Source organism: Streptomyces gossypii (assembly GCF_025165795.1).
In the GTDB taxonomy this organism is placed as follows: domain Bacteria; phylum Actinomycetota; class Actinomycetes; order Streptomycetales; family Streptomycetaceae; genus Streptomyces; species Streptomyces gossypii.
Map to the genome: position 1 here is coordinate 1 of NZ_JAJAGO010000022.1, position 57,413 is coordinate 57,413.

The window sequence follows — 57,413 nt, forward strand, 5'->3', positions numbered from 1 at the left end:
AATCCGACTGTTCACAGCGTCCTCGCTGTCTTTTGTACTTCAAAGGAACCACCACTCCCGGCCTGGAGGCCGGAAGCAGGGGTATCAACATTTGGCGTTGACTTTTGGCACGCTGTTGAGTTCTCAAAGAACGGACGCTTCCTTTGGCTACCGTCTCCGGCACCCTCCGGGCTTTCCCTTCGGTATTTCGTGTTCCCGACTCTACCAGAAGAATTCTTTCTGCTCGAAACCCTGTGACGCTCAGACATAAAGCGACTGGGGTGATATTGCAGAAGGAAGTTGGTGGATCGGGAGACTGCCAACGCCTGTGGCGCCGAGGCAGGGTCAGGACACTACAGTCCGGGCCAGGGGGAGGCAAATCCGTAGGGCGGCGGGGGGTTGGGCCGGGCCGGCAGAGGGCAAGGAGCAGCGCCGTACGGCAGTGCGGAATCGTCTCTTCCCATGACTTACGCTTCTGAACGGTGCGCCGTCCCGGACAGGTAGTGGCGGCGGCTGACCGAAACCCCGCCCTGGGAGGCTTCCCATGACCACCGTGACGTCCCCGCTGACCGGACGAGCCATCGGGCTTGCGGCTGTGCCCGATCCGGTGTTCTCCGGCGCGATGGTGGGGCCGGGTACCGCCGTCGATCCCATCCGTGAGCCGACCGACGCCGTCGCACCCGTGGACGGCATCGTCGTCTCTCTTCATCCGCACGCCTTCGTCATCGTCGACGCCGAGGGCCATGGCGTGCTCACTCACCTCGGGATCGACACGGTCCAGCTCAACGGCGAAGGCTTCGAACTGCTCGCCGCCAAGGGCGACACCGTGCGGCGGGGTGACCCGGTGGTCCGCTGGAATCCGGCTGCGGTGGAGGAGGCGGGGAAGTCCCCGATCTCGCCCGTCGTCGCGCTCGAGGCCACAGCCGACTCGCTGACGGATCTCGCGGACGAGGGAGACGTCGCTCCCGGCAAGACCCTGTTCAACTGGGTGTGACCCCTTGCTCCGGACAGGAGCACCAAGGGTGGTAAGTACGGCGGACGCGCCGCAGGATCAAACCGGAGACGGGTGAAATGGACACAACGCTTCGAGGCGTGGGTGTGAGCCACGGGGTCGCGATCGGCGAGGCACGGCACATGGGCACCGCGGTGCTGGAGCCGCCGACCCGGCAGATCGAGCCGGACGAGGCCCCGCGCGAGCAGGGGCGTGCCCGCCAGGCCGTGGACGCGGTGGCGGCGGATCTGACCGCCCGCGGGCAGCTGGCGGGCGGCGAGGCCCAGGCGGTGCTGGAGGCCCAGGCCATGATGGCCCAGGACCCGGAGCTGCTCGCCGACGTCGACCGCCGGATCGCCGTGGGCAGTACGGCCGAGCGCGGGGTCTATGACGCCTTCGCGGCCTACCGTGCTTTGCTCGCCGGTGCCGGTGAGTATCTCGCCGGGCGGGTGGCGGATCTCGACGATGTGCGGAACCGCATCGTGGCCCGGCTGCTGGGCGTGCCGATGCCGGGGGTGCCGGACAGCGACGAACCGTATGTGCTCATCGCGCGGGATCTGGCTCCCGCCGACACGGCGCTGCTGGACCCGGCGCTCGTCCTCGGTTTCGTCACCGAGGAGGGCGGGCCGACGAGTCACAGCGCCATCCTGGCGCGCGCTCTGGGTGTTCCCGCCGTTGTCGCGCTGCCCGGTGCGGGTGAGCTCGCCGAGGGCACGGTCGTCGCGGTGGACGGCAGCACGGGTGATGTCGTGGTGAACCCCAGCTCCGAGGAGCGTGCCGAACTGTCGACGGCGGCTGACGAGCGCAAGGCCGCACTCACTGCGGCGAGTGGCCCGGGTGCGACCTCCGACGGGCACAAGGTGCCGCTGCTGGCGAACGTCGGCGGGCCGGCGGACGTACAGGCCGCCCTGGAGGCGGGTGCGGAGGGTGTCGGTCTCTTCCGTACGGAGTTCCTCTTCCTCGACGACAGCTCGAAGGCCCCGTCGGAAGACAAGCAGGTCGCGGCCTATCGGCAGGTCCTGGAGGCGTTCCCCGAGGGCCGGGTCGTGGTCCGGGTGCTGGACGCCGGTGCGGACAAGCCGCTGGACTTCCTGACACCGGGCGACGAGCCCAACCCCGCGCTGGGTGTGCGCGGTCTGCGCTCGCTCCTGGACCACGCCGAGGTGCTGGACACCCAGCTGCGCGCGCTGGCCCGGGCGGCCGAGGGGCTGCCGGTCTATCTCGAGGTGATGGCGCCGATGGTCGCGGACCGCTCGGACGCCAAGGCGTTCGCGGACGCGTGCCGGGCGGCGGGGCTGCGGGCGAAGTTCGGTGCCATGGTCGAGATCCCGTCGGCCGCGCTGCGGGCGCGTTCCGTCCTCCAGGAGGTGGAGTTCCTCTCCCTCGGGACGAACGACCTGGCGCAGTACACCTTCGCCGCCGACCGTCAGGTCGGTGCGCTCTCCCGGCTGCAGGATCCGTGGCAGCCCGCGCTGCTGGATCTGGTGGCGCTGTCCGCGGACGCTGCGAAGGCGGAGGGCAAGAGCTGCGGAGTCTGCGGCGAAGCCGCCGCGGACCCGATGCTCGCGTGTGTGCTGACGGGGCTGGGCGTGACGAGCCTGTCGATGGGCTCCTCGGCTCTCCCCTATGTACGCGCCACGCTGGCCAAGCACACGCTCGCCCAGTGCGAGCGCGCGGCTGCGGCCGCGCGCGCCGCCGACAGTGCGCCCGAGGCGCGGGCCGCCGCGCAGGCGGTGCTGTCCGGGGAGTGATTCCGGCCGTTCGTCGAAGGCCCGTGCGCACCGACCGCCGAATGGCAAAACGGTGCGCACGGGCCTTCTTCCGTGCGGTCAGGCAGAGCCACCGGACGCCGGGGGCAGGGCGATGCCCGGCCGGTAGCGGACGCCCGCTTCCGGCGGGACCGGCTCGCCCGTCTCCGCGTCGGTGCAGTAGGCGGAGAACACCTCGGCCTCGCTCAACGGGCTCAGCCAGCCGCCCCGCAGCCGCCAGCCCCGGACCGTCTCGCTCCCGCCCTCGTGCGGACAGGTGCGCACGACGACACCGCCCGGGCTGTCCGTGGCCATGCCCGCGGCCAGCACTCCGCACAGCAGCAGCGGCTCCGGGTCCCGGAGGCTCAGCCCGCCCTCCGGGAGCCGCTCGGCTCGGAGCGCCGCGCTCAGCGGTGCGTCGGGAGCGCTGACGCTGCACACCAGGTGGTGGACCCCGGGGCCGGCGGCCTCCAGCAGAAAGCCCAGCGCCTCCACCGCCCGGCGGAACACGGCCTCTCCGTACTCCTGCGGATCGGCGGGAGACTCCGGCGTGCCGGCGTCGCCCGGCTCTGCGCAGGCGATCAGGGCGGTGACCTCCTCCCAGGTGAGTGCGGGCTCCCGGGCGCCGAGGAGCAGCGGGACCAGCCGGCCGATGGTCTCGCCCCCGTAGGGGACGGTGAATCCGGCGGCTGCCACCTCCGCGGTGTAGCGCGTGCGGCTGGCAGCGGTGTCGGGATCCAGCTGCTCCTCCTCGCAGTACAGCGCGTAGTCGGCGGCGTCGAAGCAGGCGACACGGGTGTGCACCCCCTGGTCCGTCAGGGAGCGCAGCAGCACTTCGGTCTGCCGCAGGTACGCCTCGTGGTCGTCGAAGGTGAAGGACCGGTACCTGCTGCTCATCGTCGCGAAGTCCCCCGGCTCCGCGAGCACGGCGACGGTGCTCGGCGCCTCGCGGCGGAGCCTGCGGTACGCCCTCCGCTTGCGGTTCCTGGTGTGTGCCATGACTGCTCCCCTCATCCCCTCATGTCCCCTCATGGGTGACTTGCTCACTCACCGTAATCGGGGGGTCTGACAACGGGGTCGGCGCCGGGGATCACGCGGGGTTCAGGAGGGGCGCTCCTCGGCCAGCCGCTGGTAGAAGCCGAGCAGCGCGGCGTCGTCCACCGAGCCGGTGTTGACGGCCTTCTCCAGTGCCGTTCCCTGGAGCAGGCGCTTGACGGGGACCTCCAGGCGCTTTCCGGTGAGGGTGTGCGGCACGCCGGGGACCTCGATGATGTCGTCCGGGACGTGCCGAGGTGACAGCTCCTTGCGGATTGACTGCTTGACCCGGTCACGGAGGGCGTCGTCCAGGGCCGCCCCCGGCGTGAGGTGGAGGAAGAGCGGCATCCAGTAGCCGCCGTCCTCCTGTTCCACCCCGATGACGAGGGACTCGCGGATCTCCGGCAGCCGCTCCACCACCTCGTAGATGTCGGCCGACCCCATCCGGACGCCCTGGCGGTTCAGGGTGGAGTCCGAGCGGCCGTGGATGATCACGGTGTTTCGGCTGGTCAGGGTCGTCCAGTCGCCGTGCCGCCAGACTCCGGGGTAGGTGTCGAAGTAGCTCTCGTGGTACCGGACGCCTCCGGGGTCGTTCCAGAAGCGCAGCGGCATGGAGGGCATCGGGTTGGTGACGACCAGTTCGCCGACCTCGTCGACGAGCGGGTGGCCTGCCGGGTCCCATGCCTGCAGGTCGGTGCCGAGGCCGGGGGCCTGAAGCTCACCGGTGTAGACGGGAAGGGTGGGGACCGCCCCGGCGAAGCAGGAGCAGACGTCCGTACCGCCGCTGACGGAGGCGATCCACAGGTCCTCGGCGACCGCGTCGTGCAGCCAGCGGAAGCCGTCGGGCGGGAGCGGGGAGCCGGTGGTGGCGACGCAGTTGAGGGCCCGGAGATCGAAGTCGCGGCCCGGCCGGACGTCGGCCTTGCGGCAGGCCATCACGTAGGCGGCGGAAGTGCCGTAGAAGGTGGCGCCGGTGCGTTCGGCGATGCGCCACTGTGCGGCCGTGTCGGGGTAGCCGGGGCTGCCGTCGTAGGTGATGACCGTGCAGCCCGTCAGCAGTCCGGAGATGAGGAAGTTCCACATCATCCAGCCGGTGGACGTGTACCAGAAGAAGCGGTCGCCCGGCCCGAGGTCGCAGTGCAGCCCGAGCTGTTTGAGGTGTTCGAGGAGGATGCCGCCCTGTGACTGGACGATGGCCTTGGGCAGGCCGGTGGTACCGGAGGAGTAGAGCACCCACAGGGGGTGGTCGAAGGGGACCTGTTCGAAGACCGGTTCCACGTCGGCGGCGGTGAGCACGTCCCATTCGAGGGCGCCCTCGGGTGCGGGGGTGCCCAGCAGCGGCACATGGACGACGGCGCGCAGGGTGGGGAGCTCGCGGCGCAGTTCGGCCACGGTCGCGGTGCGGTCGTGTTCCTTGCCGCCGTAGCGGTAGCCGTCGACGGTGAAGAGTACAACCGGTTCCACCTGCTGGAAGCGGTCCAGCACGCTGCGGGCGCCGAAGTCGGGTGCGCAGGAGGTCCACACGCCGCCGACGGCTGCGGTGGCCAGCAGCGCGACGGCGGCGTGCGGGATGTTGGGGAGGTAGCCGCTGACGCGGTCGCCGGGGCGTACGCCGAGCCTGCGCAGCTCGGCCGCGAGGGAGCCCACCTGGCGACGCAGTCCGGCCCAGCTGACGGGCACCGGGTCGTGGGTCTCGTCCAGATGCAGCAGGGCCGCCTCCGCCGCGCGGGTGGGATCTTCGGCGGTGCGCAGCGCCGCTTCCGCGTAGTTCAGCGTGGCGCCGGGGAACCACGTGGCCCCGGGCATCGCGGTGTCGCCGAGCACACTCTCGTACGGGCTGGAGAACCGTACGTCGAACCACTCGGCGACGGCCTGCCAGAAGGCGGGCAGATCCTCCGTGGACCAGCGGTGCAGCGCCGCGTAGTCGGCTGCGGGGCCGGCGCCCGGTACGGCGGCGGGAGCGCCGTGGTGTTCGGCGGCCCACCCCTGGAAGCGGGTGATCCGGGCCCTGCCGATCCGGTCGGGGCCGGGCCGCCAGAGTGGCTCCGGGGCGGACGGCTGCGGTGTGCGGTGTGCTGCGGTCATGGCGGCTCCCGGCTGTACGCGTCGTGTGCGTCTTGGTGTGAGTCATCGTGCGCTTCGCCGTCCACGCACGGGCGGGGGTGTGCGCGTGACGCGTCGGCTGGGCAGGACGATGCCATGTGATCGTTGCCGGCACCAGGGCGGACGGCACCGGCGGCGCTCGTCCGGCCTTTCGCCGCATTTGCCGCAGGCAAGCGGAGAACCGCGGCGGTGTGCGGCGAACCGGCGGCGCCCTGGTGAACGACAGTTGAACGCCACCGCCCCCTGCCGGTGTCGGTGGCAGGCTGAGCAGCATGGATGCACGTGGCCTGGTGCGGTCGGTGAGGGCGGTCGGTACGCCTCTGGGGGTGCGCACCATGCGCGAGGCGTGGCGGCGGCACCGTACGGACGCGGCCGGGCTGCCCCGTCCGCGTGCCGAACGGGCCCGGGTGCCCGGCGCGGCGCTGGGTGCGGAGCCATCGCCCGGCGGCGGGGTGATCCGTTTCGCCCGCTCGTCCCTGCGGGTACGGGTGGCGGTCGGCGGCGCGGTCTTCTGCGGCTGGGACGGAGCCGCGCCGGAGCCGTCGTACGCGCTGGCCGGGCCGTGCCCCGAGGCGGATCCGCGGGCCGGGCTGGAGCCGGACAAGAACGGCGGCTGGCGGGTGGTCTCCGAGCGGGTGATGGTGACCGTCTCGCGGCACGGCGGGGTCGAGGTGCGCACGCCCGGCGGGGTGATGCTGCGCCGCGAGCTGCCGCCGCGCTGGTGGGAGCCCGCGGACGGCACGGCGGGGGGCCACTGGGCGCAGCGCTCGCAGGTGACCCCGGACGCGCGGTTCTTCGGGCTCGGCGGCAGGGCGGTGGGGCCGCGGCTCCCGGACGGCGCCTACCGGCTCTGGAACTCCGGCCCGGGCACCTTTGACAAGGGCCCGGACCCGCTCTCCCTCACGATGCCGGTGCAGTTGGTCGTCGCGGACGTGGGCAGCCATCTGGTCTTCCATGACAACACCTGGGACGGGCGGGTGACGCTGCGTCAGGGCAGCGAGGGGGCTGGTTCCGGGCATGACCGGCCGGGCCGCTGCGAGGTGCGGATGAGCGGCGGGCCGCTGCGGTACTGGGTGGTGACCGGTCCGCCGGCCCGTATCCTGCACGGCTGGGTGACGCTCACCGGGGCGCCCGCGCTGCCGCCCGACTGGGCGCTGGGCCATCAGCACGCGCGGTGGGGTTCGGGCGCGGAGGCTCGCCAGGTCGACGAGGTCCGCCGGACAGCCGACGGCTACCGCGAGCACGGGCTGCCGCTGCATGCGATGCACTTGGACATCGACGACCACCACGGCCACCGGCTCTTCGCCGATGGCCGCGACCGCTTTCCCCGGCTGCCCGAGCTCGCCTCGGAACTGCGGGAGCGGGGCGTGCGGCTGGTGCCGGTCGTGGATCCGGCGGTGCGGGTGCAGCCGGGCAGCGCGGTCTACGACAGCGGCGCGGCGGCCGACGTCTTCGTACGGGACTCGCGCGGGCGTCAGGTGCGGGGGGCGGTCTGGCCGGGGCGCAAGGTCTTCCCCGACTTCACCGACCCGGGGGTGCGCAAGTGGTGGGGCGGGCTGTACACGCGGGAGGCCGAGCCCGTCTCGTTCGCCTCGTTCGCCGCGTTGGCTGACCGGACGCTGCCGCTCTCGGCCCGGCACGCCCTGGAGGGGCGGGGCGGCGACCACCGGGAGGCGCACAACGTGTACGGGCTGGCGATGGCACGGGCCGGTCATGACGCGTTGCGGGAACTGCGTCCGGCGGAACGGCCGTTCCTGTTCTCCCGTTCCGGCTGGGCGGGTATGCAGCGGTACGGCGGTGCCTGGTCGGGGGCCGTACGGGCCGACTGGCCGGGGCTGCGCGCCTCGCTGGCGCTGGTGCTGGGGCTCGGCCTGTGCGGCGTGCCGTACTCGGGCCCGGACATCGGCGGGTTCACCGGATCGCCGTCGCCGGAGCTGTATCTGCGGTGGTTCCAGTTGGGGGCCTATCTGCCGCTCTTCCGCACTCATTCGGCGAAGGGTGCGGGGCGGCGCGCGCCGTGGGAGTTCGGGCCCGAGGTGCTGGAGGGTGCGCGCGCGGCGCTGGAGCGGCGGGAGCGGCTGCTGCCCTATCTGGTGACGCTCGCCCATCTCGCGCACCGCACGGGTGCCCCGTACGCACGGCCGCTGTGGTGGCAGCACTCGCGTGACCGGGCGCTGCGGGACTGCGACGACGCCTTTCTGCTGGGGGACGCGCTGCTGGTGGCACCCGTACTGGAGCAGGGCGTGGTGCGGCGTACGGTGCGGCTGCCGCGCGGGCGCTGGTACGACACGGCGACGGGCGAGGCGTACGAGGGACCGGCACGGGTGGAGATCGCGGCGCCGCCGGCGCGGATCCCGGTGCTGGCGCGGGCCGGTGCCGCGATCCCGGTGGCGGGAGCGGAGGGAGGGACGGAGCTGGAGGTGTGGGCACCCGCGCCGGGGCGCACCGGAAGCGGGCTGGTGATCAGCGATGCGGGGGAAGGCTGGCAGCGGCCGTTGGTGGAGCGGCTGACCGTACGGATGCACGGGGCGGAAACGGTGGTGACACGCGAGGACGGGACGCCGGTGGTCTACCCGGTGCGGGTGCGCGGCTGATAGAGCAGTGGCCATGGCTGTCACTGGTTTCAGGGGCGGGCGCGCCGCCGCCGTGCTGGCGCTGGTCTGCGCGCTGGTCATGGCGCCGCCGTCGCCGCAGGGGGCCGCTTCCGCACCGCGGACGCCGGCCGCAGCCCGGCTGCCCGCCGGTTTCGTGTCGCTGCGCGAGGCGGCACCGACGGTCCGGCAGGAGATCCGCTACTTCACCCGGCACAACTTCACGGGCGCGCGCGTCGACGGCTACCGCAGGCCGTTGTGCCTCCTGACGGTCGACGCGGCCCGTGCGCTGCGGGAGGCGCAGCGGCACTTCCTGAAGCGGGGCTACACGCTGAAGGTGTACGACTGCTACCGCCCGCAGCGCGCGGTGGACGAGTTCGTCCGCTGGGCCGGAGACACGGGCGATCGGTCAGGGCTGAAGCGGGAGTTCTACCCCCGGGTCGACAAGTCGCAGCTGCTCGCGGACGGCTACATCGCGGCGAAGTCCGGGCACAGCCGGGGCAGCACGGTCGATCTGACCCTGGTGGAACTTCCTGCACCGCCGACCCGGCCGTATGTGCCGGGCGAGCCTCTGGTCCCGTGTATCGCGCCGCGCGAGGAGCGCTTCCCCGACAACTCGGTCGACATGGGCACCGGGTACGACTGCTTCGACCCGCTCTCCCGCACGCTGGACGAGCGTGTCGCGGGCCGGCAGCGCGCCAACCGGCTTCTGCTGAAGCGTGGGCTGGAGAGGGCGGGTTTCCGGAATTACCCCGCCGAGTGGTGGCACTACACCTACGAGCCGGAGACCTTCCCGGACACGTACTTCGACTTCCCGGTTGAACGATGAACGGTGACGACGGTGGCCGGGACCACCCCCGTCGGTCCCGTGCCACCGTCATGGGTAAGGGACGTCGCTTCCTTGGCCCCGGTTCATTCCCGGTGCCCCTGTGACGGAGATGCAGAAGTGGTGACGTGGCGATGACACTCCATTTCGCATCCCCCGGTCGGCGCAATATCCGCGCCACGATCCGCGTCGTCCATCATCTTGACGGTTCATCGGGTCAGATGAACACTTCCGGCACGCTCGCCACGGAGGGCGGAGTGTGGACGGAAGAGCCAGTAAGGAGCCGTCATGGAGCAATTCTCAAACGGGGACATCTTCGTCGGCGAAATCATCGGCACGGCGATCCTGGTGCTGTTCGGCGTAGGCGTCGTCGCCGCCGTGAACCTGCCGCACTCCAAGGCGAAGGGGGCCGGATGGGTGGCCGTCTCCTTCGGCTGGGGCTTCGGAGTCCTGGCGGGTGCCTACACCGCCGCTCCCCTGTCCGGCGGGCACATCAACCCGGCTGTGACGTTCGGGATCGCCGTCGAGAGCGGCGAGTGGAGCAAGGTGCCGGTCTATCTGTGCGGACAGTTCATCGGCGCCTTCCTCGGCGCCGTGCTGACATGGGCCGCTTACTACTCTCAGTTCGCGGCCAACGCCGACCGGGAGCACGCGCAGCCGACGCTGGTGAACTTCTCCACCATCCCGGCGGTCCGCAACCCGGCTGCCAACCTCATCACCGAAATCATCGCCACCATCGCGCTGGTGCTGCCGCTGCTGGCATTCGGGCTGGACACGGGCCTCGGCGAGTCGGGCACCCAGATCCTGATGGTCGCCCTGCTGGTCACCGGCATCGGCCTCTCCCTGGGCGGTCCGACCGGGTACGCCATCAACCCGGCCCGCGACCTGGGCCCCCGTATCGCCCACGCGATTCTGCCGATCCCCAACAAGGGCACCTCGGACTGGGGCTACTCCTGGATCCCGGTGGCAGGTCCGGTCATCGGCGGCATCATCGGGGCCGGCGTCTACAACGCCGCCTTCTGAGGCACGCGGTACCGAGCACGTGAAGAGCACCGACTCCCACCCCACCCGAATTTCATCCGAGTAGCCGAGCAGCCGAGCAGCTGAGCAGCCGAGTAAGGGGACGTGATCATGACGGACTCGTATGTCGCGGCAATCGACCAGGGCACCACGTCCAGCAGGTGCATCATCTTCGACCAGCACGGCGTCCCGGTCGCCGTCGACCAGCGTGAGCACCGCCAGATCCTTCCCCGTCCGGGCTGGGTGGAGCATGACGCCGCCGAGATCTGGGCGACCGTACGGGCGGTGGTGACCGGCGCGCTCGCCAGAGCGGGACTGCACGCCGGCGAGCTCAGCGCGCTGGGCATCACCAACCAGCGGGAGACCACGGTCCTGTGGGACAGGAGGACCGGAGAACCGGTACACAACGCGATCGTGTGGCAGGACACCCGCACCGTGGGGCTGTGCGAGGAGCTCGGCGGCACCGAAGGCCAGGACCGCTTCCGCGACCGCACCGGGCTGCCGCTGGCCAGCTACTTCTCCGGTCCCAAGGTGGCCTGGCTGCTGGACCAGGTGCCCGGCCTGCGGGCGCGGGCCGTGGCCGGGGAGATCGCCTTCGGCACCATGGACTCCTGGCTGATCTGGAACCTGACGGGTGGCACGGACGGCGGAGTGCACGTCACCGACGTCACCAACGCCGGACGCACCATGCTGATGAACCTGGAGACCCTCCAGTGGGACCCCTCGATCCTGGCCGCGATGGACGTGCCCGAGGCCCTGCTGCCCGAGATCAGGTCCTCTGCCGAGGTGTACGGCAACGCGGTCGGCCCACTCGCCGGGGTACCGGTCGCGTCGGCGCTCGGCGACCAGCACGCGGCGGTCTTCGGCCAGACCTGCTACGGCGTGGGCGAGGCGAAGAACACCTACGGCACGGGCTCCTTCCTGCTCCTGAACACCGGCACCCAGCCGGTCGCCTCCCAGCACGGCCTGCTCACGACGATGGGCTACCAGTTGGGCAGCGAGCCCCCGGTGTACTGCCTGGAGGGCTCGATCGCGATCACCGGCGCCCTGGTGCAGTGGTTCCGCGATCAGCTCGGCATCATCTCCGCCTCCGACGACATCGAGCCGCTGGCGGCGAGCGTCGAGGACAACGGCGGGGCGTACATCGTGCCTGCCTTCTCCGGCCTGTTCGCCCCGTACTGGCGTTCGGACGCGCGGGGCGTCATCACCGGCCTCACCCGCTTCGTCACCAAGGCACATCTGGCGCGGGCGGTCCTGGAGGCGACGAGCTGGCAGACCCGGGAGGTGGTGGACGCGATGTACCAGGACTCCGGCGTCCCGATCACCACGCTCAAGGTCGACGGCGGCATGACGGTGAACAACCTGCTCATGCAGCACCAGGCAGATGTGCTCGGGGTGCCGGTGATCCGTCCCGTGGTGGCGGAGACGACCTGTCTGGGCGCTGCCTACGCCGCTGGGCTGGCGACCGGCGTGTGGTCCGGGCTGGACGAGCTGCGCGCGCAGTGGAAGCGCGACAAGGAGTGGTCCCCGCGCATGGACGCCGGGACGCGGGAGCGTGAGTACGCGAACTGGCACATGGCGGTGGAGCGAAGCTTCGGCTGGCACCGGGAGAACGGCTCCCGGGGCTGAGCCTGACGACGGCGGGGGCGGTGAGCCCGGGTTTCTCAGTCCGCGGGCCCGCCGCCGTTCGCCGCCCCCGTCCGCATCGCGTGCTCGACCACCGAGATCAGCACCTCACGCACGGACTCGCGCTGTCGCGCGTCGCACAGCAGCACCGGCACCGTCTGCCCCAGATCGAGCGCCCTGCGTACGGTCTCGACCGGATAGCGGTCGGCGCCGTCGAAGCAGTTGACGGCGACGGTGAAGGGGATGCCGCGCCGTTCGAAGTAGTCGATCGCCGCGAAGCAGTCCTCCAGACGCCTGGTGTCGGTGAGCACCACGGCGCCCAGGGCACCCTGGGCCAGCTCGTCCCACAGGAACCAGAACCGGTCCTGGCCCGGTGTGCCGAAGACGTAGAGCACCAGGTTCTCGTTGATGGTGATACGGCCGAAGTCCATGGCCACCGTCGTCGTGGTCTTGGTCTCCACGCCTTCGGTGTCGTCGTACGGCCGGCTCGCCTCGGTGAGCGCCTCCTCGGTACGCAGCGGCTTGATCTCGCTGACCGCCCCGACCAGGGTCGTCTTGCCCACGCCGAAACCCCCAGCCACCAGCAGCTTCAACGCCACCGGATCCTGGGCCGCCGCCGCGCCCTCGCGGCGGCCTCGCTCAGAGCGCCCGAAGACCATCGATCACCTCGCGCAGAATGTACTCGTCCGGCAGCTCGGCCGGCGGCACGGGTCGGGTGACGCGGACCAGCTCCGCGTCGATGAGATCGCTGATGAGGACGCGCACGACCCCCACCGGCAGGTCCAGTTCGGTCGCCAGCTCCGCCACGGACCGGGGGGTCCGGCGGCACAGCATGACGATGTCGACGTGTTCCGGCGCCAAACTGTGGTGGTCGTCGGCCCGGTCGGCAAGCGAACCCTCGGCGATCACCAGCGCGATCAGATCGAGCTGCGCCGCGTCGGTAGTGCCACGGGTACGGCCGCGTGTCATCGCGTACGGCCGTACCACCGGGCCTGCCGCGTCGTCGAACCAGCGGTCGGTCATGGCCCGTCCCGTCAGCTTCCGCCGGACAGGCCAGAGCGGGGAGCGGTGCTCAGATGTGCGCCGACCCGCTTGACCAGCAAGGTCATCTCGTAGGCGACCTGGCCGACATCGGAGTCGGCGTCGGCCAGCACGGCCAGACAGCTGCCGTCTCCGGCGGCGGTGACGAAGAGGAACGCCTGGTCCAGCTCCACCACCGTCTGACGGACACCTCCCGCCTCGAAGTGGTGCCCGACGCCCTTGGCCAGGCTGTGGAAGCCGGAAGCCACGGCGGCGAGATGCTCCCCGTCCTCGCGGGTCAGACCACGCGACGTGCCCTTGGGGAGTCCGTCGCCGGAGAGCACCAGGGCCCTGCGGATGCTGCCCACCCGCTGGACCAGTTCGTCCAGCAACCAGTTCAGCTCGCCCGCGCTGTCACCGGCGCCTGCGGCGGCTGGAGCCTCGGCACTCGACGCCGTGGCGTGTGCGGTGGCCTTCGATGCGGTCATCGGCCTTTCCCCTCAGGAGTTGTTCGTGGTGCTGTCTCTTCCGCTCCGTCTCCCGACGGGTCGTCATTCTGCCGCCTCCCGCGCTCCCAGCCGCGCTGCAGCGAGGCCATCCGGCTGCGCACCTCGTCCGCGTCGCGGTCGTCCGGCGCTGCCGGAGCCGGTCCGGAACCGGTGCCGGACGGGATCTCACCGGTGTCCGTCTCGTTCCTCAACTGCGGGGCGAGGCTGGCCTGGCGTACCCGGCGGGGCAGCCCGCCCACCGTGTCCGGGCCGTCGCGGGTGTCCGGACGGGACGTTACGGGGCCGGAGGCCGGAGTGGATACCGGAGAGGCCGGGCTTCGCTGCGGGCCCCGCTGCCGGTTCTCCTCCTCGCCCTGCTCCGAGGGGGCACCGGCGGAGCGCTCCGGCCGCCGCTTGCCCGCTCCGACGGGCCGGCCGTGGTCGGAGACCAGTACCGGCGCGCCGGGCCGGCGGCGCGGCAGCGGTGCCGGACCGCCGTCCGGTGCCTGGGGCGGAGCGGACTGCGCCTGGGGACGTGCCTGCCGTGGGGGGTCGGCGGGCGGTGCGGAGTCGGTGTGCCGGCGGCCGAAGGGGCCCCCGGAGCCGTTCTGGTCAGGGTCCCGGTCGGCCTCTCCCAACGGGGCCTCGAGTTCGACGGGACCATTCAGCATGGCACCGGGTTCGGTGCCGCTCTCCAGCCGCGCCAGCGGCAGCTGGGCGAGCACGGCGCGCCCGGCGTTGCCCGGGCCACCGTCCGCGCCCGTGTCGGCGCGCGACAGGGACCTGCGCTCCTCGTCGTCCCGCCCGGGAGTCTCGGTGAGGATCGATCCCGGGATCAGCACCACGGCGGTGGTGCCACCGTACGGAGAGGGCTGCAGCGAGACCCGTACGCCCTGCCGGAGCGCAAGCCGGGAGACGACGAAGAGGCCGAGCCGGTCAGTGTCGGAGAGTTCGAACTCCGGTGTCTCGGCGAGCCGGAGATTCGCGTCGAGAAGGGCGTCGGCGGCCATGCCGAGCCCACGGTCGTGGATCTCCAGGGTGAAGCCGTTGGAGACCCGCTCGCCCAGCACCTGTACCGCCGTGTGCGGCGGGGAGAAGACGGTGGCGTTCTCCAGGAGTTCGGCGATCAGATGGGTGAGGTCGGCGACGGCGCTGCCGTCCACGGCGAGCCGGGAGAGCCGCCGGACCTCGATCCGCTCGTAGTCCTCGACCTCGGCGACTGCCGCCCGTACGACATCCATCAGCTGCACGGGTTTGCGCCATTGGCGTGAGGGCGCGGCGCCGGAGAGGATCACCAGCCCCTCGGCGTGCCGCCGCATGCGGGTGGTGAGGTGGTCGAGCCGGAAGAGGTCGGCGAGTTCGTCGGTGTCCTCGGTGCGGCGCTCCATGGTGTCCAGCAGGCTGAGCTGGCGGTGCAGCAGCACCTGGTTGCGGCGGGCGAGGTTGACGAAGACCTCGGAGACCCCGCGCCTCATGTCGGCCTGTTTGACGGCCGCTTCGACGGCGGCCCGCTGCAGCGTGTTCAACGCGCGCCCGACCTCTCCCGCCTCGTCCGCCGGATAGTCCAGCCGCGGCGCCTCGGTCTCGATGTCGACCTGCTCGCCCGCCGCGAGCCGCCGCATCACGCTCGGCAGCCGTGAGCCCGCGGAGTCGCTCGCCTCCTTGCGGAGCCTGCTCAGATCCCGGATCAGCCCGCGCCCCACGCGGATGGAGATGACGAGCGAGGCGAGCACGGCGAGGAGTCCCAGGACGCCGAAGACGGAGGCCCGGATCAGCACGCTCATGGCCCGTGGGTCGACGTCGCCCTGATGGTGCTGCCGTGCCTCGCTGCCCATCCGCCGGATGTCGTCGAGGACGGCCGAGGTTGCCTCTTCCCAGCGCTCGCTGTTGACGACGCCCTCGGTGGCCCGGGGGCCCGCGGTGATGATGGCGTCCTCGTAGCTGCTGAGGGTGCGTCCGTCGGTGCCGTCCCAGTAGCTCTGGAAGGTCTCGCGGTGCTCAGGGGGCAGGAGCTGCAGATTGGTGCTCAGCGTGAGCTTGCGTTCGGCTATCCGGTCGGTGAAGGCGCGCTGGTCGCCTCTGGTCATCTCACCCGCGGCGAGTGCGGCGGCCATCAGTGCGTCCTCGCGCGAGAGGTACTCACCCGCCATCATGATCCCGACCAGGGCGCGGCCGTGGCGCTCCTGATCGGCTTCGTGCAGCCCGTGGAGCGAGGTGAGGAAGAGGTGACAGGGGTCGACGAGTTCGTTGTACGCCTGGAAGGCGCCGCCGCGCGAGAAGTTGTTCCGCTCCACCTTGTCGCGCGTCTCCTCCAGCCCCGACAGCGCCTCCACCAGTGCGTCAAGCCGCTTCCTGGATCCCGGCCCCAGATCGTCCCTGAGTCCGGAGTCGGCCGCCTCGTCCTTTATCGTGGCAACCGCACGGTCGGTGGCACGCCGCTGACTCTGCAGCTGGGACAGGGCGTCGGAACGCCGCGGGTCGGCGAGGTAGACGAGCGTCTTGCGGCGCTCAAGCTGAACGGCGTGGGCGATTGCCCCGACCGGACGGTCGACCCTGTCCATGACCTTCGCGGCCGTCAGTTTGTCGACCGCTTCACGGCTGGTGATGTAGGTGGCGAATGCCCAGATGGACACGAGGGACACCAGCGGCACCAGCAGCAGCGCCACGATCTTCCGGCGGATCGGCTTCCCGCGAAAGCGCATGGCCTCCCCCACGTCAACCCCTCCGCTCGGAGGCGTATTTCGACAGCAAACGGCGCGAGCCTACTACTGCGGGACGGTCGACTCGCGATGTGTCCCCACCTTCAACCGGTGGTCCAGGGTGCCTCATCCTGAGTTGTCCGTCGATGCCCCGAGACACCTTCGGTGAATGTGGCACAAGACACGCGCGAAGAAGGTTATGCATGTCAGAGCGCGTGAAGGGGGAGTGAAAAAATCATGTACGCCAAGCCTCGGCTGCCGGATCCGGTCCGGGCGGCGGCCGTGCGTGCCGTCATAGCCGTCGCACTCACCCTGGTGCTGTTGATGGTCGCCGTACTCTGCTCGCTCGCCGAAGTCTGGCTGGCCTTCCCGATGGTGCTGGGCACCCTCGCCGGCACGGTGGTGGCGACGTGGTGCGTACTGGATGTGTGGGTGACCCGGCAGGTGTGGGTGCAGCGGCACGGAGTGGTCTCCGAACCGAGCAGCGTGGCCCGGCCGCGGCCGGGCCGGGGGCATCCGGTCAACGCGGCTCCACCGGGCCCCGCTGCGAAGCGGCGCGCCGCGCGGGGCCGTCCTGGGCGGGAACACTACTCTGCGGGGGAACGCTCGGCTGGGGGGCGCTCGGCTCCTCGGGGCGGCGGTACATCCGCGTCGCGGTGATCTCTCCGTGCACCGGCTCGCCGTCCGTCTCCGGTACCGGCAGGCCGGGGCGCAGGTGCTCCTCAACGCTGATGTACTTCAGGCCCGCCCGCAGGTCGGCGTCGTTGCGCAGCCGGATGACGAGCGGGAACTCGGCCAGCGCCGTGGTGTCGAACAAGCCGGTGGTGTAGAGCAGCTGCACGCCCAGCGCGTCGGCGACCGCGCGCTGGAGCTCCAGCAGGTAGGTCGCGTTGGCGCGCCCGATGGGGTTGTCCAGGAAGAGTGTGCCCGCGTGCCGGTGCCGGTCGTGGCCACGGTCGTTGCTGCGCAGTGCCGCCATCGTGCAGTACAACGCGATGGCCGCGGTGAGCAGTTGGCCGCCCGAGAAGACATCCCCCATCTGACCGACGGGCACGCGCTCGGCCCGCAGCACGGCGTCGGGCTTGAGGATCTCCACGGACACGCCGCGCGGCTGGAGTGCCGCGCCCACCCCGCGCAGCAGCAGCGACATGCCGTCACGGCGCAGATCGCTGTTCTTGCGGACGGCAGAGCGGGTCGCCTCGTCGATGACCTCGCCCAGCCGCTCGGTGAGGGTGGCCTGGTCGGGCTCCTCGAACCGGATCCGCACGAACTCCTGCCCGGACCACTCCCCCAGTCCCTCGGGCAGCCGGGAGAGCCGCTGGGCGGCGCGCAGCGTCGCGGTGGAGGACTCGACGAGGCCGCGCAGCCGGTCCACGATGCTGTCGCGGTTCCGCTCCAGCTGCTCCAGCTCGTCGGTGAGGACCCGGAGCCTGGGCGCGAACGCCTCGGCCCACGCGCCGGCGTGCTCCGGCAGGGCGGCGGCGGGAAGTTCACGGATCTGCTGCCGGGCGGGCGTACGCACCTGCTCGTACCGGGTGGCGTTCGCATGCCGTACCAGGACGTCGCTCGCCTCCCGTACGGCCTGCTCGGCGGCGGTGAGGTCGGCGGCGCAGCCACGCAGGGAGCGGCGGGACTCGGCGGCGGCCCGCCCGGCTTCCCCGGCGCTGCCCGGGTAGGGCTCGGGGGATTCCGTCTCCGCGGCGGAGTGTTGGGGCTCGCGCAGGAGGTCGCTGAGCAGGGCGGCGGTGTCCTCGAAGGCGCCCGCGGCCTCGCCTGCCGCGTGATGGGCCTGCCGGAGGCCGTCGCGGGCCTCCCGCGCGGATTCCAGCTCGGCGCGGCGGGCGGCCAGTTCGGCGTTGGCGGTGCGCAGCAGGGTCTGGGCCTGCTCGGCGTCGGCGGGGACGAGCTCCGGGGGCAGGTCGGTGTGCGCCGCGTCCGCCGGGGCGAGGCGTTCGGCCTCGCCACGCAGCCTGCCGAGCTGCTCGCTGGCGGCTGAGGCGCGGGTCTCCAGCATCTGTACCAGCGCCTCGGACCGGGACGCGGCGGCCTGACGGGAGGGGCCGTCGGCGCCCTCGGGACCCTCCAGAAGCTGGGCGGCGCGGGTGCGGACCTTGTTGGTGAGCCGGTCGAGGGTGGCGAGGGCGGCGCTCTCATCGCTCTCGGCACGGGCCTGTTCGGCACGCAGGTCCGCTCCGACGCCGACCTTCTCGTACAGCTGTGAGGCGGAGCGGTATGCCTCCCTCAGGTCGGGCAGCGAGGCGGACGGCGACGCGCCGGGGTCTGCGGTGCCGGGGCCTGCACTGCCGGGGTCTGCGGTGCCGGGGCCTGCACTGCCGGGGTCTGCGGTGCCGGTGCTGTCGGTGGTGCCCGCGCCGTCGGGTACGCCCGCGATCTCGGCACGTTCGGCGCGCAGCGCCCGCGCGGTGCGGCGGGCGTCATCGGCGGCGCGCTGCGCGGCACGGCGGTCCTCGTCGGCCGCGCGGGCCCGCTCCAGGCAGGCGGCGGCGCGTGCTTCGGGGACGGCCCGCTCGTCCGCCAGCTCACGGAGCCGGGCCTGCCAGCCGGCCCGCTCCCGCAGCCGGAAGGCGAGACCCGCCAGCGCGTCGGCGGAGCGAGTCGCGTGGCGGGCGCGTTCCTGCCGCTCGTCGCGCACCTCGGCCGTCTCGGCCGCCGCCTGCCGCGCCTCCTCGAAGGCGGTGCGCGCCTCGGCGAGCGACTCCTCGGCTTCGACGGCGGCGCTGCTCGCGCGCTCGGCGGTGGCGGCCAGCTCGCCCAGCCGCCCGGGTGGGCAGCCGGTGCGCCAGGAGGCCAGCCGGGCAGCCAGCGTACGGTCGTCGGCAAGCCGGACGGCCAGGGCGCGGATCTCCTCGTCCCGGTCGAGGGCGCGCCGGCGCAGCTGGTGCCGCTCCTCGTCGGCGGCCCGCTCGTCGTGCATTGCCGGGTTCGGCGGTACGAGGAAGACCGCACGCTCCTCGGTGCCGGGGGCGGGGGTGGGAGCGAGCAGGGCGGCGGCGGTGCCCACGGCGACGGCGGAGCGCGGCAGCAGCGCCGCCGCGCCCAGCACTTCGCGTGCCCGCTGGTGGCTGGCGGGGTCGGTGATGACGACGCCGTCGACGAGTTCGGGGCGTGCCGCGAGCATGGCGGAGTGGTCGGCGGGGTCGACGGCCTGCGCCAGATAGCGCCAGCCGGGAAGGGCCGGGATGCCGTGCTCGCCGAGGTACTCGACGGTCGCCAGCACATCGGGGCCGGGCGGCAGCAGCCCGCCGTCGCCGAGGGCGCCGAGCATCCGCGAATCGTCGGCGGCGGCGGTACGGAGGGTGAACAGCCGCCGCTCCGAGGTGGCGACCGAGTCGTCGAGCAGGGTGCGCAGTTCGTCCGCGTAACCGTCCAGCTCCTCGGCGGTCAGGGCCCGTTCGGCGGACGCGTCCCCGGTGGCCTCCGGCGCGGACGCGTGCGGCAGGCCGAGCAGTTCGGCCAGCCGCAGTTCGGCGCCGAGGGCGCAGGCGGCGCCGTGCTCCGCCGCGTACGCCGACCTTGCCGCCTCGGCCGCGTCCGCCGCGCGGGCGGCGCTCAGTTCCGCACGGGAGTGTTCGGCACCGGCCTCCTGTGCCTGGTCGGCCGCGCGGCGGGCCGCCTCGCGGGCGGTGTCCCAGGCGGCGGCCGCGCTCTTCTCCGCATCGCCCGCGGCGAGAGCCGCACGGGCCGGGTCGGCGTCCAGGGCGGTCGCGTCCAGCCAGCCGGCCCGTACCGCCTCGGCCGTCTCCTGCTCGACCTCAGCCAGGCGCTCCCGCAGGTGATCACCCTCGCTGCGGGCGCGCTGCGCCTCGGTCGCGGCGGCGGTGGCGTCCCGGTGCGCCTCCTCGCTCCGGGCCTGGAGCACTGCCGAGTGCTCCTCCTGCTCGGCCGCGGCGCGTTCGCCCTCGGCGGCGGCGGTGTGCAGGGCCCGCACCAGTGCGGCGGCGGCCTCGGCGCGGGCGGCGAGCGCGGGCGCGGCGTCGCGCTCGGCCTCCCGGATGGCCGCCGCGACCCGGGCGGCGCGGTCGGTGGCGGCGCGGTGCCGGAGCACCGTCTCCGCGGTCTGCCATGCGGAATGCAGTGTGCGGGCCTCGATCAGCTCGCGGCGCTGCCCGGCGGCGGCCTTCTCGGCGGCGGCCAGGGCAAGCGACGCGTGCCGGTAGGCGAGTTCGGCGGCGACAAGGGCGGCACGGGAGCGCGATTCGTCGGCGGCGGCCACCGCGCCGTCGGCGGTGGCGAGCTGCTCGGCGAGCTCGGCGGCACGCTCGCGCTCCTGGGCGCCGCGTGCGCCCAGGCGACGGGCGAGGGTGCGGGTGCGGCGCTCGGCACCGGCGTGTATGTCGCGGGTGCGGGCGCGGGAGTCGGCCGCCTCGGTGATCCGGAGGAGCAGGTCGAGGGAGCCCGCGGTGAAGTCGCGTTCGGCGGTGAGTTCGAAGCGGCGTCCGAGCTTGTGCGCGAAGCCGTGCACAAGGTCGGCGAGGCCGTCGGTGTCCCGGGTGTCGGTGACGGCGCGCAGCAGAAGGTCGGTGAAGTCGGAGTCGTTCTTCACCGCGAAGAGGCCGGCGGCCTCGCCCTCGTCAGCGTTCATCTCGCGCTGGTAGCGGAAGAGTTCGGGGTCGAGACCGAGGCCGGTGAGGTGTTCGTTCCACCGCTCCTGGATCTCCTCCCAGTGGACGTCGAGGTTGGGGTACGCCTTCCCCGTCTCGGTCAGGACGTCGCGGAAGCCCTTCATGGTGCGGCGGCGGCCACGAGCCGCCGAAGCGCCCTCGACCGCGGGGCGCAGCGCCGCGGATTCGGCGACGGGCAGCGAGTCGAGGCTCATCCCGGGGCCCGGCCGGAAGGCGTACCACGCCTCGGCGAACTTCCGCGGATCGCCCGAGACCTGGCGCCCGCGCCACTCACTCACCTTGCCGACGACCACTGTCTCGCCGGTGCGGGTGTGCTGCCATTCGAGCGCGACATGCCCGCAGTCGTCGGCGAGCAGGAACTTGCGCAGCACGCCGGAGCTGGCACCGCCGAGGGTGTTGCGGTGGCCGGGCAGCATGACGGAGAAGATCAGCTTGAGGAGTACGGACTTGCCGCCGCCGTTCTCCAGGAACAGCACTCCGGCGGGGGCCGGGCGCCGGGGCGGGCCCGTGGCCTCCTCCTCGAAGAAGTCCGCCTGGGTGGGCGCCGGGCTGGGCACCGGCTCGCCGACCCCGCGCAGGTCCAGCACGGTGTCGGCGTAGCGCGCACCTGCGGGCCCGATGGAGTAGAGGCGGATCCGGGACAGCTCGTACATGGCGGGGGACTCTCGTTCGGCTCTCGTCGCGTGGGGAGGGGATGGGGATGGGGCGGATGGGAGCGGTCAGGCGCCGCCGCTCTCGTGGAAGGGCAGCCCGGCGTCCGCGGCCAGTTCCAGGCCGTCGGTGCCGTCCGGCGGGAGCAGGCTCGCGCTGCCGTCGCTGACGGGCACGATGCCGAGCTCCAGGAGTTCGGCCATGGCCGCGCTCCCCGCGGTGTCGCGCACCTGGAGCTGGTAGCGGGCGGTGGTGCGGTAGGTGCCGCCCGAGTCGTCTCCGGTGCGCTGCAGGAAGCCGGAATCGGCGAGGAAGGCGACGGCTTTCGCGATGATGCCGGTCGTCGAACCGGCCAGCCGCCGCGCGTCCTTGGTCGCGCCGGTGGCACTGCGCCGTGCGTAGACCCGCCAGGAGGCTTCCAGGCCGGGGCTGTCGCTGGCCGGGTCGGTGTTCTCGCCCTGCTCCTGGGCGCGTTCCTCCAGCCGCCGGCACGCCTGCCGTACGAAGGCGTCAACGCCGTTGACGCTGATCCTGCCGATGTACCCGTCGTCGGCGAGGTCCGCGGGCCGGGGGAAGGCCATGGCGGCGACCGCGAGGTGTGCGAGGCCGTGCAGGAAGCGGTCCGCCGAATCGGCGGTGGCGCGGCGGGCGTAGTCGCCCATGCGGACGGCGAAGACGGAGTCCTCGGCGGCGGCCACGGCCATCCCGGCGCGGGCCGACACCTCCAGGACCACCAGGCCGAGGCCGGTGGCGACGGCGTCCGCGAGGCGGGCGAAGGCGGGCTCCTCGCGGTAGCGGCGCAGCAGTTCGCCGTACTCGGCGTCGCGGGCGGGGAGCAGCTTGGGGTGCAGTCCGAAGGAGACGAGGCGTGCGGCGCCCGCAGTGTCGGCATCGAGGGCGTAGTCGGTCACGGTGCTTCAGCTTTCCCGTCCGGTGTGCGTGTGTGCTTGCGTGCGGGTGGGTTGCCCCAGTCCCGCCCCTTCCCGAATCCGGGGCTCCGCCCCGGCCCCCGGCCCCGCGGCCGGGGCGCGCGCCTCCGGCCGCGCCGCACCGTGCTCCGGGGCAGCGTGGCGGCCCCGGACCGCTGGCGCCTCCGGAGCCCTGGGCCCGTCCGGACGGACGGGCCCAGCAGACCGCCAGGCCGGGACGCCGGGGGCGGGTGTCATGCCGCCTCCGTGCGGTCCGCTGCCATGCCCGCCGCGTCCAGCATCGCCGTACCGACGATGAGGTCGGCGCCGCCGAACTCCGGATCGTCCAGCTCGGTGCCGTCGTCCACGCCGAACAGGAGCCGGCGCTCACCCTGCCGGTAGGCGGTACCCACCGGCGGGCTCGCGGCGTGCACCGCCAGCAGCGCGACCAGGTACGGCAGCTCGGCGTCGCGTCTGCGGGCGTCGGCGAGCAGCCCGGACAGCCTGCGCGGGGCGTCGGCGGGAAGGTCCAGCAGCTCCCTCGCCGCGTCCAGCTGTCCGGTGCTGAAGCGGCTGTCGTCCGGGGTGGCGATGAGGTCCGGCTCGGGCATCTCGGCGCCGAGGTGCTCGCGCGGCGCGGGCGGCGTCAGCAGCAGGTCGATCAGATCGCCGAGGCGGACGGCGCCCGGCGTGCGCAGACCGGCGCCGTGTGCGAAGAAGGCGTCGGTCACCCTGCCGGCCTGCTCGACCGCGAGCGGGAGCAGCGGCGCGACGAGCTGCCCGTAGAGGTCCAGCCCGGCGTGGGCCGTCGCCGGGGCGAAGGCCTGGCGGTCCTGCTCGGCACGGAAGAGGGGCCCGGCCTCCAGCAGCCGGGACTGGAGCTGGGTGTGGCGGCGGATGCAGTCCTTGACTATGTCGACAAGCTCCGCGGCCCGGCGCTTGTGGTCCGCTTCCTCCGCCTCGTCCCTCGCCCGGCGGATGTTGGTGAGGATGGCGTTCTCGTGCCGGTAGCGGTCGGCTACGTGGTCCAGAGCCTCGGTGATCATGTCGGGCACGGTGCGCAGCCAGTCCACCGCGCGGACGTTGCGCCGGGTCGCCTCCAGGGTGCGGCGCAGGGTCTCCGCGTACTGCACCGTCCGGTAGCGGGCCTGCTCGGCGGCGAGCTGGGCGTCGGCGAGGCGGCCGCGGCTGATGAGCACTTCGAGTTTGACCTCGGCGGCGATCTGCGCGCTGGTGACATCGGTGTCGAGTGCGCCCACCAGCACGTTGACGGCCTCGTCGGTGGTACGCAGACAGACGACGCCGCCGGGCCCGTGCACCTCTTCCACGAGCTTGAAGTCGTAGTCGCGCCGGACATACGCGCCGTCGGGGGTGAAAGTGCCGTAGACCGCGCGGAAGCCGCGGTCCACACTGCCGACGTTGATCAGGTTCTCCAGCACCCAGCGGGCGACGCGCTCGTGCTCGGCCGCGCTCCGCTGCGGGCCCTGGGCTGCGATGCGGGGCATCAGCCGGGCCACCACCTGATCGTGGTCCGCGCCGGTGTCGAAGTCCATGTTCAGCGTGATGAGATCGATGGCGGCGAGGGCGACCTCGGCCATCGCATATCTGCCGTACTCCCCCGCGAGGTTGGCCTTGCGCACGTCGAGGTCGTGCAGCGGGGCGGTGCAGGCCAGCGCGCGCAGCCGACGCGCCAGCCCCTCGTCGGCTGCGGGGCCGGGGGCCGGGGTCGGGATGATCGCTGGGGCATGCTCAGTCACGACGGACACATTAGGCGGTCGCACTGACAACAGCCGAAACCGCACGGTAGCGGTAACCTGCGCCCCCGCCCTGCCCGGGTGTTCCGGGTGGCTTCCACCCGGAACACCCAGGATGCCGGAGCGGCGGTGGTCTACCTGGCGAGCTCGGCCGGCTCGTCCAGCCGCGTCAGTTTCCGCGGGTTTCTCATCACGTAGACCCGGGTGACCTGCCCGTTCTCCACCAGAAGGCTCACCGCGCCCAGCTCTCCATCGAGCTCGACCCGGCCCGCAGGAGCGCCGTTGAGCCACACTGCCGTCATCTCGAACCCGGCCGCCGTCTGGTTCGCGCGCGCGAGCACAACCGCCACCTGTGCGGCCCCGTGGACCGGAGCCAGAGCGGCGGCAGCCAGCCCGCCACCATCGGCGGTCAGGACCACATCCGGTGCCATGACGTCCAGCAGATCCTGCGGCCGGCCGGTGCGCAACGCGGCCAGGAACCGTTCCACCACGGCCTGCTGCTCCGGCCGGCTCACCTTCACCCGCGGCCGCCGGGCCGCCGGGCCGCCACATGCTCGCGTGCCCGGCGCGCGATCCGCCGCACCGTGGCCGCGGACTTCCCGATGACCTCGGCGATCTCGCCATACGGCACCTCGAAGACCTCGCGGAGCACGAACACCGCCCGCTCCGTCGGCCCTAGCGTTTCCAGCACGGTCAGCATCGCGATCGAGACGCTTTCCGCGAGTTCGACGTCCTCGGCGACATCCGGGCTGGTCAGCAGCGGTTCCGGCAGCCACTCACCCACGTATTCCTCGCGGCGGCGCGACAACGTCCGCAGACGGTTGAGCGCTTGCCGGGTGACGACCCGGATGAGGTACGCCCGCGGGTCACGCACCTGCGACCGGTCGACGTCCGCCCACCGCAGCCAGGACTCCTGCAGCACATCCTCCGAGTCGGCCGCCGACCCCAGCATCTCGTAGGCGACCGTGAGCAGCAGCGGGCGATGGGTGACGAAGGGGTCGTCGGTCGTGCCGTCGCTCATGCCGTCGACGCTGCGCCGGAATGCGCCGGACGCCCGGCCAGCGGAACCTCGCACGCGGCGGAGAAGCCCTGCGACTCGATCCCGAGCGCCGTGTTGCTCCGTGTCGCGAAGTTGGCAAAGGCGATGAACACGGTGAGTTCGACCATCGCCGCCGCGCCGAGCCGGTCGAGCAGGCGCGCCGACAGCTCGTCGGTGACGGTCGGCGGCGTGTTCGTCATGGCCTCGGCGTACTCCAGCACGTCCCGCTCCAGTGGTGTGAAGACCTCCGACTCCCGCCAGCGCAGCACCTGGCTCGCTTTGGCGAGGTCCAAGTGCTGGTTCTGCGCCAGGAAGTAGCCGATGTCGAGGCACCAGCTGCAGCCGACCTGCGCCGCGACGGCCATGTGCGCGAACGACTTGAGGCTCGCGTCGGCCGCGTTCCTCGACGACACCAGCGAGTGGGAGGAATTCCCCGGAGTCACCCACGCCACCCGCCACTTCGACGGCGGTGCCAGCTTCGACGAGATCGTCTTCCCGACGACGGGCTCGGCGGGGCTCACCCTCCGGCTGTACGACCCCGCGCGCGAGGAGTGGTCCCTGTACTGGTCCAGCAGTCGCACCGGCACACTCTTGTCTGTTCCGCCGGGTGCGGTGAACTCGGTGGTGGAACTGCACACAACACCGCATCCGCCAGCTCGAACAGCTCGTCTCCTCGCACGGTCGGACACGCATACAACTCGTCCCGAAAGCGTGACGCTTCCGCGAACGCTTCCCCCACGCCAGCTTCAGGCAGCAGGCTCACCCTCACGGCCTTCGTCTGGTCAGCGCACCTTGGTCGCAGCACATGGTCAGACGAAGGCCGCCTCCGTATCCGGCGAATGCCCAGGTGAGCGGCTTCGTTCGAGGGGCATTTCGGCCCGGTGTCCCGACGGTGAAGTTGGAGCGGCCTCATCGGAGTTGGAGCGGCGCGAGGATCACCTACTGTGTCGCGTCATGACGATCCTGATCATCGGCGGTAGCGGTTTCCTGGGCACTGAGCTGGTCCGCCAGGCGGTAGCGGCCGGGCACGCGACGGCCGCGACCTACACGACCAGGCCCGGCAGCACTCCGGAGGTCACATGGCACGCCCTCGACCTGCGGGAACCCGAGCACGTGGAAGCAGTCCTCGCTGAGGTCGCCCCGCGCCTCGTCCTCAACTCGACGAGCGGCAAATCCGACTGGGCGGTCACGGCCGAAGGCCCTGTCCGCCTGGCGATGGCTGCGGCGAAGTACGGCTGCCGTCTGGTCCATGTATCCAGCGACGCGGTGTTCTCCGGCGCCCGCGTCCACTACGACGAATCCTGCCTCCCCGACCCTGTCACCCCCTACGGCGCGGCGAAGGCCGCAGCGGAGACAGGGATTCACCTCGCGCACCCGGATGCCGTCATCGCTCGCACCTCGCTGATCATCGGCGACCGGCAGTCCGTGCACGTACTCGCGGTGCACGAGCTCGCGGCCGGTACCCGAAACGGCGTCCTGTTCACCGACGACATCCGCTGCCCCGTCCATGTCGCCGACCTGGCCGCCGCCCTGCTGGAACTCGCATCCGGCGAGGCGACCGGGGTACACCATCTGGCAGGAGCCCACGCCGTGAGCCGTCACGAACTCGGAACCCTCATCGCCAGGCGCGACGGGCTCGACGCCTCCCGACTGCCCGCGGGCCTGCGGGCCAACAGCGCGCTTCCCGGGGCGCTCGACGTCCGACTCGACAGCCGCGCCACCCAGCACAAGCTGCACACCACGTTGCGCGGCGCCCGCCAGTTCCTCGCCATGGGAGGTTGAGCGCCTCCTCAAAGCGGCGCGCTCGACCACGCCCCAACTGCGATGGAACAGGACACCCAAGGTCAGAGGACAAGCTGAGCAGGGGCTGTTCGGGCTAGGTTGGGGCCAGCAAAGACACCGACGCACGGCAGGAGCATCTCCCCATGCCACAAGACTCACCAGTTCCGGGCGCCGCCGCTCCCCCCGGGGTCGACACCTCCGTGTCGCATGTGGCGCGGATCTGGAACTACTGGCTGGGCGGCAAGGACAACTACCAGGCCGACCGCGAGGTGGGCGACCAGATCAAGGAGATCCTGCCGGACGTGCCACGCCTGGCGCTGGCCTCCCGGCACTTCCTGCACCGCGCCCTGCATCATCTGGCGGGCGAGGAGGGCGTCCGCCAGTTCCTCGACGTGGGCACCGGCCTGCCGACCGTGGACAACACGCACCAGGTGGCACAGCGGATCGCCCCCGAGTCGCGGATCGTCTACGTCGACAACGACCCGCTGGTGCTGGCGCACGCCCACGCGCTGCTGACCAGCACTCCGCAGGGGGCCACCGACTACATCGACGCCGACCTGCGCGATCCGGACGCGATCCTCGCGCAGGCGGCGAAGACGCTGGATCTCACCCAGCCGGTCGCCCTGCTGCTGATGGGCATCGTGGAGTTCGTCACCGACGACGAGGAGGCCTACGACGTCGTGGGCCGTCTGATGGCCGGTCTCCCTCCGGGCAGCTGGATGGTCATGTACGACGGCACGAACGTCATCCACCGTGAGCGGTCGGACCAGATCGTCGCGCTGTGGAACTCCTCCGGATCCGCCCCGCTGGTCCTGCGGACCCCCGAGCAGATCGGCGCCTTCTTCGAGGGCATGGAGGTGGTGGACCCCGGCGTGGTCTCCTGCACCCGCTGGCGCCCGGAGTCCGGCCCGTGGGGCGAACCGGAAGAGGTGGACGCGTTCTGCGCCGTGGGCCGCAAGCGGTAGCGCTCTGCGGGGCGGGCGGAGGGCGGCGGCCGGGCGGCCGCCCCCTTCGCCGCCTCCGTCGACAAGGACGGCGTCCCGCGCGGCGCCTTCTGCTTCACCGCGCTGTGCCGGAACAGGTGCGGCCTGAGTTGGCACGCGCCGAGTGGGCTTCGCCCCCACCCGGCTCGCGGAGCGTCACCGCCCCCGCCCGGTCAGGCGAGGTCGTCGAACTCCCCGGCCTTGACACCCTGGAGCCAAGCGCCGATCTCCGCACGGGTGAAGAACACGACCCCGGCCTCGGGCTGCTTGCTGTTCCGAACGGCTATCCGCCCGTCCGAAAGCGCGGCCGCCTCCACGCACTGGCCACCGCCGTTGCCGCCGCCGCCGGAGAAGCTGCTCTTGCGCCAATGTGCCTGCGCCAGATGGGCTTCCTGTGACATGTGCTCGCTCCCCACCTGATCGGTCATTGATAGCTCCTGAGTGCTTCGGAGATCGCCTGCACCGAGTCGGTCCGAGAGAGAGCCTGCTCGGTGAGAATTCCGAATCGCAGAGTGCACGCTCGTACGTGCTCGCGGTCCTCGATGTAAATGCTACCCGCCGGGCCCTCGGCGTAGCCGATATCCGGGATGGGATCGGGCAGCGTGAGGATACAGAAAGGCCCCTCGAGCCCAGGGCTGCCGCCACAGGCGGCGGGCAGGATCTGAAGCGTGACGTTGGGGTCTTCTGCCATGTCCAGCAACTTGTGCAACTGGTCACGCATGACTGATGGCCGTCCGATCACACGTTCCAGGATGACCTGATCGAGGATGTAGTGCAGCTGCGGAGGGTCCTCCTTGTCCAGGATTCGCTGCCGCACCATGCGCGCAGCCACACTGCGTTCCAACTCGTCGGGCAGATAGGCGCCTGGATGCACGGCGTTGAACACGGCTCGGGCGTAATCGGCGGTTTGCAGCAGGCCAGGCACGAGCATGGTCTGGAAGTCCCGCTGCGCCACCAGACCCGCCTCGATACTGAGCAGCGGGCGGACGTCCTCCGGGAGTTCGTTGTTGAACTTCACCCACCACCCCGGCTCGTGCGAGTCTGCCGCCAGTCGCACGAGCGCTTGCCGGATCGCAGCGTCCGAGGTGCCGTAGGCGTCGAGCATCTGCTCCACCTCGCGCGGCTTGACGTTGTGTTCACGGTTCTCGATCCGGGACAACTTCGGCCGGGACCAGCGTCCTGGTTGTCTCACCAGTAGTTCAACGGCGCGCTCCTGCGTGAGATCTGCCTGCTCACGCAGCGACTTCAGCGTGGCGGCCAATTGCCAGCGCCTGACGACAGATGCTCCGCCGACCGTCCCCTGCTTCATTGCTCCGTACCTCCCGACGCCCGTCTGCAAGCGCAAGCGGAACTACCCGTTCGCGTGAAACTGGACCGTCCACTTGTGCATCTGGTCTGTCCAGTTCCAGAATAGCAGCACGGACAGCAGCAGATCAAACACTCCATGTGAGGGGTTCAGCATGCCAGTCGACGGAGGTCACCCCATCAGTCGGAAGGTCTCGGAGGCCCCAGCCTTTGCGGACCCCGAACCCCTATGCGGCGAGGTCGAGTTCGGGCAGGAGCTTCGCGAGCTCGCCCTCAGTGAGGCGCCTCGGCTGTTCGCCGTGATGCAGGAGACGGGGAGCGGGCGGACGGGTGGGTTGCCGCGTGGGGGCTGGCGTTCGAGGACGATCGTCGGCGTGGGCGGGCACCGGCGGATGCGGGTGCCCTCGCCGGAGCGCGCGTTGCGGTGGTTCGGGCGGCAGCCGGACGTCACCGCGCGGCTGGTGTGGGTGACGGGCGGTCAGACCGGCGTGCCGTAGCCCCCGCCGCCCGGGGTGCGGAGCACCAGTACGTCGCCCGCGGCCGCCTCCGCCACGTCGCGGCCGGAGAGCGCGGTGACCGAACCGTCCGCGTGCTCCAGCGCGTTCACCCCGAGCGCGCCCGGTCCGCCGCCCGCCATGCCGTACGGCGCCACCCGGCGGTGGCCCCCCAGCACGGTCACCGTCATCGGCTCCAGGAAGCGGATGCGGCGCTCCACCCCACAGCCGCCGGGCCAGCGGCCCGCTCCGCCGCTGCCCTCGCGGACGGAGAAGTCCTCGACCCGCACCGGGTAGCGGTGTTCCAGGACTTCGGGGTCGGTCAGCCGGGAGTTGGTCATGTGGGTCTGCACCGCGTCCGTGCCCGCGAAGCCGTCGCCCGCGCCGGAGCCGCTGGCCACCGTCTCGTAGTACTGCACGCGGTCGTTGCCGAAGGTGACGTTGTTCATGGTGCCCGACCCCTCCGCCTGGATGCCGAGGGCCGCGTAGAGGGCGCCGGTTACCGCCTGGGAGGTCTCCACGTTCCCGGCCACGGTGGCGGCGGGGAAGACGGGAGCGAGCATGGAGCCGGGCGGGATGCGGATCTCCAGCGGTTTGAGGCAGCCGCTGTTGAGGGGGATGTCGTCGGCGACGAGGGTGCGGAAGACATAGAGGACGGCCGCCATCACCACCGAACTGGGCGCGTTGGAGTTGTCGTCACGCTGCGGTGAGGTGCCCGCGAAGTCGATGACGGCGGTGCGCTGTTCGCGGTTGACCGTGATGCTCACCCGGATGACGGCACCGCTGTCGCATTCGTAGCGGTAGGCGCCGTCGTCGAGTCCGGCGATGATGCGGCGTACGGACTCCTCCGCGTTGTCCTGCACGTGCCGCATGTAGGCACGTACGACATCGAGCCCGAACTCCTCGGTCATGCGGTGCAGTTCCGTGACGCCCTTCTCATTCGCGGCGATCTGCGCCCGCAGGTCGGCGAGGTTCGCGTCGGGTGCGCGGGAGGGGTGGGGTGCGGCAGCCAGCAGTGCGCGGGTCTCCTCGTCACGGAGCGAACCGTCCCGCACCAGGGGCCAGTTGTCGAAGAGAACGCCCTCCTCGTGCACGGTGCGGCTGAAGGCGGGCATGGAGCCGGGTGTGATGCCGCCGATCTCGGCGTGGTGGCCGCGGGAGGCGACGAGGAAGAGCAGCGTCCCTCCGGAGGCGTCGAACACCGGGGTGACGACGGTGACATCGGGCAGATGGGTGCCTCCGTGGTACGGGTCGTTGACCGCGTAGACCTCGCCGGGCCGCATGCCGGTGCCCTCGCCGCCCGCGGCGCCGTGGCGCCGCAGCACCTCCTTGATGGACTCGCCCATCGAGCCCAGGTGTACGGGGATGTGCGGCGCGTTGGCGATGAGGTTGCCCTCGTCGTCGAAGAGGGCGCAGGAGAAGTCGAGCCGCTCCTTGATGTTGACGGAGTGCGCGGTGTGCTCCAGCCGCACGCCCATCTGTTCGGCGATGGCCATGAAGAGGCTGTTGAAGACCTCCAGCCGGACGGGATCGGCGGCGGTGCCGACCGCGCCGGCCGAGGAGCGGGGTGTGGTCCGGGTCAGCAGCAGATGGCCGTGCGGATCGGCGGTGGCCTGCCAGCCGGGGTCGACGACGGTGGTGGCGTCGTCCTCCGCGAGGACGGCGGGGCCCTCGACGGTGACGCCGGGGCGCAGTCCGGCGCGCCGGTGGAGCGCGCACTCCCGCCACCGGCCGGCGGCGTACATCCGTACCCGGTCGGCAGGCGCCGGGGCTTCGGCGCCGGTCCGCTCGGCTGGCAGGGCGGTGGGCGCGCCGTGCGGTCCGGCCGTCCCGGTGGCCTCGGCCACCGCGGTGGCCACGACCAGCGGCTTGTCCATGACGAAGCCGTAGCGGGCGCGGTGCGCGGACTCGAACTCGGCGCGTATGGCGGGGGCTTCGCCGAGGTCCACCTCCAGGGTGGCGTCCGTACCGGCGTAGCGCAGGTGCAGCCTGGTCCGGGTCTCGATCGCCGCGTCCGGGATGCCGTCGGAGCGCAGTTCGGTGCGGGTGCGCGCGGCCAGCCGTCCGCACAGCTCCCGTACGTCCGGCAGCACGGCGTCGGTCAGTTCGGCTTCGACGGACTGTTCCCGCAGGGCGGTGGCGTCGGCGACCCCGATGCCGTAGGCGGAGAGCACGCCCGCGAGGGGCGGCACCACCACGGTGGGGACGCCGAGCACGTCCGCGACCCCGCAGGCGTGCTGGCCGCCCGCGCCGCCGAAGGCCGCGAGGGCGTAGCGGGTGACGTCGTGGCCGCGCTGAACGGAGATCTTCTTGACGGCGTTGGCCATGTTGAGCACGGCGATCTCCAGGAACCCCTCGGCGACCTCCTCGGCGCCGCGGTCGTCCCCGGTGGCCGCCGCGGCTTCGCGGGCGAGCTCGGCGAACCGCTCCCGCACCAGGTCCGCGTCGAGCGGCTGGTCCCCGCCGGGACCGAAGACGTGCGGGAAGTGCGCGGGCTGCACCCGGCCGAGCATCACGTTGGCGTCGGTGACCGTGAGGGGCCCGCCGCGCCGGTAGCAGGCGGGGCCGGGGTGCGCTCCGGCGGAGTCCGGGCCGACCCGGTAGCGTGCGCCGTCGAAGTGCAGGACGGAGCCGCCGCCCGCCGCGACGGTGTGGATGTCCATCATGGGCGCGCGCATCCGGACCCCGGCGACCTCGGTGCCCAACGAGCGCTCCAGCGCGCCCGCGTAGTGCGAGACGTCGGTGGAGGTGCCGCCCATGTCGAAGCCGATGACGCGGTCGTGGCCGACCTCGGCGCAGCTGCGCGCCACGCCGACGACTCCGCCGGCCGGGCCGGACAGGATGGCGTCCTTGCCCCGGAAGTGCGCCGCCTCCCGCAGCCCGCCGTTGGACTGGAGGAACATCAGCCGTACGCCGGGGAGCTCGGTGGCCACCTCGTCGACGTAGCGGCGCAGTACGGGCGAGAGGTAGGCGTCCATGACGGTGGTGTCTCCGCGGGGCACCAGCTTGATCAGCGAACTGACCTCGTGTGAGCAGCTGACCTGGGTGAAGCCGGTCTCGCGGGCGAGGCGGGCGATCTCCCGTTCGTGCACGGGCGCGCGGTAGGCGTGCAGCAGGACGACGGCGGCACTGCGGAAGCCGTCGCGGTACGCGTCGCGCAGCGCCGCGGTGGCGGCGTCCCGGTCCAGGGGGCGGACGGTCTCCCCCTCGGCGCCCGTCCGCTCCGGCACCTCGACCACGCGTTCGTAGAGCGGCACCGGCAGCACGATGTGCCGGTCGAAGAGGCGCGGCCGGTTCTGGTAGGCGATGCGCAGGGCGTCCCGGAAGCCCGTGGTGGTCAGCAGGACCGTCGGTTCACCGGTGCGCTCCAGCAGGGCGTTGGTGGCGACGGTGGTGCCCATCCTGACGGCCTCGACGCGGGTACCCGGCACCGGCTCGCCCTCGGGGATGCCCAGCATCCGCCGGATGCCGGCGACGGCCGCGTCACGGTAGCGCTCGGGGTCGTGGCTGAGAAGCTTCCCGGTGCGCAGGGTGGAGTCCGGCCGCTTGCCGATGATGTCGGTGAAAGTGCCGCCGCGGTCGATCCAGAATTCCCAGCGCCCGGTCATGCGGCCATCGTGCCAGTCGGGCGGCGGGCGGAAGGCGGTTCCCGTCCGTGCCGCGCCGCCGTACGCGGGCGACTTCGCACACCGCCGCGTGGCCGCCGTCACTCATGGGGCGGGGCGGTGTCGCGGCGCGCGCACCGCTGCCGCGGTCGGCCTGCGTACGGGCGGGGCGAGACGGAGGCGGGAGCCCGACCGCCGGGCTGAGGCTGAGGCCGGGGCCGGGGGCCGGGGCCGGGGGCCGGGGGCTTGCCGGGAAGCGCGCCTCCGGTGCCGGGGCCTCCGCCACGGGGCTCCGCAACGCAGCCAGGTGTGCCGGACGGCGCGAGCCGGTGACCTTCCGGTCACGCCACTGGCTCAGCCGGACGCCGGGCGGGGGTGGTCTCGTCCGCACGGACCGGGCCCGGGGCGCACCGGCGCGGTCGGTAGCCGAGCCACCGGGCGCGTGTCACACGGACGGGCCGCCGTCCGGACTGAGTCTGCCGCGCACCGCGCTCTGGACCCCGGACTCCTCGGCAGGATCGGCGGCAAGGCGGCGCAGCCGCTCGACGACGCGGGCGTCCCCCGTCGTCGCGTTCTGTGCGGCGATCTCGCGGGTGCTCTCCTCGCAGTCCCACAGGCATTCGATCGCGAAGCCCGCCGCGAACGTGGGGTCGGTGGCGGCCAGCGCGCGGGCGGTACGACCGCGCAGCTGGGACGAGGAGGTCTCGCGGTAGATATGGCGCAGCACGGGTGCGGCACAGCGGATGGTCAGCCGCCCCGTCCCGTCGACCAGCGGCCACAGCTCGTCGCTGTCCGCCCCGTGCAGGCGCAGGGTGCGGCGCAGGGCGGCCAGGACCGCACCGGTGTCCTGCGGGCCGCCCCGGTTGGCGAGCATCTGCGCGGCGACCAGGCCCAGCGCGTCGTCGCGGTGCCCGGCCCAGTGCCGGGCCCGCTCCAGCGCGGCGACGCTGCGCATCCGGGCGAAGGAGTCGAGTGCGGAGCGGGCCAGCGGCGGCAGGGTGCCGTCGGCCGCGCTCATCGACGGTTCGACCGCGGCGTCCGCGAGCAGGTCGAGGACGGCCGGGTCGCCGCGCTCGGCGAGGTGCCGCAGCGCTGCGGCCCGGCGGGTGTCCGTGCCGCCGCGGGCGGCGCGGAGCAGTTCGTCGCGGTCCTCCGGGCCCGCCACGGCCGCCAGACAGCGGGCGGCGGCGGCCTCCCGGTGCCGGCTCGCCTCACCGTAGCGATCCGGCTGCCCGCCGGGGCCCGAATGGTCGCCGCCGTTCTCGGCCCAGTCCAGGACCTCGCGCACGCTCCAGCCGGGGCGGGGTCCCCGGTTGTTCAGCTGCCGCTGCCAGCGGTCGAAGGAGCCCTGTTCTTGCAGGCGGCGCAGTCGCTCGGCCCGCTCGGGGTGTGCCGGGTCCTCCGCCCACAGGCGCCACGGCCTGGGCTCGAAGGCGTTGCGGGCGGCTTCGGCGAGATCGGCGTCGCCCTCCCGGGTGCGGGGGAAGCGGGCGAGTACGGCGGCACCGAGGCGCCGCAGTGCTGCGTCGTCGTCACGCACGGCGAGCTCGTCGAGCGCCCACTGCCAGTTGGCGCCCGCCACCGCGTACCGGCGCAGCAGCCGCAGAGCGCCGTCGTCGCCGTAGGAGGCGAGGTGGCCGAGCACGGACAGGGCCAGGCCGGTGCGCTCCTCGGTGCCCTCCAGGGTGACGAGGTCGTCCGGGTGGAAGAGGTGCTTCTCGATGTCGTCGAGGCCCGCGTCGAGCTCCATGTGGAGGCGCGCGTAATAGAGCGACCGGTGTTCGATCTGCCAGTCGCGTCGTGGATCGTGCAGCACGCATTGCCGAAGGGCGGACAGCGCTTCGGCACGCGGCGCCGCGAGGGCGTGCAGCGTCCCGTCTCCACGGCCTCGCTGGAGGAGGCCGAGCAGGGTGCCGCTGGGCGCTATGTCGGAATCGACGGAATCGACGAACATAAGAGTCAGCATCCGGTGCGTGGTGTTCGACTGGCAACGGGATTTCCGCTGACCGGCATTCTTGCCGATGGCGGCGGTTCTATTCCTGCCGAGGCCGGTCCGCCCCGGACCGCCCCGCGGCGGCAGCCTACCCGGAAGCATCGATTCCGCCGATTCGGGGGCCAGCTGGTCGGAGCGAAGCGGAAGCCGCTGACATATGCCTGAAGCACCACTGAATCGGGTGTTGCCAAATCCCTTACGCTCAGTCGCGGCCTATGTCACAGTCGTGAGCGGACCTGACCCGTATCGGAGATTCACATGCCCTCCCACCTCCATGCGGACCGCTGCGCCGCAGAGCCGCCCGGAGGCGGCGCGCTGGACGCCCTCATCACCGAGACCCGCCGCCTCCGCGGTGGTATCGACGCGGTCCGCCGTGACGCCGTCGGAGACGACGAGGAGTGCCAGCCCGACGCCCAGCAGCGCTGGCGGCGCGCGCTCTGCGAGCTGGCGGCGCACCAGCTCGACGACCTCGGCGGTCAGCTCAGGCAGCTTCGCGAGGGCGTCCCGCCCGGTCCCACCCCGGCGTCCGGCCTCCACACCCAGCCGGACGTCCCGGCCGCCCGGAGCGGCGCCGGCGCGGGGCCGCACGGCGGCGCCGCCGCGTACGACAGCCCCGAGGCAGCCCCCAGGGTGCCCGCGGCCGGCTCCCTCGTCGGGCGGGTCGGCAGCGCCGAGTGGGATCTGCTCACGGACGAGGTGACGTGGTCCGAGGAGCTCTTCGGGATCTTCGGCCGGACGCTGTCGGACGGCCCGCTGTCCCTCGACGAGCTGCCCTCCTGGGTGTGGAGCGAGGATCAGACGGCACTGACCGCGGCGGTCACCGACTGCCTGGTGGACGGCAGGCCGGTGGACGGCGAGTTCCGCCTGGTGCGGCCGGACGGTTCGGTGCGCACCGTGCACATGATGGGTGAGCCGGTTCTCGACGCCGAGGGCGGTACGGCGTCCATGTGGGCGGTCCTGCGGGACGTCAGCGAGCTGCGCCGCAGCGAGCGCGCCGTGCGCGAGACGGGCGACCGCCTGGAGCGGGAGCGGCATCTCGCCCAGACGGAGCGGCGGCTCGCGGTCGAGCTGCAGGAGACGGTACTGCCCCCCTGGCGCGGTTCGCTGCGGCTCCCTCAGGGTGCGGGAGGGCTCAGCGGCGCACTGGAGCTGGCCGCGCACTATCTGCCGTCCGCGACGGGCGCCCTGGTCGGCGGCGACTGGTATGACGCGCTGGAGCTGCCCGGAGGCGCCACCTTGCTCAGCGCCGGCGACCTGACCGGCCACGGCGTCGCGGCCACCTCCGGCATGGCGATGCTGCTCGGCGCGGTGCGCGGCATGGCGGTCGCCGGGGTGGAACCCGGCGCGCTGATGGCACACCTCAACGAGCTGCTGGACTCCGCCGCACAGCCCGCGCTGGGCAGCGCGGTGTGCTGCCGCTACCTCCCGCACACCCGTACGCTCACCTGGTCACAGGCGGGTCACCCGGCGCCTCTGCTGTTCCGTGGCGGCGCGGGCCGTTCGCTGGACCGCCCCGAGGGCGTGCTCCTCGGGGCGACCTCCGGAGCGGTCTACGGGCAGCGGGAGGAGCAGCTGGAGCCGGGTGACCTGCTGGTGCTGCACACCGACGGACTGGCCCCGCGCAGCGCCGCGTTCGACGGCACCGGCGGAGCCGACGGGCCGGCCCGTACGAGCACCGACCGGCTGCTGGGCCTCGCTCCCCGGTTCGCCGCCGCGCGCACCGCCCAGGAGTGTGTGCGCACGGTCGTCGAGGAGTTCGGCGACCGGGAGCGCGAGGACGACGCCTGTGTACTGGTCGCCAGGATCGGCGACTGACGGCACGGACACACCGGCCGAACCGCCGCACACCACCCGAGCCCCGCGCCCCGGCAGGCTCCTACACCGCCGTCGTTCCCCGCCCCCGCGGGGCCTTCGGCAGCGCCTCCAGCACCTCCGCGCGCAACTCCTCGATCTTGGGGTAGCCCGAGTAGTGCCCGGTGAGCCGGTACATCTCCCGCAGCCGGTCCCAGGTCCGGTGCGAGGAGGTCTGTCCGATCGTCAGCAGGGCCAGCCTGGCGTACCGGTCGGCCTCGTCCGGGTCGTCGGCGATGAAGCAGGCGGAGGCCATCGTCAGATAGTCGAAGATCTTGGACCGCTGCCTCCCGTCGACCCGCATGTGCAGCGCCTTGCCCGCGAAGCGCCGCGCATGGCCGGCCGCGGACGGATCGTGCTCGGCCAGGGTGCGGTACGCCAGCGCCTGCATGCCGTACAGATCCTCCTCCTTGAAGATCTGCATCCAGCTCGGCGGCGGCACGTCGCCGCGGTCGGAGGCGAAGAGCTCCTCGGCCCGGCCCAGGGTCCGCCGCATCGCCTGCCCGCGGCCCATCGACGCCTGAGCCCACGCCTCGACGGTGTGCAGCATCGCCTGCGTACGAGGCAGCGTCGCACCCCCCGAACCCCTGTTGGCAAGCTGCATCAGATCCAGTGCGTCGTCCGGCCTTCCCAGGTGCACCATCTGGCGGGCCGCGCGGGAGAGCGCCTCACCTGCGCGCGGGCGGTCGCCGCCCTCCCTGGCCGCATGGGTGGCGATCACGAAGTACTTCTGGGCGGTGGGCTCCAGGCCCACATCGTGCGACATCCACCCGGCGAGCACGGCGAGGTTCGCCGCCACCCCCCAGAGCCGCTGCTGCATATGCCCTGGATGCTGGTGGGTGAGCATGCCGCCCACCTCGTTGAGTTGGCCCACCACCGCCTTGCGCTGGAGCCCGCCGCCACGGGCCGCGTCCCAGGCGCGGAAGACCTCGACCGAGTGTTCGAGCGCTTCGATCTCCTCGACGCCCACGGGCGCCGGATCGTAGGGGGAGGAGGGGACGTTGATCTGCTGGAGGGAGTCGAGGGGAGGAGCGCCTGCCGCCAGGGCGGGGTCCGTCCGGAGCCAGTCGTGCAGGGCACCGCTGAGGGCGGATCCCGCGGTGAGCGCGGCGCCCGCACCCACCAAGCCGCGTCGGTTGAGCATGAGGTCCATTCCCGTGAATTCGGTGAGGACCGCGGCCGTCCGCTCCGGTGCCCAGGGCAGTCCGTCGACGGACTGCCGGTTCCCTGTCTGCCCCGGCTTGCGGAATCCGAGATCCTCGATGGTCACGACACGACCGAGCCGCTCGGTGAACAGGGTGGCCAGCACTTTCGGCACCGGATCTCGCGGGGTCTCCCCCATGTCGATCCAACGCCGCACCCGTGAGGTGTCCGTCGCCAGCTGCGGATGGCCCATGGCCGCCGCCTGCCGGTTCACGAGTCTCGCGAGTTCGCCCTTGGACCAGTCGGCAAGGCCGAACAGGTCCGCGAGACGGGTGTTGGGTCCCTTGGTCACGTCAAGCCCCCAGGTTCTCGGCTGAGTTGACAGTAACGGGCCCGCAGCCCGTGCTTCGAGCATTCGCCAGGGTTCGCCAGGGTCCGCCACGTGGTGTGCCACCCGCGCGCGGGTGTCCTTTGGAAAAGCGCCACCCGGCCCGTGCTCGGGTCCGGCCGGTCCGTACTCCCCAGGGTGCGCAGACCGTCTGCCGGAGCCCGATCGAAGGGCCGGGGGCGCAGCCAACCGTCGGCGCACGAAGGGATCCTGCTCGCCCATGTATCCAGCAACGTCCCCCGTGTCCGCACCACCCCGGCCACGCCTGACGGAGCCTTACGGCAGGACGGGCCGGCCGCGCCGGGTACCCGTCGCCGCCGGCCGGCCCCTCAGCGGGAGGCTGGATCTGTCCGGCCCGCAGGGGGCGCAGCTGCGGACGGTCATCGCCTCGGTGCACCGCGTCTGTCCGGACTTCCAGCCGGTGCAGCTGCTGCGGCGCAGCGGCCGCTCGGTGCTGCTGGCCGGCACCGTCGGCCGCACCGCCGTGGTGGCGAAGTGCCTGGTGGACCACTCCCCCGCCTGGGTGGAGCGGTTCCAGCACGAAATAGCGGCCTACCGCACCTTCGTACGCCACCGTCCACCGGTACGGGTGCCCCGGCTGGTGGCCGCCGATCCGGACGCCGGGACTCTGATCACCGAGCGGATGCCCGGCCGCCCGGCGGCGCTGCAGCGGCATCCGTTCGAAACGCCCAGCCGTGCGGAGCTCAACGCCGTGCTGGAGTCGGTGTGCCGGGTCAACGCCTGGCGGCCTCCCGCCGCCGCCTTCGACCGCCCGATCGACTATCCGGCGCGGCTGAACCGCTATCACGAACTCGGCCTGCTGACCGACCGCGACGTGGGCGACCTCCAGAAGCTGCTGCACGGGGTGGTGAGCGCGGGCGGCAGGCGCTACGGGCCCTGGCAGTTCTGCCACGGCGACGCCCTGCTCTCCAACGTGCTGCTCTCCCCCGCCGGTCCGGTGCTGATCGACTGGGAGCACGCGGGCTGGTACCTGCCGGGCTTCGACCTGGCGACGCAGTGGACCGTGCTGGGTGACGCTCCTGTCGCGCGGCGCCGCATCAGCCAGCTCGCCCAGTCCGCCGGACGGGCCGCCCTGGACGCCTTCCTGGTGAATCTGATGCTCGTGCTGACCCGGGAGATCCGTACCTACGAGACCGCGGTGCAGCGCACCATGCGCGACCCGTCGCCGCCGGTCGCCCGGCCCGGCCGGGCCCATGAGCGCGCCGGTGCCATGGCCTCCGGGGAGGAACAGCGGCTGCTGCTGCGGCGGCTGCACGACGACTGCGGGATGGCGCGCCGCGCGGTACGGGCCGCCGTGGGCACCCGCTGACTCGGCGGCCTGTCATGGGAGAGGGGGCGGCGCTGACAGGGTGCACCACGTCGTGAGCCGGACGGGTGCAGCCGGGGCGGGACCGGCGGCATTCGTTCCGTACGAACTGCCGGGCGGGGACCGGCCGGTGCGCGGACGACGGGCCGGTCGCCGCGCACCGACGGTGGTTGACCGGCCGGCGGGCGGGCTATGACTTCCGGTGCGACACGCACCCACGCGGACAGGCACCCCGGGCCGAGGAGGCCGCACATGCGAGGACCCGCCGTCCATCCCGGCAGCCCACTGCCCGCCGACCCCGGTCAGAACCGGCGGGACCGGCGGCGCCGTCCCGGCCGATACGCCCGGCAGGCCCGGCGGGCGGCAGCAGCCGGAGCCGCGGCACTGCTGCTGCCGCTGGCCGCCGCGGACCCGGGCGCCGCCGACGACCGGGCCGGCCCCGGCCCGGGGCCCGGAGATCTCCAGCGCGCGTTCACCCGAGCGGCGGAGCGCTACCAGGTGCCGCGCGGCGTGCTGCTCGGCGTCTCCTATCTGCAGTCCCGCTGGGACGGCCACGCGGGCCGGCCGAGTGTCTCCGCCGGCTACGGCCCGATGCACCTCACCGACGTCCGTACGGCCGTGCGGGAGGCGGGACCGGCCGGGACGGCGCCCGGGGCCTGTCCGGCAGATCTTCGAGGATCAGGCGGTGACGTCCGGTGCGTGCGCCCGCAGGGCGGAGGACCGCCCTCGTACGGGGTGTACCCGGACGAGCCCCCGCCCGCCAGGCTGCGTACGCTCGCGAAGGCGGCGGAGCTGACCGGGCACTCACAGGCTGACCTGCGGGAGCGCCCCGCGGCGAACATCGAGGGTGGTGCGGCGCTGCTCGCGGCGTCGCAGCGCGGGCTGGGGCTGCCGCTCAGCGAGGACCCGGCCGACTGGTTCCGGGCAGTTGCCGCCTACCCCGGAGGCACCGGTGAGGACGGCGGGACGGCGTTCGCGCGGGAGGTCTTCGCCGTCCTGCGGGCGGGCGGGGAACGCGTCACGGACACAGGTCAGCGGGTGAGGCTCCGGAGCGCCGCTGGGCTGCGCAGCCCAGCGGCGCGCCAGCAGGAGCCGGAGCCGGACGGCGCGCCCGAGTGCCCGCGCGGCGTCTCCTGCGAGTGGATGCCCGCCCCGCACGAGCGGTACACGAACGACGAGGGCGAGCCGGACTACGGCAACCACGACAAGGCGGACCGGCCCGACAGCCAGGACATCGACTACGTCGTCATCCACGACGTGGAGGGCTACTGGGAGAGTGCGACCCGGCTGGCTCAGGACCCGGAATACGTGTCGTGGCACTACACACTGCGGTCCTCGGACGGCCACGTCGCACAGCACGTGCGGACCAAGGACGTGGGGTGGCACGCGGGCAACTGGTATCTCAACTCGACCTCGGTGGGCCTGGAACACGAGGGCTTCCTGACCGCACCGGACGCCTGGTACACCGAGGCGATGTACCGCTCCTCGGCACGGCTGGTCGGCTATCTGGCGCGGAAGTACGACATCCCGCTGGACCGGCAGCACATCCTGGGCCACGACAACGTGCCCGGCACCACCCCGGCCGCCATCCCCGGCATGCACACCGATCCCGGCCCGTACTGGGACTGGCAGCACTACTTCCAGCTGCTGGGCAAGCCCTTCCGGGCAACCTCGGCCGGGCGCGGCGCCCCGCTCGTCACCATCCGGCCCGACTACCGGACCCACCGGCCCCGGTACACCGGCTGCGACAAGAGCGGCGCCGCCTGCCCCGCGCACGGCTCCGGGGCCGTACGCCTGCACACGGCGCCGAGCGCCGGGGCACCACTGGTACGCGACCGCGGCCTGCGGCCCGACGGCAGCCCGTCCACCACCGGGGTCAACGACACCGGGGCGCGTGCCGGCACCGGCCAGCGATACGCGGTGGCCGGGCGTGCGGGCGACTGGACCGCGATCTGGTACCTGGGGCGGAAGGCGTGGTTCCACAATCCGGGTGACCGGCCCACCGCCGTTCCCGCCGTCGGCCCCGTCGTCACACCCGCCGGGGGCGAGAGGAGCGTGCCGGTCTACGGCCGTGCCTACCCGGAGAAGTCCGCCTATCCGGAAGGTGTGCCCCCGCAGGACCTCGAGCCGTTGCCCTACCGGCTCGGAGCGGGACAGAAGTACGCGCTGGGGCTCCGTACCCGCGGTGCGTACCTGTGGGCGAAGAGCTTCGACCCCCGTGGGGAGAAATCCGTGGTCGTGCGCGGCAAGCAGCTCTACCACCAGATCCAGCTGGGGCACCGGGTGGCCTTCGTGAAGGCCGAGGACGTCACGGTGCTCGGTACTGCTAATGGAAGTCCTACTGCTGGAACAGCTCCGCGGGCAGCGGCTTGAGCAGGGCGTACAGATCGCTGGTGATCGGGCGGTCCCAGCTGGCGATGGTCACCAGTACGCCGTCGTTCCGGTCGAACTGCACGCAGGAAACCCGCTCCTCGGAACACTTGACGCGGCGGACGATCAGCAGGTTGTCCTCGTGCATCACCGGGTCGTCCTCGACTCCGACCACGGTCACCGGCTCGTCGTTCTCCAGGGCGGACAGCAGCTGGGCCACCTCGAAGGGGACATCGCCCTCGGCCACCTCACGGGCCGGTGAATCCGGCGGCAGATTGCCGATGATCATCGCCGGGCCCCGGCCGCCGAACAGGTCATAACGCAGGAACACCCCCTGGCAACTGCCGTCGGGAGCGGGCAGCAGCCCGGCTCCGAGGTTGCCCGGCCAGTCGGACGGATCCATGGCCAGGACATCGAAGTCCGGCCCGGCGGGCACGGCGGCGTTGCGGCGGCGGAGGAAGGACATGAGGGCAATGGTACGTCGCCCTCTCGTCCGGGCTTCCCCGGATGAGAGCCAGGCTCCGGGGTGCTGGCATGATTGCCACCTGATGGCGGAGACGGTGAACCTGTGGAAGGCGGGCCTCGGCGAGGTGCCCGCGCACGTGTGGCAGCGCGGCGGCACCGAAGTGCTGATCCTGGCGGACAACGGGCTCACGGCCGTCTCCCCCCGGATCGGGGAGCTGCGGCGGCTGCACACCCTGGATCTGGGACACAACGCGTTGCCCCGGATACCGTCAGAGATCGGCGCGCTGCCGCGCCTGGACCGCTTCCTCTACCTGCACGACAACAGGCTGACCCGGCTGCCCGACTCACTCGGACGGCTGGACCGGCTGGCCTATCTCAACGTCGGCGAGAACCCGCTCACCGCACTCCCCGACAGCCTCTGCGAAATGGCCCAACTGGTGGAGCTGCGGGCACAGCACTGCGGGCTGACCGCGCTGCCGCACGACCTCGGCCGCCTGCGCGCGCTGCGCGAACTCTGGCTGCGGGGCAACCCGCTGACCTCACTCCCCGAGAGCCTGGGGCAGCTGGCCGAGCTCCGTCAGCTGGATCTGCGCGAGAACCGGCTGACGGAGCTGCCCGCCTCGCTGGGCGGGCTGCCGCTGCTGCGCGGACTGGATCTGCGCGGCAACCCGCTGCGTACGCTGCCCGCCGCGCTCGCCTCGCTCCCCTCGCTGGAGAAACTCGACCTGCGCTGGAGCGGAGTGCACGAGGACGACCCCACCGCGCGGGCACTGGCCCGCGCGGGGTGCGTGGTACTCAGCTGAGGAACACGGGGTCGGGAAACACGGGCGGAAGTGTCAGGTGAGGTCGAACTCGCCCTGACGGGCACCGAGCACGAACGCACGCCATTCACTCGGGGTGAAGACCAACGCCGGGACTTCGGGATGCCGGCCGTTGCGCATCGCGATGAAGCCCTCGACAAAAGCTATCTGCACATCTCCTTTGCCCCGGCTGCCGGACTGCCAATGTGCGTGGGTGAGGTCGAGTTCCGGCTTCATCGCCGTCGTGGTGGTGGTGCCGTCGGCCACGTGCGTGCTCCTCCCGGTTCGTCTGCTGGGCTCAGCGTAGCGATCGCGGCCAGCTGCCGACAGGGCGTCTTGACCAAGCCCCGCCGCGCTGCTTACGTGACCGCACTGACCGGACGCCGCACGCGCACCGACCGCGCGCCAGAGGGCTCCCGGACGAGCGGTGAGGGCATCTCATGCAGCTGACGGATCCCGCCGAACGGCTCACGCGCGAAGAGCTGCGGCACCTCCAGCTGACCCGGCTGCGGGCCACCCTGCGCCACGCGTACGAGAACGTCCCCCACTACCGGGCGGCGTTCGACAAGGCGGGCGTAGGGCCACAGGACTGCTCAAGCCTCGCCGATCTGGCCCGCTTCCCCTTCACCACCAAAGACGATCTGCGGGAGAACTACCCCTTCGGGATGTTCGCCGTGCCGCAGGACCGGGTGCGACGCCTGCACGCCTCCAGCGGCACGACCGGCGTGCCGACCGTCGTGGGCTACACCGGGCGGGATCTGGACACCTGGGCGGAGGTCGTCGCCCGCAGCATCCGCGCGGCCGGCGGCAGGCCGGGCATGCGCGTGCAGGTTGCCTACGGGTACGGCTTGTTCACCGGCGGCCTGGGAGCGCACTACGGCGCCGAGCGGCTCGGCTGCACCGTGATCCCCGCCTCCGGCGGGGCGACCGCGCGGCAGGTCCGGATGATCCGCGACTTCGAGCCCGAGATCATCATGGTGACACCGTCCTACATGCTCACCCTGCTGGACGAGTTCGACCGGCAGGGCGTCGATCCCCGTACGACCTCGCTGCGGGTGGGCATCTTCGGCGCCGAGCCGTGGACGGAGCGGATGCGGCAGGAGATCGAGGAGCGCTTCGACCTCGACGCGGTCGACATATACGGGCTGTCGGAGGTGATCGGCCCGGGGGTCTCGGCGGAGTGTGTGGAGACCAAGGACGGCCTGCACATCTGGGAGGACCACTTCTGGCCGGAGATCGTCTCGCCCGGGACCGGGCGACCGGTGCCCGAGGGCGGGCACGGCGAGCTGGTCCTCACCTCGCTGACCAAGGAGGCGATGCCGGTGATCCGCTACCGCACCCGCGACCTCACGCGGCTGCTGCCGGGCACGGCACGGCCCGCCTTCCGCCGGATGGAGAAGGTCACCGGCCGCTGCGACGACATGATCATCCTGCGCGGGGTGAATCTCTTCCCGGCGCAGATCGAGGAGATCGTGCTGCGTACCACCGGAGTGGCACCCCACTTCCAGCTGCGGCTCACCCGCCGGGGACGGCTGGACGAGCTGACCGTGCGGGCCGAGGCACGCCCCGGCGTCTCAGCCGAGCGCCGTGCGGCCGCCACCTCCGACATCGCCCGCGCCGTACGCGAGGGGATCGGGGTGTCGGTGGCGGTGGAGATCACCGACCCGGAGACGCTGGGGCGGTCGGAGGGGAAGTCGCAGCGGGTGGTGGACGAGCGCCCGGAGCTGAACGAGTGAAGGGCGAAGGGCGGCGAGCGGCTGGTAGCGGGCAACGGACAGCGGGAGGACAGGCGAGGCGATGCCGCCTCAGCCGCCCGCAGTGCGCCGCTTCTCCAGCAGTGCCATGGCGGCGTTGTGGCCCGCGATGCCGCTGACTCCGCCGCCTCTGACGGCTCCCGCCCCGCACAGCAGCACGTTCGCATGGCCCGTCGCGACGCCCCAGCGACCGCGGCCCTCCTGTGCGTACGGGAAGGACAGGTCACCGTGGAAGATGTGGCCGCCGGGGAGCCGCAGTTCGCGCTCCAGGTCCACCGGGGTCTTGGCCTCGATGCACGGCCTGCCGTCGGCGTCGGTCGCGAGACAGCCGGCGATCGGCTCGGCGAGATGGGTGTCGAGCTGGGCGAGAGTGGAACGCAGGAGCTCCTCGCGGCGCGGGGCGCTGTCGGGGGCGTCGTCGGCGAAGAGATCTGCGGGGGTCAGCAGTCCGAAGAGGGTGAGTGTCTGCCAGCCGCGCGCGGCGATCGCGGGCCCCAGGATCGACGGATCGGTGAGGGAGTGGCAGTAGATCTCGGAGGGCGGCGCCGAGGGCAACTCGCCCCGTCCGGCCTGCTCGTAGGCGGTCCGCAGCTCGCCGTAGCCCTCGCTCACGTGGAAGGTGCCCGCGAACGCCTCGCGGGGGTCCACCGCGCTGTCCCGCAGCCGGGGCAGCCTGCGCAGCAGCATGTTGACCTTCAGCTGGGAGCCGGCGGCGGGCTCCGGCCGCTCCTCGGAGAGCATCGCCGCGAGGGCGTGAGGCGAGGCGCCCACCAGGACGTCGCGGGCGGCGACGGTGCCCTCCGTGCCGCCGGTGCGGTAGTGGACGGCCGCCGTCCGTCCGTCGGTGTCGATCCGGTGCACCGGGTGCTCCGTGCGGATCTCGGCGCCCGCTTTCCGTGCCGTGCGGGCGAGCGCGTCGGTGAGGGCGCCCATGCCGCCGACGGGGACGTCCCAGTCGCCGGTGCCGCCGCCGATCAGGTGGTAGAGGAGGCAGCGGTTCTGGAGCAGCGAGGGGTCGTGGGCGTGCGAGAAGGTGCCGATGAGCGCGTCGGTCAACACGACGCCGCGGACGACGTCGTCCGCGAAGTACTCCTCGACCGCCTCCCCGACCGGCCTCTCGAAGAGGGCTTCCCAGGCGGCGTCGTCACCGATCCGCTCGCGCAGCTCGTCGCGGGTCGGCAGCGGCTCGGTGAGGGTGGGGAAGACACGCTGGGCCACCCGCTGGGTCATGCCGTAGAAGCGCTGCCATGACGCGAACTCGCGTCCGGACCCGGTGAACCGGGCGAACGCCTCTCGCGAGCGGTGCGTGCCGCCGCCCACCAGCAGCCCGGTGGCCCGCCCGTCGCGGACCGCCGGCGTGTAGGAGGACACGTCGCGTCGGCGCAGCCGCAGGTTCAGCCCGAGATCGGTGACGATCCGCCGCGGCAGCAGGCTGACCAGATAGGAGTACGCGGACAGCCGGGCGTCGACGCCGGCGAACGGGCGGGTGGAGACGGCTGCTCCACCGGTGTGACCGGAGCGTTCGAGCACCAGTACGGCGAGACCGGCACGCGCGAGATAGGCGGCGGCCACCAGGCCGTTGTGGCCGCCGCCCACGATCACGGCGTCGTAGGCGGACTGGGCCGGCGGCACGGATCGGGCAGGCGGCGCGGGCGGTGGCGGCGGGGCGGCGGGCATGGCTCTCTTGGTAGCACGCGCGCGCAGCGGCGGCCAGCCTCAGAGCCTGTCGGATGGCTCCGGTCCGAAACCACCCGACAGACTCTCACGGGTGCGGGGCGCCGCCTGCCGTACGGTGAGCGCCGCCACCTGGCGGTAGAGCTCGGTGGCCTCGGCCGTACGGCCCAGCCGGGCCAGGCAGTGCGCCTCGTCGTTGCGGCTGTTGTGGGTCTCGGGGTGGGCCGCGCCGAGCACCCGCTGCCGGGCGTCGGCGACTTGGCGGTAGAGCTTCAGCGCCTCGGCCCAGCGGCCCAGCTGCCCGAGGGCGACCGCCGTCTCGCGGTGGCTGACCAGGGTGTCGGCGTGGTCCGCTCCCAGGACGCGCTCCCGCAAGGTGCCGACCTCGCGCGACTCGGCGAGCGCCTCCTCCCAGCGCCCCAGCCGCCCCAGGTTGACGCCCAGTCCGTGCCGGGCGCGCAGGGTCTCCGGGTCGGCGGGGCCGTGTGCGCGAGTGCGGGCGCCGGCCAGCTCCCGGTAGACCTCCAGGGCCTCTTCGCAGCGGCCCAGCCGCCCCAGGCTGACTCCGGTCTCGTAGCGGGCGGCGAGGGTGTCGGGGTGATCGGGGCCGACCGTACGCGCGCGGGCTTCGGCGACCGCGTGGTACGCGCCGAGCGCTTCGGCCCAGCGGCCGAGTCTGCCGAGCGCGTAGGCGACCTCGTACCGGGTCACCAGCGTGTCGGCATGGAACTCGCCGAGCACCCGGGCTCTGGCGTCTGCCACCTCCCGGGCGACCCGGTGGGATTCCTCCAGCCGGCCGAGCCTGCTGAGGCTGAACGCGAGGTTGTGGCGGCAGCGCAGGGTGTCCGGGTGGTCGGGCCCCATGGTGCGCTCGCGGGAGGCGAGGACCGCCGTGTAGGTGCGGTGCGCCTCGGCGTGGCGGCCGAGCCTGCCCAGCACGTAGCCCATCTCCTGACGGGCGGCGAGGGTGTCCGGGTGATCGGGGCCCAGCGTGTGCTCCCGTCCCGCCGCCACCTGCTCGTACGCGCGCGCCGCGTCCGCGTGGCGGCCGAGGCGGCACAGGGCGAAGGCGACTTCGTAGCGGCTGGCGAGGGTGTCGGGATGGGCGGACCCGAGCGTGCGGGAGCGCTCCGCGGCCAGCGCGTGGTGCACCGCCTCTGCCTCCTCCCAGCGGCCCAGCCGCCCCAGGCTCAGCCCCTCGTTGTGCCTGCTGACAAGCGTGCTGGGCGGCGGTGCGGCCACGGTGGCCACCGCGGCCGCCGCCGGGTTGACGACCCGGTCGGCGACCTGGTCGACGACTGGGTTGACGACTGGGTTGACGACTGGGGGCAGCTCCATGGGCCCCGTCCACGGCCCGGTGAGCCCGCCGACAAACCCGCCCGGCGGCGTGACCGTGCGCAACGCCACCGGTGCCGGACCCGGCCCCATGCCTGCGTTCGCCTTGCAGCCGGTGCTCATGGCAAGTGCCCAGGTGGGCAGCCCGCGCGCGGCGGGCGGCAGCACGGAGGGCGCCGTGGGCCACACCTCGGCGAGGAACCGGCCCAGTTCCCCCGCGTCCTGGGGCCGGCCGGCGGGGCTCTTGGCCAGCAGCCCGAGGATCACGCGCTCCAGCGGCTCGGGCAGTTCCGCCCGGTGGGTGCGCGGCGGCTCCGGGGGCGCGTCGCGGTGGCCGACGAGTACCGCCCAGGCGTCGCCGTCGTCGAACGGCGGTACGCCGGTGGCGAGCTCGTACAGCACGCAGCCCAGGGAGTAGAGGTCGCTGCGGCGGTCGACGGCACCGCCCGCTATCTGCTCCGGCGACATGTAGTGCGGGGTGCCCATGGCGATGCCGGTGCCGGTCAGCTTGGAGCTGAAGCCGATGTCGTGACCCAGACGGGCGATGCCGAAGTCACAGATCTTGACCGCTCCGTCGACGGTCCGCATGACGTTGGCGGGCTTCAGGTCACGGTGCACGATGTCCTGCTCGTGCGTGTAAGCGAGAGCGGCGGCCACCTGTCCGGCGATGTCGAGGATCTCGGCGACCGGCAGCGGGCGCCGCCCGTTCGCCTCCAGCAGCTGGCTGAGGTTGTGCCCGTCCAGCAGTTCCATGACGAGGTAGAGCACGCCGTCGTACTCGCCGAAGTCGTGGACGACCGTGACCCCGCGGTGCTGGAGCCCGGCGGCGACGCGCGCCTCGCGGCGGAAGCGTTCCCGCAGCACGCGCATGAACGCGGTGTCCCGCTGCCCGAGCGGCTTGAGGCACTTGACCGCCACCAAACGGCCCAACGACTCGTCGCGGGCCCGCCAGACCTCACCCATGCCGCCGCGCCCGATCAGATCCAGTAGCTGGTAACGGCCCTGGATCAGCGCGGTGTCCGCCATCGCCGCAGTCGCCCCCGTCGTCGCCCGATCCTCCCCGCCCAGTATGGCTGGCCGACCCCACAGTGTGTATGCCCAACGTGCCGGGGCGCACCGGCGCAGAGCTGGCGTACGGTCGCGGCACGGCGGCGCATCACGCCGTCCTGGCGCTGCCGGACGCGGAGCCAGGGCATGTTTCGCGGTTCAGCCGGAAGGCGGGCGCGCGGTCGTTCCACCGGCCGCCCGGAACTGCTTGAGTGGTGTAGTCCGTGACGCCTCTGCCAGGGAGACCGTGATGAAGCAGCTGATCAATGTTCCCGAGACGGTGGTTGCCGATGCGCTCCGCGGGATGGCCGTCGCGCATCCGGAGCTCACGGTCGACGTCGAGAACCGGGTGGTGGTGCGCGGCGACGCTCCCGTACTGGGCAAGGTGGGTCTGGTCTCCGGCGGCGGTTCCGGCCATGAGCCGCTGCACGGCAGCTTCGTCGGCCACGGGATGCTGGACGCGGCCTGCCCCGGCGAGGTGTTCACCTCTCCTGTCCCGGACCAGATGGTGCGGGCGGCGGCGGCCGTGGACAGCGGCGCGGGCGTGCTCTTCGTCGTCAAGAACTACACGGGCGACGTGCTGAACTTCGACATGGCCGCCGAGCTGGCCCAGGACGAGGGCATCCGGGTCGCGAAGGTCCTCGTGCAGGACGATGTGGCGGTGACCGACAGCCTGTTCACCGCCGGGCGGCGCGGCACCGGAGGCACGTTGTTCGTGGAGAAGATGGCGGGCGCGGCCGCCCAGGAGGGGGCGCCGCTGGAGCGGGTGGAGGGGGTTGCCCGCCGGGTGGCCGAGTCCTCGCGCAGCTTCGGGGTCGCGCTGAGCCCCTGTACGACTCCCGCCAAGGGCAGCCCTACCTTCGACCTGCCTGCCGGGGAGCTCGAACTGGGTGTCGGCATCCACGGCGAACCGGGCCGGGAGCGGCGGGCGATGATGACCTCCGGCGAGATCGCGGACTTCACCGTGGACGCGGTGCTGGAGGACCTGCCGCCGGACGGTCCGGTGATCGCTCTGGTCAACGGCATGGGCGGCACGCCGCTGCTGGAGTTGTACGGCTTCGCCGCCGAGGTGCACCGGGTGCTCGGCGAGCGTGGCGTGCCGGTGACCCGCACCCTGGTGGGGAACTATGTGACCTCGCTCGACATGGCGGGTGCCTCGGTGACGCTGTGCCGGGTGGATGAAGAACTGCTGCGGCTGTGGGACGCGCCGGTACGCACCGCAGGACTGCGATGGGCGGCCTGAGCCGTACCGCGGAGGGAGGCGAGCGGCGATGAACGGGACACAAGCGGCGGAGCCGACGGAGCCGGCCGGTGCGACGGCGCACGTCGGTATCGTGCTGGTCTCGCACAGCGCCGCGGTCGCCGAGTCGGTCGCGCGGCTCGCCGCCGCGCTCGCGGGCGCCTCGGGAGCGCCGGTGCCCATCACGGGCGCGGGCGGCACCCCGGACGGCGGCTTCGGTACCGACGCGGACGCCGTCGCCCGGGCGGCACACCAGGTGGACCAGGGCCGGGGAGTCGTCATCCTGGCGGATCTGGGCAGCGCCGTGCTCACCGTACGGACGCTGCTCGCCGAGGGCGACGAGCTGCCCGCCGGGTCCGCGATGGCCGACGCGCCCTTCGTGGAGGGCGCGGTCGCCGCGCTGTTCACCGCCGGGACGGGTGCGGACCGCACGGCGGTTGCCGAGGCGGCCCGGGAGGCGTACGACTACCGGAAGGAGTGAGCCGACCCGGCATGACCGGGCCGCCTCTTCGTCCTTGCGAGCAGGTACCTTCTCACTCGAAGGCTGGTACGACTTCCTCGATGAACAGCTGCAACGACTTGCGCTTCTCTTCGTGCGACAGGCTGGTGTCGATCCAGTAGCTGAACTCGTCGACGCCGAGCTCCTCGTAGGAGCGTATCCGCTCGATGACTTCAGCCGGGGTGCCGATCATCGCCGTCTTGTGCAGTGACTCCGGCTCGAACTCCGGGCGGCCCTCGAACTTCGACTCCGGGCTGGGCTCGAGGAACCCGTTCGCCGGGGTGGTCTTGTTGCCGAACCAGGCGTCGAAGGTGCGGTAGTAGCGGTTGATCGCCTCCGCGGCCGGACGCCAGCCGTCGGGCTCGTCGGGGCAGTGGACGTGTGTGTGCCGCAGCACCATCAGGTCGGGACGCGGCGCCTCAGGGTGGTTCGCCACCGCGGTGTCGAACTTCCGCTTGAGGTCGGCGACCTCCTCGTCGCCCTTCATCAGCGGAGTGACCATGACGTTGCAGCCCTGGGCCACAGCGAAGTCGTGAGAGGCGGGGTCGCGGGCGGCGATCCACATGGGCGGGGTGGGCTGCTGCACCGGCTTGGGTACGCTGGTCGACGTCGGGAACTGCCAGATCTCGCCGTCGTGGGCGTAGTCGCCCTGCCAGAGCGCCCGGACAGCGGGCACAAGCTCGCGGAGGTGCTTTCCGCCTTCGGCGGCGGGCAGCCCGCCCGCCATCCGGTCAAACTCGAACTGATGGGCGCCTCGAGCGAGTCCGACCTCCATGCGACCGTTGCTGATGACGTCGAGCAGCGCGCTCTCACCGGCGACCCGGATCGGGTTCCAGAAGGGGGCTACGACGGTGCCCGCGCCCAGGCGGATGGCCGACGTCTTCGCGGCCAGGTAGGCCAGCAGTGGCATGGGGCTCGGGGAGATCGTGTACTCCATCGCGTGGTGCTCTCCGATCCACACGGTGCTGAACCCGCCTGCCTCGGCCATCAGGGTCAGCTCGGAAAGGTTCTCGAAGAGCTGCCGGTGGCTGACCTCTTCGTCCCAGCGCTCCATGTGCACGAACAACGAAAACCTCACGGCTGCTCCTCTTCTGCGGTGGGGACCGGTCGCCGGGTGGCATCCTGGTCGCTCTGGTTTCCGGCGGTCACGCCGGTTTGACGCGCACTCGCGGCGTCCCTCTCGGTCAAGCTGACGTCACCGGTGGCCCAGTGAGTCCGGGGGACTTCGTGGACGACGACGCGGATGTACTCGGGCCGCGTGTCCACGGTGCGGAGGACCGCGGCGTACACCTCGTGCATCACGTTCCGAATCTGCGTCGGGGTACGGCCCTCCGCGATGGTGATCTCGATCTGGGGCACGTCAGCTCCGCATCGTGAAGGGGTCGGCCACGGGCTCCTCGCTCGTGTTGATCCAGATACTCTTGAGCCGGGTGTACTCCTTCACCGTCTCGGTGCCGTGCTCGACGCCGACGCCGCTGGCCTTGAAGCCCTGCCGTGGCGACATCGGCGCCATGGCCCGATAGGTGTTCACCCAGACGGTCCCGGCATCCAGCCGCGCCGCCATCCGGTGCGCCCGCGAGAGGTTCGACGTCCAGACACCGGCCGCGAGACCGTACTCGGTGTCGTTCGCCAGACGGACGACCTCCTCCTCGGTGTCGAAGGGCATGATCGCCAGGACCGGGCCGAAAATCTCCTCACGGACGACGCGCATGCTGTTGTCGACATCCACGAGGATGGTGGGCTCGTAGAAGTAGCCGCCGAGGCCGCCGTCAGCGGGGTGTCCTCCGACCAGTACCCGGGCGCCTTCGCTGCGGCCGAGGTCGACATACCCGGCCACCTTGTCCCGCTGGCCTTCGAAGGCCAGCGGGCCGAGTTCGGTCGTCTCGTCCAGCGGGTCCCCGATACGGATGCTCTTTGCGCGCTCGGAGACGCGTTCGAGGAGCTCGTCGTAGACGGACCGGTGCGCGAATACCCGGCTGCCGGCGATGCAGGTCTGACCGGCGGCCGCGAAGATGCCGGCGACGACTCCCCTCGCAGCGTTGGGGATGTTGGCGTCCTCGAACACGATGTTGGGCGACTTTCCGCCGAGTTCGAGGGTCGAGCCGATGAAACGGCTTGCTGTCGCTGCGGCAATGCGCGACCCGGTGGCGGTGCTACCGGTGAACGAAATCTTCGCCAGGTCGCGGTGGTCGACCAGGGCCTGCCCCGCCTCGGCACCGAACCCGGTGACGACATTCACCGCACCCGGCGGGAACCCTGCCTCCAGCGCCAGTTCGGCGAGCTTGAGCACCGTTGCCGAGGTGTATTCCGAGGGCTTGATAACGACGGTGTTGCCGGCGCAGAGAGCGGGCGCCAGCTTGCTGCTGGTCAACGTCAGCGGAGAGTTCCAGGGCGTGATCGCTCCGATGACGCCCAGCGGCTCCCGTGCCGTGTAGTTCAGCACCTGGCGGTCGGAGGTGGGGATGAAGTCGCCGTGGATCTTGTCCGCCAGACCGGCGTAGTAGTAGTAATACTCTGGCAAGGTGGTCAACTGCCCGCGCATCTCACGCAGCAGCTTGCCGTTGTCCTCCGTCTCCATATGGGCGAGTTCTTCGGAGTTCGCGGCGATCAGGTCACCGAGACGGCGCAGCAGGTGCCCGCGTCTCGTCTGGCTGAGGTCACGCCAGCCCGGGTCCTCGAACGCCTTCTTCGCGGCGGCCACGGCCCGTTCGATGTCAGCGGCGTTCCCACGCGCTGCCCGGTAGAGAGCCTGGCGCGTGGCCGGATTGGTGCTCTCGAAGTACTCACCCGATGCGGGCTCGACCCACCTCCCGCCGATGAAATGCTGCGATGTGCGGAGCTCAGGCATGTGCGCACTCTCCGAAAAAGGTGGTGAGGGAATTGACGAACGCCTCAGGACGTTCGACGGGCAGCATGTGACGCGTCTTTGGGATGACCACCGCGCGGCAGTCCGGAAGGGCCGAGGCGAGCCGACAGGTCATCTCGGGGGTGGAGCCGGAATCTTTCTCACCCGTCACAGCCAGCGCGGGTACGGTGATCGCGCCCAGGTCCGGGCCGAGTTCGGCGTCTGCCGTGGCGAACACGCGGTAGCAGTTGAGGAAGGACCTGACGTCGTTGGCTCGCATCGTGGACTCGGTCCGGCTGACCCAGACGGGGTCGACATCGGTGCCGGCGAACCACCGCTCGAGGGACGCGGCGGCACTCACCGCGAAGTCGGTCTCCGCGGTGCGGAGTCGGGCCAGGACGGACGCCCGCTCCTCGGGGGTCCGCTTGCACACCGAGCTGACCGAGGTCAGCGTGGCCACCAGCTCCGGCCGGTGCAGTGCCAGGTGTTGGGCGGCGAGCGCGCCAAGGGAGAAACCGACAAGGTGCGAGCCCACCGGGATCTCACCCGCCACCCCGTCGGCCAGGTCGGCAAGTGTCATCGTGTCGCCCGCCGGGGGGCGAGAGCCGTGGCCCGGCAGGTCTGGGGTGATCACGGTGAATCGGTCGGCCAGCAGCGCGGACGCGGGCTCCCACATGGTGCGGTCGAGCCCGACGCCGTGCAGCAGCACTATGGTCGGCTTGCTCATGCGTGCCTACTGCTCGGTCGAGAGCGAAGCCAGCCGCTGCTGGGGACGCCCCTGGGCGGCGGCGGCGAGCACGACGACGATCTCGTTCGGGTGGGGGGCGTCGGCGATCCGGACCTCGACGGTCTGGTGGTGCGAGCGGATCGTGGCGTCGGTGATGTGCTTCAGCGGGATGTCGAACACCACGCCGGCAGCTCCGCGCTTCTCGACGGCCGGGAGCAGGGTGCTGGCGTTCGCGGCCTTGCGGAAGTGGTCGCCGAACTTGAGTGTGTGGATCAAAGCCGAGCCGTGCTCGATCTCGCCGCCCAGGCCGACGATGGCCGCCTTGCCATAGGCCTCGGCGGGAGCCTCGAGGGCATCGAGCACCGCCGGGGCCAGCAGCGCGCCAAGCTCGGAGGCGTTCGCGTCGATACCGGGAGCGAGGTCCTCGACAAAGCCCTGACCGGCCCAGGGATTCCCGATCACCGCTGCGACGACGGCGACCCGGGCGGGGCGGGTGACGTCTCGGCCGCCTTCCGTGCGGATTTCCTCGACAACGGTCACGATCTTGCGAATGCTCATGACGGGACTTCCTCCAGGGTTTCGGTGGTGACGGCAAAGTCGGTCGTGCGGTCCCCGATGCGGGGGTGCGGGCGAGGCCCCGTCGATGCGGCGGCGATGACGACGATCTCGTCCGCACACGGGGCGTCGGCAACACGAGCGCTGATGGTCTGGTAATGACTGCGAGTCGCCGCGTGCGTCTTGTGCCAGAGCGGAACGATCAGCGTTTCGCCGGCTTCGGCACGCGTGTCGGCGAAGCAGATGATCGACTCGCCCTGGAGGAACTCCCGGACCAGGTTGCCGAAGTACGGCGTGTGGATGAGGGCTCCGGCGTGCTCGATCTCGCCCGCGGTGCCGACGATCGCGGCCTTGCCGAAGGATTCGATCTCCTCCACGCTGCCCAGCGCAGTGATGAGCCGGTCGGTCAGGAGCTTCGCAAGCACCGGGGCGACTCGGGCCTGCTCAGAGGACAGATCAGTTGAAGGGCCGGCGCCCGCCCAGGGGTTCCGTATGACGGCAGCGACGCTGGCTCGCCGCGCGGGCTGTGCAGGGGCCTCGCCCGCCTCGGTGACGACGGCCTCTCGGTAGACCACCAGCTTGCGGAGATCGATGCTCTCGTCCGGGCGATCCGGGATGCGCTGTTGCATGGCACAGGACCTTAGGTATCTCTCTTGCATGGGTCAAGGGGATGGGTGGTGTACTTCTCCGTCTCCCAGATCGAACTACTCCCCGTGACCCCATATAGCTATGACCTGCACCTTCCGGCAAGTAGTCGCATCGAGCCGCGACCCGCTTCCACCAATCCCTTGACGCGAAATCTGTGACATGCCTTACTGCCTCTTGTATCCCAGAGCGGGTGGTCTCCAGCCCCGCGGACTCAAGGAGTTTCATGTCCAGTCCCCTTCGATCGGGTGCGGAAATGACCCCCGCGACGCCGTCCGGAAGCGTTGTCGAACACGGCACCGACGACGTGGACGAAAGCCACGGGGGCGGCGACGGCCATCCTGCGGGCAGGCTCGGCTCGGTCTTCTGGACCTCGGTCGGCGTCTCCGCCCTCTTCGCCGGCTGGGCGGCGCTCTTCACCGAGAACCTGAACAAGGTCACGGCCGACTCCCTGAACTGGGTGACGTCCACGTTCGGTTGGGCCTACTTGGTGGTCACGCTCGCCATCCTTGTCTTCCTGGTATGTCTGGCCCTCAGCCCGGCCGGCGCCATGCGACTCGGTAAAGACACCGATCGCCCCGAGTTCTCGACACTGACCTGGTTCGCCATGATTCTCAGCGCGGTCATGGGAATCGGGCTGGTCTCCTACGGCGTCGCTGAACCGATCTCGCACCTCACGAACCCGCCGCACGGCCTCGCGGAGCCGAACACGTCGGCAGCAGCCGTGCGAGCCCTCCAGTACTCCTACTTCGACTGGGGCCTGAACGCCTGGGCGATCTTCGCCGTCTTCGGTCTCGCCATCGCCTACTCGACCTACCGCAAGGGCCGCCGCACTCTGGTCAGCCAGCTGTTCGTACCGCTGCTGGGCGCCCGCGTGAACGGGCCGATCGGCAAGGCGATCGACGTGCTCGCCGTGTTCGCGACGCTCTTCGGCACCACAACGTCCCTCGGTCTGGGCGCTCTCCAGGTGAACAACGGTCTCGGCACCCTGTTCGGGATCCCGGTCAACTCGGTGACCCAGGTGCTCATCATCGCCGCAGTCACGGCGATCTTCACGCTCTCCGCGGTGACCGGTATCAGCAAGGGCATCAAGTTCCTGAGCCAGGGCAGCACGTTGCTCGCGGTCGCACTGTTCGTCTTCATGATCATCGTGGGGCCCGCCGTCTTCATCGCGAACCTGTACATCGAATCCGTGGGCCTGTGGGCCAGCGACTTCTTCCGGATGAGTCTCCAGGGCACCGCGTTCGGAGACCTCGAGTGGATGCAGATGTGGACCTACTTCATGATGGCCTGGTGGGTCTCCTGGGGGGCCTTCGTCGGTGTCTTCCTCGCCCGCATCTCCCGTGGCCGCACCATCCGTGGATTCATCACGGGCGTCCTGGTCGTCCCCAGCGTCGTGTTCTTCACTTGGTTCGCGGTCTTCGGCGGTACGGCGATCCACGTCGACCTGTTCCAGGGCGGGGAC

General features: G+C 71.9%; 41 protein-coding genes and 4 pseudogenes (1 of these 45 running past the window's edge). 18 read left to right on the forward strand and 27 right to left on the reverse strand.

Annotated features, from left to right (window positions below):
- The first annotated feature begins 523 nt into the window (after nt 1-523).
- Together LHJ74_RS32360 and ptsP are read left to right on the forward strand one after the other, a co-directional pair.
- Complete coding sequence (locus LHJ74_RS32360; protein ID WP_260221879.1) at nt 524-973, forward strand: PTS sugar transporter subunit IIA; 450 nt, start codon at nt 524-526, stop codon at nt 971-973.
- Nucleotides 974-1,050: 77 nt separating this feature from the next.
- A complete protein-coding gene (ptsP, locus tag LHJ74_RS32365) occupies nt 1,051-2,721 on the forward strand; it encodes a phosphoenolpyruvate--protein phosphotransferase (RefSeq protein WP_260221880.1) in 1,671 nt (556 codons plus the stop codon).
- 78 nt (nt 2,722-2,799) lie between these two features.
- On the opposite strand, the gene LHJ74_RS32370 is transcribed toward ptsP, so the two are convergent.
- The gene (locus LHJ74_RS32370; protein WP_260221881.1) at nt 2,800-3,717 is read right to left on the reverse strand and encodes a DUF8829 domain-containing protein; all 918 of its coding nucleotides are present in this window, start codon (nt 3,715-3,717) and stop codon (nt 2,800-2,802) included.
- A gap of 102 nt (nt 3,718-3,819) precedes the next feature.
- Nucleotides 3,820-5,838, reverse strand: coding sequence for an acetoacetate--CoA ligase (locus tag LHJ74_RS32375; protein WP_260221882.1), 2,019 nt, complete (start codon nt 5,836-5,838; stop codon nt 3,820-3,822).
- Between the two features lie 290 nt (nt 5,839-6,128).
- Between LHJ74_RS32375 and LHJ74_RS32380 the strand changes: the two genes are divergently transcribed.
- The 4 genes from LHJ74_RS32380 to glpK all read left to right on the forward strand — a co-directional run bounded on the left by LHJ74_RS32380 (nt 6,129) and on the right by glpK (nt 11,922).
- A complete protein-coding gene (locus tag LHJ74_RS32380) occupies nt 6,129-8,450 on the forward strand; it encodes a glycoside hydrolase family 31 protein (RefSeq protein WP_260221883.1) in 2,322 nt (773 codons plus the stop codon).
- Between the two features lie 13 nt (nt 8,451-8,463).
- On the forward strand, nt 8,464-9,276 hold the full coding sequence (locus LHJ74_RS32385; protein WP_260221884.1) for a M15 family metallopeptidase: 813 nt from the start codon (nt 8,464-8,466) through the stop codon (nt 9,274-9,276).
- Nucleotides 9,277-9,561: 285 nt separating this feature from the next.
- A complete protein-coding gene (locus LHJ74_RS32390; RefSeq protein ID WP_260221885.1) occupies nt 9,562-10,296 on the forward strand; it encodes an MIP/aquaporin family protein in 735 nt (244 codons plus the stop codon).
- A gap of 108 nt (nt 10,297-10,404) precedes the next feature.
- Entirely contained in the window at nt 10,405-11,922 is a 1,518-nt protein-coding gene (glpK, locus tag LHJ74_RS32395) for a glycerol kinase GlpK (protein WP_260221886.1), read from the forward strand.
- Between the two features lie 62 nt (nt 11,923-11,984).
- Here the strand turns inward: glpK and LHJ74_RS32400 are convergent.
- From LHJ74_RS32400 to LHJ74_RS32415, 4 genes and pseudogenes are all read right to left on the reverse strand, one after another.
- A pseudogene (locus tag LHJ74_RS32400) lies at nt 11,985-12,578 on the reverse strand (GTP-binding protein); the annotation flags it as partial.
- Complete coding sequence (locus LHJ74_RS32405; RefSeq protein WP_260221888.1) at nt 12,559-12,942, reverse strand: DUF742 domain-containing protein; 384 nt, start codon at nt 12,940-12,942, stop codon at nt 12,559-12,561. The pseudogene LHJ74_RS32400 and the gene LHJ74_RS32405, both read right to left, overlap by 20 nt.
- Nucleotides 12,943-12,953: 11 nt before the next feature.
- The gene (locus LHJ74_RS32410) at nt 12,954-13,427 is read right to left on the reverse strand and encodes a roadblock/LC7 domain-containing protein (RefSeq protein WP_260221889.1); all 474 of its coding nucleotides are present in this window, start codon (nt 13,425-13,427) and stop codon (nt 12,954-12,956) included.
- Nucleotides 13,424-16,129 carry a nitrate- and nitrite sensing domain-containing protein gene (locus LHJ74_RS32415; RefSeq protein WP_260221890.1) on the reverse strand — a complete coding sequence of 902 codons (2,706 nt, stop codon included), beginning with the start codon at nt 16,127-16,129 and terminating at the stop codon, nt 13,424-13,426. The genes LHJ74_RS32410 and LHJ74_RS32415 overlap by 4 nt, the downstream gene beginning before the upstream one ends.
- Before the next feature lie 234 nt (nt 16,130-16,363).
- Between LHJ74_RS32415 and LHJ74_RS32420 the strand changes: the two are divergent.
- Nucleotides 16,364-16,699: pseudogene (locus LHJ74_RS32420) on the forward strand (hypothetical protein); the annotation flags it as partial.
- Here LHJ74_RS32420 and LHJ74_RS32425 read toward each other — a convergent pair.
- The 6 genes and pseudogenes from LHJ74_RS32425 to LHJ74_RS34300 all read right to left on the reverse strand — a co-directional run.
- On the reverse strand, nt 16,647-21,422 hold the full coding sequence (locus tag LHJ74_RS32425) for a coiled-coil domain-containing protein (protein ID WP_260221891.1): 4,776 nt from the start codon (nt 21,420-21,422) through the stop codon (nt 16,647-16,649). The pseudogene LHJ74_RS32420 and the gene LHJ74_RS32425 overlap by 53 nt on opposite strands.
- A gap of 66 nt (nt 21,423-21,488) precedes the next feature.
- Nucleotides 21,489-22,331, reverse strand: coding sequence for a hypothetical protein (locus LHJ74_RS32430; protein ID WP_260221892.1), 843 nt, complete (start codon nt 22,329-22,331; stop codon nt 21,489-21,491).
- 251 nt (nt 22,332-22,582) lie between these two features.
- Nucleotides 22,583-24,085: a hypothetical protein gene (locus tag LHJ74_RS32435; protein WP_260221893.1), complete on the reverse strand. Its 1,503-nt coding sequence runs from the start codon at nt 24,083-24,085 to the stop codon at nt 22,583-22,585.
- Between the two features lie 131 nt (nt 24,086-24,216).
- Nucleotides 24,217-25,103, reverse strand: a pseudogene (gene sigJ, locus LHJ74_RS32440) (RNA polymerase sigma factor SigJ).
- Nucleotides 25,100-25,759, reverse strand: a complete 660-nt coding sequence (locus LHJ74_RS32445; RefSeq protein ID WP_375546886.1) for a carboxymuconolactone decarboxylase family protein — start codon at nt 25,757-25,759, stop codon at nt 25,100-25,102. The pseudogene sigJ and the gene LHJ74_RS32445 overlap by 4 nt, the downstream one beginning before the upstream one ends.
- Nucleotides 25,732-25,884: pseudogene (locus LHJ74_RS34300) on the reverse strand (NF041680 family putative transposase); the annotation flags it as partial. The gene LHJ74_RS32445 and the pseudogene LHJ74_RS34300, both read right to left, overlap by 28 nt.
- A gap of 191 nt (nt 25,885-26,075) precedes the next feature.
- Here LHJ74_RS34300 and LHJ74_RS32450 point away from each other — a divergent pair.
- Complete coding sequence (locus LHJ74_RS32450; protein WP_260221894.1) at nt 26,076-26,903, forward strand: SDR family oxidoreductase; 828 nt, start codon at nt 26,076-26,078, stop codon at nt 26,901-26,903.
- A gap of 143 nt (nt 26,904-27,046) precedes the next feature.
- A complete protein-coding gene (locus tag LHJ74_RS32455) occupies nt 27,047-27,868 on the forward strand; it encodes an SAM-dependent methyltransferase (protein WP_260221895.1) in 822 nt (273 codons plus the stop codon).
- A gap of 191 nt (nt 27,869-28,059) precedes the next feature.
- Here the strand turns inward: LHJ74_RS32455 and LHJ74_RS32460 are convergent, their stop codons facing one another.
- Together LHJ74_RS32460 and LHJ74_RS32465 are read right to left on the reverse strand one after the other, a co-directional pair.
- Nucleotides 28,060-28,314: a DUF397 domain-containing protein gene (locus LHJ74_RS32460; RefSeq protein WP_260221896.1), complete on the reverse strand. Its 255-nt coding sequence runs from the start codon at nt 28,312-28,314 to the stop codon at nt 28,060-28,062.
- Nucleotides 28,311-29,195 (reverse strand): helix-turn-helix domain-containing protein, encoded by an 885-nt coding sequence (locus tag LHJ74_RS32465; RefSeq protein ID WP_260221897.1) that lies wholly within the window; start codon nt 29,193-29,195, stop codon nt 28,311-28,313. The genes LHJ74_RS32460 and LHJ74_RS32465 overlap by 4 nt, the downstream gene beginning before the upstream one ends.
- A 151-nt stretch (nt 29,196-29,346) precedes the next feature.
- Here LHJ74_RS32465 and LHJ74_RS32470 point away from each other — a divergent pair, with 151 nt between their 5' ends.
- A complete protein-coding gene (locus LHJ74_RS32470) occupies nt 29,347-29,688 on the forward strand; it encodes a hypothetical protein (protein ID WP_260221898.1) in 342 nt (113 codons plus the stop codon).
- On the opposite strand, the gene LHJ74_RS32475 is transcribed toward LHJ74_RS32470, so the two are convergent.
- Both LHJ74_RS32475 and LHJ74_RS32480 read right to left on the reverse strand, forming a co-directional pair.
- A complete protein-coding gene (locus tag LHJ74_RS32475; RefSeq protein ID WP_260221899.1) occupies nt 29,670-33,293 on the reverse strand; it encodes a hydantoinase B/oxoprolinase family protein in 3,624 nt (1,207 codons plus the stop codon). The genes LHJ74_RS32470 and LHJ74_RS32475 overlap by 19 nt on opposite strands.
- A gap of 442 nt (nt 33,294-33,735) precedes the next feature.
- Complete coding sequence (locus tag LHJ74_RS32480) at nt 33,736-35,244, reverse strand: aldehyde dehydrogenase family protein (protein ID WP_260221900.1); 1,509 nt, start codon at nt 35,242-35,244, stop codon at nt 33,736-33,738.
- 297 nt (nt 35,245-35,541) lie between these two features.
- Between LHJ74_RS32480 and LHJ74_RS32485 the strand changes: the two genes are divergently transcribed.
- Nucleotides 35,542-37,098: a PP2C family protein-serine/threonine phosphatase gene (locus tag LHJ74_RS32485; RefSeq protein ID WP_260221901.1), complete on the forward strand. Its 1,557-nt coding sequence runs from the start codon at nt 35,542-35,544 to the stop codon at nt 37,096-37,098.
- A gap of 61 nt (nt 37,099-37,159) precedes the next feature.
- On the opposite strand, the gene LHJ74_RS32490 is transcribed toward LHJ74_RS32485, so the two are convergent.
- Nucleotides 37,160-38,629 (reverse strand): DNA-binding protein NsdB, encoded by a 1,470-nt coding sequence (locus LHJ74_RS32490; RefSeq protein ID WP_260221902.1) that lies wholly within the window; start codon nt 38,627-38,629, stop codon nt 37,160-37,162.
- A 256-nt stretch (nt 38,630-38,885) separates the two neighbouring features.
- Here LHJ74_RS32490 and LHJ74_RS32495 point away from each other — a divergent pair, with 256 nt between their 5' ends.
- Together LHJ74_RS32495 and LHJ74_RS32500 are read left to right on the forward strand one after the other, a co-directional pair.
- Nucleotides 38,886-39,995, forward strand: coding sequence for an aminoglycoside phosphotransferase family protein (locus tag LHJ74_RS32495; protein ID WP_260221903.1), 1,110 nt, complete (start codon nt 38,886-38,888; stop codon nt 39,993-39,995).
- 249 nt (nt 39,996-40,244) lie between these two features.
- On the forward strand, nt 40,245-42,365 hold the full coding sequence (locus LHJ74_RS32500; RefSeq protein ID WP_260221904.1) for an N-acetylmuramoyl-L-alanine amidase: 2,121 nt from the start codon (nt 40,245-40,247) through the stop codon (nt 42,363-42,365).
- Here the strand turns inward: LHJ74_RS32500 and LHJ74_RS32505 are convergent.
- Complete coding sequence (locus LHJ74_RS32505) at nt 42,331-42,828, reverse strand: hypothetical protein (protein ID WP_260221905.1); 498 nt, start codon at nt 42,826-42,828, stop codon at nt 42,331-42,333. The two genes, LHJ74_RS32500 and LHJ74_RS32505, sit on opposite strands and share 35 nt — an antisense overlap.
- A gap of 82 nt (nt 42,829-42,910) precedes the next feature.
- On the opposite strand from LHJ74_RS32505, the gene LHJ74_RS32510 reads away from it, so the two are divergent.
- Nucleotides 42,911-43,630: a leucine-rich repeat domain-containing protein gene (locus tag LHJ74_RS32510; RefSeq protein ID WP_260221906.1), complete on the forward strand. Its 720-nt coding sequence runs from the start codon at nt 42,911-42,913 to the stop codon at nt 43,628-43,630.
- A gap of 33 nt (nt 43,631-43,663) precedes the next feature.
- Here LHJ74_RS32510 and LHJ74_RS32515 read toward each other — a convergent pair whose 3' ends face one another.
- Entirely contained in the window at nt 43,664-43,894 is a 231-nt protein-coding gene (locus LHJ74_RS32515) for a DUF397 domain-containing protein (RefSeq protein WP_375546887.1), read from the reverse strand.
- A 173-nt stretch (nt 43,895-44,067) separates the two neighbouring features.
- Between LHJ74_RS32515 and paaK the strand changes: the two genes are divergently transcribed.
- Nucleotides 44,068-45,363, forward strand: coding sequence for a phenylacetate--CoA ligase PaaK (gene paaK / locus LHJ74_RS32520; RefSeq protein ID WP_260221907.1), 1,296 nt, complete (start codon nt 44,068-44,070; stop codon nt 45,361-45,363).
- A gap of 69 nt (nt 45,364-45,432) precedes the next feature.
- Here the strand turns inward: paaK and LHJ74_RS32525 are convergent, their stop codons facing one another.
- Together LHJ74_RS32525 and LHJ74_RS32530 are read right to left on the reverse strand one after the other, a co-directional pair.
- Nucleotides 45,433-47,058: a phytoene desaturase family protein gene (locus tag LHJ74_RS32525; RefSeq protein WP_260221908.1), complete on the reverse strand. Its 1,626-nt coding sequence runs from the start codon at nt 47,056-47,058 to the stop codon at nt 45,433-45,435.
- A 39-nt stretch (nt 47,059-47,097) separates the two neighbouring features.
- On the reverse strand, nt 47,098-49,416 hold the full coding sequence (locus tag LHJ74_RS32530; protein WP_260221909.1) for a serine/threonine-protein kinase: 2,319 nt from the start codon (nt 49,414-49,416) through the stop codon (nt 47,098-47,100).
- Nucleotides 49,417-49,687: 271 nt separating this feature from the next.
- Here LHJ74_RS32530 and dhaK point away from each other — a divergent pair, with 271 nt between their 5' ends.
- Both dhaK and LHJ74_RS32540 read left to right on the forward strand, forming a co-directional pair.
- On the forward strand, nt 49,688-50,680 hold the full coding sequence (gene dhaK / locus LHJ74_RS32535) for a dihydroxyacetone kinase subunit DhaK (RefSeq protein ID WP_260221911.1): 993 nt from the start codon (nt 49,688-49,690) through the stop codon (nt 50,678-50,680).
- 28 nt (nt 50,681-50,708) lie between these two features.
- Entirely contained in the window at nt 50,709-51,158 is a 450-nt protein-coding gene (locus LHJ74_RS32540; RefSeq protein ID WP_260221912.1) for a PTS-dependent dihydroxyacetone kinase phosphotransferase subunit DhaM, read from the forward strand.
- 52 nt (nt 51,159-51,210) lie between these two features.
- Here the strand turns inward: LHJ74_RS32540 and LHJ74_RS32545 are convergent, their stop codons facing one another.
- From LHJ74_RS32545 to LHJ74_RS32570, 6 genes are read right to left on the reverse strand one after another with little or no spacing between them, the layout of a single operon-like run.
- Nucleotides 51,211-52,254 carry an LLM class flavin-dependent oxidoreductase gene (locus LHJ74_RS32545; protein ID WP_260221913.1) on the reverse strand — a complete coding sequence of 348 codons (1,044 nt, stop codon included), beginning with the start codon at nt 52,252-52,254 and terminating at the stop codon, nt 51,211-51,213.
- The gene (locus LHJ74_RS32550) at nt 52,251-52,535 is read right to left on the reverse strand and encodes a tautomerase family protein (RefSeq protein ID WP_260221914.1); all 285 of its coding nucleotides are present in this window, start codon (nt 52,533-52,535) and stop codon (nt 52,251-52,253) included. The genes LHJ74_RS32545 and LHJ74_RS32550 overlap by 4 nt, the downstream gene beginning before the upstream one ends.
- A gap of 1 nt (nt 52,536) precedes the next feature.
- Nucleotides 52,537-54,024, reverse strand: a complete 1,488-nt coding sequence (locus LHJ74_RS32555; protein WP_260221915.1) for an aldehyde dehydrogenase — start codon at nt 54,022-54,024, stop codon at nt 52,537-52,539.
- Entirely contained in the window at nt 54,017-54,748 is a 732-nt protein-coding gene (locus LHJ74_RS32560) for an alpha/beta fold hydrolase (protein ID WP_260221916.1), read from the reverse strand. The genes LHJ74_RS32555 and LHJ74_RS32560 overlap by 8 nt, the downstream gene beginning before the upstream one ends.
- Nucleotides 54,749-54,754: 6 nt before the next feature.
- Nucleotides 54,755-55,306: an amino acid synthesis family protein gene (locus LHJ74_RS32565; protein WP_260221917.1), complete on the reverse strand. Its 552-nt coding sequence runs from the start codon at nt 55,304-55,306 to the stop codon at nt 54,755-54,757.
- On the reverse strand, nt 55,303-55,932 hold the full coding sequence (locus LHJ74_RS32570) for an amino acid synthesis family protein (protein ID WP_260221918.1): 630 nt from the start codon (nt 55,930-55,932) through the stop codon (nt 55,303-55,305). The genes LHJ74_RS32565 and LHJ74_RS32570 overlap by 4 nt, the downstream gene beginning before the upstream one ends.
- A gap of 242 nt (nt 55,933-56,174) precedes the next feature.
- Here LHJ74_RS32570 and LHJ74_RS32575 point away from each other — a divergent pair, with 242 nt between their 5' ends.
- On the forward strand, nt 56,175-57,413 hold the 5' portion of the coding sequence (locus LHJ74_RS32575) for a BCCT family transporter (RefSeq protein ID WP_260221919.1). It continues 381 nt past the right edge of the window; the window shows 1,239 of its 1,620 coding nt (coding positions 1-1,239); the start codon lies at nt 56,175-56,177; its stop codon lies off the right edge, out of view.

Excerpts from the sequence above, each read along its gene's own strand:
- LHJ74_RS32360 (WP_260221879.1), top strand. The coding sequence starts at position 524 with ATGACCACCGTGACGTCCCCGCTGACCGGACGAGCCATCGGGCTTGCG.
- ptsP (WP_260221880.1), top strand. The coding sequence starts at position 1,051 with ATGGACACAACGCTTCGAGGCGTGGGTGTGAGCCACGGGGTCGCGATC.
- LHJ74_RS32370 (WP_260221881.1), bottom strand. The coding sequence starts at position 3,717 with ATGGCACACACCAGGAACCGCAAGCGGAGGGCGTACCGCAGGCTCCGC.
- LHJ74_RS32375 (WP_260221882.1), bottom strand. The coding sequence starts at position 5,838 with ATGACCGCAGCACACCGCACACCGCAGCCGTCCGCCCCGGAGCCACTC.
- LHJ74_RS32380 (WP_260221883.1), top strand. The coding sequence starts at position 6,129 with ATGGATGCACGTGGCCTGGTGCGGTCGGTGAGGGCGGTCGGTACGCCT.
- LHJ74_RS32385 (WP_260221884.1), top strand. The coding sequence starts at position 8,464 with ATGGCTGTCACTGGTTTCAGGGGCGGGCGCGCCGCCGCCGTGCTGGCG.
- LHJ74_RS32390 (WP_260221885.1), top strand. The coding sequence starts at position 9,562 with ATGGAGCAATTCTCAAACGGGGACATCTTCGTCGGCGAAATCATCGGC.
- glpK (WP_260221886.1), top strand. The coding sequence starts at position 10,405 with ATGACGGACTCGTATGTCGCGGCAATCGACCAGGGCACCACGTCCAGC.
- LHJ74_RS32405 (WP_260221888.1), bottom strand. The coding sequence starts at position 12,942 with ATGACCGACCGCTGGTTCGACGACGCGGCAGGCCCGGTGGTACGGCCG.
- LHJ74_RS32410 (WP_260221889.1), bottom strand. The coding sequence starts at position 13,427 with ATGACCGCATCGAAGGCCACCGCACACGCCACGGCGTCGAGTGCCGAG.
- LHJ74_RS32415 (WP_260221890.1), bottom strand. The coding sequence starts at position 16,129 with ATGCGCTTTCGCGGGAAGCCGATCCGCCGGAAGATCGTGGCGCTGCTG.
- LHJ74_RS32425 (WP_260221891.1), bottom strand. The coding sequence starts at position 21,422 with ATGTACGAGCTGTCCCGGATCCGCCTCTACTCCATCGGGCCCGCAGGT.
- LHJ74_RS32450 (WP_260221894.1), top strand. The coding sequence starts at position 26,076 with ATGACGATCCTGATCATCGGCGGTAGCGGTTTCCTGGGCACTGAGCTG.
- LHJ74_RS32455 (WP_260221895.1), top strand. The coding sequence starts at position 27,047 with ATGCCACAAGACTCACCAGTTCCGGGCGCCGCCGCTCCCCCCGGGGTC.
- LHJ74_RS32460 (WP_260221896.1), bottom strand. The coding sequence starts at position 28,314 with ATGACCGATCAGGTGGGGAGCGAGCACATGTCACAGGAAGCCCATCTG.
- LHJ74_RS32465 (WP_260221897.1), bottom strand. The coding sequence starts at position 29,195 with ATGAAGCAGGGGACGGTCGGCGGAGCATCTGTCGTCAGGCGCTGGCAA.
- LHJ74_RS32470 (WP_260221898.1), top strand. The coding sequence starts at position 29,347 with ATGCCAGTCGACGGAGGTCACCCCATCAGTCGGAAGGTCTCGGAGGCC.
- LHJ74_RS32475 (WP_260221899.1), bottom strand. The coding sequence starts at position 33,293 with ATGACCGGGCGCTGGGAATTCTGGATCGACCGCGGCGGCACTTTCACC.
- LHJ74_RS32480 (WP_260221900.1), bottom strand. The coding sequence starts at position 35,244 with ATGTTCGTCGATTCCGTCGATTCCGACATAGCGCCCAGCGGCACCCTG.
- LHJ74_RS32485 (WP_260221901.1), top strand. The coding sequence starts at position 35,542 with ATGCCCTCCCACCTCCATGCGGACCGCTGCGCCGCAGAGCCGCCCGGA.
- LHJ74_RS32495 (WP_260221903.1), top strand. The coding sequence starts at position 38,886 with ATGTATCCAGCAACGTCCCCCGTGTCCGCACCACCCCGGCCACGCCTG.
- LHJ74_RS32500 (WP_260221904.1), top strand. The coding sequence starts at position 40,245 with ATGCGAGGACCCGCCGTCCATCCCGGCAGCCCACTGCCCGCCGACCCC.
- LHJ74_RS32505 (WP_260221905.1), bottom strand. The coding sequence starts at position 42,828 with ATGTCCTTCCTCCGCCGCCGCAACGCCGCCGTGCCCGCCGGGCCGGAC.
- LHJ74_RS32510 (WP_260221906.1), top strand. The coding sequence starts at position 42,911 with ATGGCGGAGACGGTGAACCTGTGGAAGGCGGGCCTCGGCGAGGTGCCC.
- paaK (WP_260221907.1), top strand. The coding sequence starts at position 44,068 with ATGCAGCTGACGGATCCCGCCGAACGGCTCACGCGCGAAGAGCTGCGG.
- LHJ74_RS32525 (WP_260221908.1), bottom strand. The coding sequence starts at position 47,058 with ATGCCCGCCGCCCCGCCGCCACCGCCCGCGCCGCCTGCCCGATCCGTG.
- LHJ74_RS32530 (WP_260221909.1), bottom strand. The coding sequence starts at position 49,416 with ATGGCGGACACCGCGCTGATCCAGGGCCGTTACCAGCTACTGGATCTG.
- dhaK (WP_260221911.1), top strand. The coding sequence starts at position 49,688 with ATGAAGCAGCTGATCAATGTTCCCGAGACGGTGGTTGCCGATGCGCTC.
- LHJ74_RS32540 (WP_260221912.1), top strand. The coding sequence starts at position 50,709 with ATGAACGGGACACAAGCGGCGGAGCCGACGGAGCCGGCCGGTGCGACG.
- LHJ74_RS32555 (WP_260221915.1), bottom strand. The coding sequence starts at position 54,024 with ATGCCTGAGCTCCGCACATCGCAGCATTTCATCGGCGGGAGGTGGGTC.
- LHJ74_RS32560 (WP_260221916.1), bottom strand. The coding sequence starts at position 54,748 with ATGAGCAAGCCGACCATAGTGCTGCTGCACGGCGTCGGGCTCGACCGC.
- LHJ74_RS32565 (WP_260221917.1), bottom strand. The coding sequence starts at position 55,306 with ATGAGCATTCGCAAGATCGTGACCGTTGTCGAGGAAATCCGCACGGAA.
- LHJ74_RS32570 (WP_260221918.1), bottom strand. The coding sequence starts at position 55,932 with ATGCAACAGCGCATCCCGGATCGCCCGGACGAGAGCATCGATCTCCGC.